The sequence below is a fragment of the Stenotrophomonas sp. YJH_SMC_19 genome, from assembly GCF_059367915.1.
Window position 1 is genome coordinate 57,672 of sequence record NZ_JCAFRI010000002.1, and the last position, 57,671, is coordinate 115,342.

Here is a 57,671-nt window from a genome sequence, read left to right on the forward strand (position 1 = left end):
CAAGGTCAAGGGCTTCTCGCCGGATCAGGTGAGTGTGCAGGCCACCCTGGACACCGTCGCTCCGCCGACCGGCACCGCTGCCGAGGACCCCGCCAACTGGGTGCCGGTGTTCGGCAACCCGTCGGCCGGCTATCCGATCGCCGGCTACACCAACCTGGTGATCGGCCAGTGCTACAAGGATTCGAGCGTCGCCACCAGCCTGCGCGGCTTCCTGGCCCGCCACTATCCGGCGACCTACACCGTCGCGTATGAGAAGTCGATCACCGACCACGGCTTCATCCCGCTGACCAAGGCCTGGCGCGATGCGATCCGCAACCGTTTCGTGCTGGCCAGCAGCACTGCCGGCCTGAACAATCCCAGCACCTGCGCCGGCATCGGTCGTCCGCTGTAATCCGCAGCACTGATTGAATCCTGCTTGACCCGACGCCGGCCCCTGGGCCGGCGTCGCCATTTCCGCGACGGTGCCGCCGCCGCAGTGTTTCGCTGTCGGCTTCGTGTCACGTGAACCGTCTATCAGTGGCAGGGCATGCGTTGCGCGTGTCTCCCCGATCGTCGCCGCAGCCGCGGCCCACCAGGTTGATGAGGTTCCGATGTCGCACCCGCTCCCGTCCGCTGTTCATCCGGCCGCGCCGATGCGCCGCAATCATCCGATGGCGTGGGCCATCGCGGTCGCCCTGGGCAGCATGGTGGCCCCGGCCAGCCAGGCGCAGCAGGCGTTCAGCCCGGGCTGGTTCGCCGAGCGGGGCGCGGCCCAGGGCAGCGCGGCACAGAGTGGCCGGATGCCCAACGGGGTGCCGATCCAGTTCCAGTTGCCTGCCCAGCAGCAGGATGCAGCACGGCAGAAGCTGCAGCAGTCGATCGACAACCTCGGTACGGCGGCGCAGGCGATTGCCCTGCAGCAGCGCCTGCAGGAACAGGCGCGGCAGGCGCGCCGCGAGGCTGGCTTCATCGTTGCGGATGGCCTGGGCAAGGATGGCCTGAGCGTCGACCAGAACCCGCTGACCCGCGGCTGGCTCAATGCGCGCGACGCGATCCAGTCGCAGGGCAGCGACGGGCGGGTGCAGGTTACGGTCGAGCAGACCGCGGACAAGGCGATCCTGAACTGGGAGACCTTCAATATCGGCGGCAACACCACGCTGAACTTCCTGCAGAACCCTGACTGGGCAGTCCTGAACCGCGTCAATGATCCGCAGGCGCGGCCCAGCCAGATCCTGGGCCAGCTGAAGGCCAATGGCACGGTGTTCGTGGCCAACCGCAACGGGGTGGTGTTCGGCAACAACAGCCAGGTCAATGTACGCAATCTGCTGGCGGCTGCAGCACGGATCAGCGATGCGCAGTTCCGTGACAACGGCCTGTACAGCCCCGACGCCAGCAGCAGCGCGCTCAGCGATGCATTTGGCAAGGTGATGGTGGAGCAGGGTGCCCGCATCGCGACCCATGAGCCGACCAGCGCGACGCGCGGCGGTGGCTACGTGCTGCTGGCCGGGCACAGCGTGGAGAATGCTGGCCATATCGAGGCGCGCAAGGGCCAGGTGCAGCTCGCTGCCGGTGACAGTTTCGTGATCCGGCGCGGCGTGGGTACGGCGACCAATACCAGCTCCACCACCCGCGGCAATGAAATCGCGCCGCGCTTTGTCGCTGGCAGCACGGCGGGCAGCGTGCGCAACACCGGTCTGCTACGCGCCCGCGAGGGTGACGTGACCCTGGCCGGGCGCAACGTCGAGCAGGCCGGTGTGGCCGTGGCCAGCACCACGCTGGCGCAGCGCGGCACCGTGCATCTTCTGGCTTCGACCAGTGATGCCGGCAGCAGCGTCACGCTTGCCGATGGAGCCACCACGGCGGTGCTGGTCGAGGACGATGGCAAGGCCACGGTGCTGGATACGCAGCGCAACAGCCTCATCAAGGAGTCGGCAGAGCAGGACGCGATCCGCGCCGGCGCGCGCTCGGCAACCTTCGACAATCTGTCCCAGCACAATGATCGCCGGGACCAGTCGCGGGTGGAGATCGTCTCGGGTGGCAACATCCATTTCAGTGCGGATTCGCTGACGGTTGCCACGGGCGGCCAGATCATCGCCGACGCGGCAGCCCGCAGCTACGTAGACGACGCGGCACGCGTGGATGTTTCCGGCGCAGTGGGCGTACAGGTGTCGATGGAAAGCAACAATGTCCAGGTCAAGGTGCAGGGCAACGAACTGCGCGATGCCCTGGACAACCGCGACAGCGGCAAGCTGACCAGCAGCGAGGTCTGGGTCGACCGCCGCAGGCTGGTCCACGTTCCGGCCGGTACCGGGGGCTACGCGGGTGAGCGCTGGTACGCGGCGGGTGGCCTGCTGGAAGTGGGCGGCTACCTTGACAATCAGGGGCACTCGATCGGCGAATGGGCCGCGCAGGGAGGCACCGTCCTGCTGGGCGGCAGGGAAGTGATCACGCATGGCGGCTCACGCATCAACCTTGCCGGTGGCAGCCTGGATGTGCAGAGCGGCGTGATCCGGCAGAGCTGGGTGCGCGGCGTCGATGGCCAGGTCTACCGCCTTGATGACGCGCCGGCGGAGATGCTCTTCGATGGCCTGTACAGCGGCCATGAAGTAAAGCAGGAGCGCTGGGGCATCACCGAGACCTTCCGTGATCCGATTGTATTCGCGGCGCAGCGTGTCGATAACGGATACACGGTCGGCCGCGATGCAGGACGCCTGATCATCTCCGCACCGACCGCGGTGCTGGATGGAAAGGTTGAGACGGCTACCTTCCAGGGCGCGCAGCAGAACCGCAGGCCGGATACCGCGCTGGAGGGTTATGCGCAGGCGCAGACGGCGGTCGCGCGCAATGCGCAGCTGTACCTGGGGCGCTACGACGGCCAGGGCCGCAGCGGTGTGTTCGACTCGGATGTGCGCCTGGATGACAAGGCTCGGACGAAGGCCGCGTGGTCGCTGCTGGCCCCGGTCAACGAAGAGCGGCGTGGCACCGTGTGGCTGGATATCGCAGAGCTGAGTGCCCAGCAGTGGGGACGGATCGACCTGGCGACCGCTGATCGCATCCGCATCGACGGCAGCCTTCGGCTTCAGGCAGGCGGACAGCTCAACCTGACCGGCAGCGAGGTGGAACTGGCAGGCGACATCGGCATCGCCGGCGGCCAGCTGTCGGCGGGCAACCTGCTGGATGTGCAGGGCCGGCCGACGGCGCTGCTGCACGATGGCCGCGCCCGCACCGCCATCGCCGACGGCACGCGGATCGATCTCTCCGGTGAATGGAGCAATGCGTCACTGGCGATGCCGCGCGACGCACGCGGTGCCTGGACGGATGGCGGCCGCCTGAGCCTGGGCAATAGTCATGACGTGGCCGTGGGCGCCAAGGCAACGGTTGACGTCGAGGCCGGTGCTGCGCTGGACCTGCGCGGCAAGGCCCATATCGGCAAAGGCGGCAGCGTCAGCCTGCAGGCGAACAGCAGTACGGTGACGACCGACGGCAGTGGCCGGGTGCAACTGGGCGAGGGAAGCCGGTTCAGTGGTCGAGGACAGGGCGGTGGTTCCTTCTCGCTGGGGACCGGTGGCCAGGTGTGGGTGGGCGATGCGGACCTGGCGGGCACATCGCTGCGACTGGACCCCGGCCTGTTCGGCAGTGGCTTCGCGCAGTACGACATCAATGGCCACCACGGTGTGGAGGTGGCCGATGGCGCGCGGCTGGTCGCTACCCTGCCAGGCCTGCGCCTGACCCAGGACGCGCGGATGGCGACCGACCGGGCGTCCGCACTGGCAGCGTGGGACGCGCCGCTGTACAGCGCCGATCCGTCGAGCGGGCGCGTCAGCCAGCGCGCGGGTGCGAGCATCAGCCTGCGTTCGGAGCGCAACAGCGTGGGCGGTGACCTTCGGGTTGGCAAGGATGCACTGGTGGCGGTCGATCCAGGGCAGACGATCTCGCTGCTCGGTGCAGGCAACATCGATGTTGAAGGCACGCTGCGCGCGAAGGGCGGCCGCATCCTGATCGACGATGTGCGCCCGGAGAACGCGCTGTACGCCGGGCAGCGCACCGAACGCACCTGGCGTTTCGCCGAAGGCGCGCTGCTGGATGCCGATGCAGACGCGATTTCGCTGCCCGATTCCAGCGGCCGCCTGCGCGGGCAGGTGCGCGCAGGTGGGCGCATCGAGATTGGCGGGGCGCTGGACTGGGAGACCACCGCATTCGTCGACAACCGACCACCGGAAGCCTTCGTGGTGGTCGAACGCGGTGCGCGCCTGCAGGCGCGGGGCGCGTCGGCCGAACTGGACATCGATGGCCAGGGCCGCGTGCGCGTGGACAGCGACGGCGGGCAGATCGTGCTGCGTTCGGCCAACGCGCTCTACCTGGAGGGCGGGATGGACGCGGCCGCCGGTGGTGCCGGCGCACGCGGCGGCACGCTTGGCCTGGCCTTTGGCGGGAGCATCCATGCACGTGGCGCCAGCGACGAGGTACTGCGAGCGCGTGCGATCAGCCTCAGCCAGCACAGCGCACCGGCGCAGCCACTGCCGGCCGCATTGGAATATGGCCACGCCGCGTTGTCGGTCGAGCAGCTGCAAGCCGGCGGTTTCGACAACCTGTCCGTGTTCGGTGACATCCGCGCGGTCGGCGACGTTGACCTGCGCCTGGCCCAGAGCCTGCGCATCCACGGCCAGGGCACTTCGAGCCTGGGCATGGCCGTGGATGCCGGGCTATCGTCTGGGCTGCGACTGAGTGCGCCCTACGTTCGCCTGGCGCAGGCACGCTGGCGCCAGATGCCGGGCGAGAACCTGCAGGGCACCGCCGCGGTCGCTTCGTCCGGGCCGGAAGATCACGCGCTGGCGGTGCAGGCCGAGCTGATCGACATCCGCGACGTCACCTGGCTGCCGGGTTTCAAGCATGTGGCGCTGGAAAGCCGCAGTGACGTGCGCCTGACCAATGGCATTGCCAGCAGTGGCAACACCAGCGCGTTGATGACGGCTGGTTCGATGGACGTGACCGCTGCGCGCCTGTACCCCACCACAGGCGCGGTCGGCACGCTGGTGGCCGGCGCGTCGGCGCAGACCGTGCAGACCGCTGATTACTGGGCCGATCCGGATGCCGTGCTGCGCATCCACGGCACCGGTGCGGCCACGAGGCCGGCGCCGGAATCGGCGCTGGGTACGCTTCGCCTGGTGGCCGCCACGGTGCAGCAGAGCGGCAACGTACAGGCGCCGATGGGCACGCTGCAGTTGGGTGGCCTTATCCAGAACGGAACCGTCGGTAGCCGGGTGGAACTGCTGCCAGGCAGCGTCACCTCGACCAGTGGCGCCGGCTTGTCGCTGCCCTATGGTGGCACCGTCGATGGTGTCGACTGGCGGGTCGGTACGCGCAGCCTGGGTTCGCTGACGCCGGCCGGCATCTCCTCGATGGGGGTGACCCTGAAGGCGAATGAGATCGAGGTGGCGCCGGGGGCCCTGCTGGACATGTCCGGCGGTGGTGAGTTGACCGGTGCCGCCTTTGTGTCAGGACGCGGTGGCTCTGTCGACGTGCTGCGAACGGCGTTGGCCGACGCCAATCCGCGCTATGAATTCAGTGCGTCGGGCAACCCGGTGTATGCGATCGTGCCGGGACGCGCCGGGACATTTGCCCCCAGCGGCGAGGAAGGATTCGCCGCACCGGCCGTGGGCCAGCAGATCACCGTGCCGGCGGGCGTGCCCGGCCTGGCGGCAGGCACCTACACGCTGATGCCGGCCAGCTATGCGCTGCAGCCCGGTGCATTCCGGGTTGAGCTGGGCGCCACCGGCACCTCGGGCATCGCGCAACCCATCGCGACCGGTACCGGCACCTGGCGTGTGTCCGGGCAGCAGCGCACGGCGCTGGGCGCGGCAATCTCGCCGTTGCTCACCGACATCCTGCTGACCCCCGCCGCAGTAGTACGCCGGCACTCGGGCTACAACGAAACCTCCTACAACAGCTTCGCGCAATCGGTGGCCGACCGCCGCGGCGAGTCGCGTGGCTGGCAGACCATCGATGCGCTCGGGTTGACCCTTGCGTTGGGCGAAGGCGCAGGTCGTGCAGACACGCCTGCCATCCGCTTCGCCGGCACCGCGCGGTTCGGCGCCGCCACCGACAACGGGCGAGGCGGCACGCTGACAGCCACGTTGGCCAGCCCGGCGGTCGGTTCACTGGAGATCGTCGACGGCGGTGCGCAATCGCAGGCGCGTGATCGCGGTGCCACCTTCAGCGACGACGCGCTCAATGCCTTCCTGCCGGCGCGGATGATGATCGGCGGGCAGTTCAACCAGGAGGCCTCGCAGGTGGCGGTGACCGGCCAGGCGCGCAGCGTGGCGATCCGTTCCGGCGTCACCTTGAACGCACCGGAAGTGCTGGTGGCAGCGGCCTCCGGTGGCAGCGGCGTGCTGGTCGAGGCCGGTGCGACCCTCGATACACTGTCGTTCGCATCCGCCAACGCGAATGCCAGCGCGACCCTGCCTTACCAGGTCTCCGGCGGCCTGCTGGCGGTGTCCAACCAGCGCCTGAACCTGATCACCGGCACCACCGGGGTGGAGGCCGGTCCAGTGGCGATCGACATCGGGGGGTGCCAGACGGCGTGCGACGGCCAGACCCGGCTGGTTTCCGATGGCAGCATCGCGGTAGCGACCGATGGCGCGCTGCAGATGCGCGACTCGGCCAGCTATGGCACCCGTCAGCTCGGCCTGAGCATGGCGGCGCTGAACCTCGGCAGTGCCGAAGCGATCGCCCTGGCCGCTGCGGCAGGGGCGCTGCCCAGTGGCATGACCATGAACCAGTCCGTGCTGCAGCAACTGCTGCGCGGCAATGATGCCACCGGCGCGCCGGCGCTGGACACGCTGAGCCTGGTCGCGCGGGACTCTGTCAACGTGTTCGGCAGCGTCGACCTGGACGCGCGCGACAGTGCCACCGGCCGCAGTGGCCTGCAGACGCTCGTGCTTGGTGCGCAGGCCATCCGCGGCTACGGTGCTGCGACTGACCGGGCGCGCATCCTGGTGGACACGCTGGTCTGGGACGGCTCATTGGCGGCGAGTCAAGCGCCGGGCAGTGACGCGTCGGTGCCGCCGGCCGATCCGATGGTGGACCGGCTCGGCGCCGGGCAGCTGGACATCTTTACCCGCCAGCTGCAGCTGGGGCGGGCGCCATTCAGCCGTCCCAGTTCTGAAGTACCTGCGAACCGGCAGGTGCTCGGATTCAGTGCGCTGAACCTGAGTGCTTCGGAGCAGCTGTCGTTCTCCGCGCAGGGCACGCTGGACGTGTTCCAGCAGCGCGGCGACTATCTGGCCGACAAGGGCTGGCAGTACAGCGGAGGCAGCCTGGGTATCGATACACCGCTGTTGACGGCCGATCCCGCCGCGCGGCTGCGCGTGCGCACCGGCGGCGACTTCCGCCTGCAGGGGGGCACCGGCAAGGCGGGTGGCGATGCACTGGGCAGTGAGCTGAGCATCGACGCCAACCGGATCACGCTGGACAGCACGGTCGCGCTGGCGTCCGGACGGCTGTCGGCGAACGCACGCCAGGGCATCACGCTTGGCAGCCGGGCCGCGTTGGATCTGGCCGGACGCAAGGTCTCGCTGTACGACGTGGACAAGTTCAGCTGGGGCGGCGATGTCCTGCTGTCCAGCGACACGGGTGACATCCGCGCCGATGCGGCCTCCCGCATCGATGTTTCCGCCCGCAACAACCGAGGCGGACGCCTGACGGTCACCGCAATGGCCGGCCGAGCCGATCTGGCCGGTGTTCTGCAGGGTGCCGCCACTGGTCGCTACGATGCCGGTGGCACGCTGGTGCCCTACGACGGTGGCGAACTGGTGGTGCGGGCACGCCAGCTGCAGGACTTCGCCGGCCTCAACCAGCGATTGACCGCCGGCGGCGTCGTCGGCGGTCGCAGCTTCCAGATCGGTGAGGGCGATCTGCGGATCGGCGACGAAGTGAAGGCGCGCCGGGTCGATATCAGCGTCGATGCGGGCAGCCTGACCGTGGCCGGCCGCATCGATGCCAGCGGCGAGCAGGTCGGCAGCATCCGCCTGTACGCCCGCGATCAGTTGCAGGTGGACGGCACGCTGGACGCGCACGGTACCGGCCTGCGCGTGGACAGCCATGGCAAGATCATCGACAGTCCAAACCGGGCCACCATCACGCTGGGCAGCGCCGAAGGTGCCGTCGGCCTGGGCAGCGCGGCGCAGCTGGACCTGCGTGCGGGCAGCGATGTTACCGTCGGTGGACGTCCTGGCCAGAACGATGGCACCCCGCGCGGCACGCTGAAGATCGATGTGCCGCGGCTGGGCAGCAACGACGCGGCGATTGCCGCGGCCACCGGCCTGCGCATCGATGGCGCGGCCGACATCCAGCTCAATGGTGTTCGCCGCTACGACGATGCGCCCCTGGCAGCCACCGCTGACGTGCGCGGCAACCGCGCGCAGCTGGTCACCCAGCAGTGGCTGGACCAGGTGGTCGATCCGCACAGCGTGGCCTGGATCGATGCTGCGCTGGACAACGCGGATCTGCAGCAGCGCACGCGGGCGCTGGGCGATGTCCGCCTTCGTCCCGGCGTGCAGGTGCTGGCGCGGCGCAGCGATGCCAACCCGGACGGCGACCTGACCATTGCCGGCGACATCGATCTGTCCGGCTACCGCTACGGGCCCGAAGCCAACCGCGCCGATCCATCGCGGCGTGGTTTCGGCGAATCGGCCTCGCTGGTGCTGCGGGCCGAAGGCAACATCAACGTCTACGGCAGCATCAACGATGGGTTCGCACCGCCGCCGTCCACGCCGGATGAGGGTGGCTGGCAGCTGTATGAGGGTCGCAATGGCAGCGCGGGGCAAACCCCCTTTGGCGGCGGCCTGGTGGTGCCGGTGGACGGAGTGAAGCTGCAGCCCGGCACCGAGTTCCAGGCCGGCACCCGCCTGAACTATGACGTGCCGGTCGAATCGGTAACGCTTCCGGTCGGTACCGTGCTGCCCGCGCCGATGGTGATCTCGCAGAACCTGCGCCTGCCAGCGGGCACGGTGCTGGGTGCGGCGGTGACCACCGACTCCGGGCAGACGCTGGCGGCGGGCACCGTGCTGCAGCAGCCGCTGGTGTTGGCGGCCGGTGCGCGCCTGGGGGCCGGCTTCCGCCTGCGCAGTGCCGTACAGATGGCGGCACAGGAATGGCCCGCCGGCGCGACGCTGCCGGTTGCGTTGCGCCTGGCACGGGAAGTCGAGCTCAAGGTGGGCGCGTACATCCCATCGTTGACCAAGGTGGAGTTACCCGGCAACGGGCCGGTGAATCTGCGGCCGGCCGATGCCGGCGGCAACCAGGGGCGCAACTGGGCGCTGGCGCCGATGCTGGCCGAGGGCACCACCTCCTGGGACCTGACCGTGGTTGCCGGTGCCGATGCCGGGGCAGCCGACCCACGCAGCCGGCGCTGGGGCAGTGAAGGCAGCGTGGTGCTGGCCGACACCCACCAGGGCTCGATCGGTACGGTCAAGACCGAAATCATCTGGGTGGGTGATCGTGCGTTGACTGAGCGGGCATCGCTGGACTGGATCGGCGACACCTCCTATGCAGGCCGTCCGATCGCGGAGTTGGCCGACATGTTCGGCTTCACCGAAGACGAGTTCTGCGCGATGTCGGCCGACTACTGCGGCCCGGCCCCCCGCCAGGTGGCCGCGCAGGGCTCGCTGGATTACTGGGGCGACGAGTCCTACGTAGGCACCCCTGCGAAGGACTTCGCCGCGATGTTTGGCATGACCGAAGACGAGTTCTGCAGCACCGCGCCCACCTACTGCGCCGGCGGTGGCACGCAGACCGAAGTGACCACCTACGGCAAGCGCGCGGGCACGCCGGCCTGGAGCGTGCTGCGCACCGGCAAGGGTGACCTGGAACTGCTCGCTGCCGGTGATGTCGTGATGAAGTCCGGCTTCGGTGTGTACACGGCGGGCACTCCCACCACGCTGGGCGAGGGCCGCGACGCTGCCTTCAATTCGCCCCGTGCAGCAGCCCCCAGGAACACCGCACTGCTGGGGCCGAACCTGGTGCCGGGCAGCTATGATGCTGCGTTGGCCGGCTACCGGGCCTGGTATCCCGATCATGGTGGCAACCTGCGCGTCGAAGCCGGGCGCGATATCGTCGGTGACGTCTGGACCGCGCGCGCAGAGTCGGGCACCAGCGAGCGCGACTGGGCGCTGTACTCCAGTGCCGCGGTCGGCAATTGGCTGTGGCGGCAGGGAACCGGCAGCACCACCGGCGTGGAGCCGGTGCCGACCAGCTGGTGGGTGAACTTTGGCGCCTACACCAACGTGTCCGCTGCTGCTGGCGCCTCTCCGCGGATGGTCGGCTTCACCGGTTTCGGCACATTGGGCGGCGGCAACCTGACGCTGGAGGCCGGGCGTGACGCCGGCGTGCGCGATGCGATAGGTGACGCGCTGGACTCGACGATCGCACCGCGCTCGGGTGCGATCATCGCGGCGGTGGGATCGACCGGCCGGGTCAGCGATGGCCAGCTGCACCTGACCGGCGGCGGCGACCTGCAACTGCGTATCGGTGGCGCACTGAATCCGAATCTGCGGGCGACGTTCTCCAGCCTCAATGCCTCCAGGGCGGGACAGAATCTCGACCTCAACGGTACCTTCAGCAATCTGCGTGGCAGCCTGCAGCTGGATGCGGGACGCATCGGTGCAATGGGCGTCACCCTGGAAAGCTACGCGACGCTGGGCCAGCTGCGTGCGGCCGATCTGTTCGCCGCCGACGCCGCTCGCCCGATGGGCGGGCCGGTGCTGGTGCTGGGCGATGCGGTCGCGCAGCTGCAGGCGCGGGGCGATGTGGTGCTCGGCGGCGTCGCCGATGCCGGCCGGGTTCCGCTGGCCAACTACAGCGCGGTGCTGCTGGATGATGGCGCGCGCGCTGCAGGCAGTACGTGGTTCTCGCTGTGGACCGCCAACACGGCCGTGGATCTGTTCAGTGCCGGTGGTGACCTCGCGCCAGGCCTCGCCGGGCCGGAAAACGTGACGGGCAGCAATCTGTGGCGCGAGCAGGTCCAGCTTGTTGTGCGTGGCGGTGATGATCTGCTGAATTACTGGCTCTATCCTTCGCGCTTCAGCGCGATTGCTGCGCAGGGTGACATCAAGCTGGACCGGATCAGCACCACGCCGGGGACGCAGGATGTGATCCTGCTGGCACCCTCGGCGACAGGACGGTTGGACGTCCTGGCCGGTGGCGGCATCTTCGCCCAGCCTGGCGCGACCCAGATCGCGCGCTCGGCCAGTGACGCGCGCCTGCCGGGACCCTTCGACCCGGCATTCATGGCCGAGCAGGGGGATTCCGCAGGCAATGTGACCCGCACGCGGCACAACCTGTCGGTCGACGGCAACATTGCATCGCCGGACGCGTCGCTTCCGCTGTTTGCGTTCGGTCCGAATACTCCGCTGTCCTCCGTGTCTGCGGCCCTGGCGCCGAGCCGTTTCTACGCGGTGCAGGGCGACATTATCGGCCTGGCCACCGGCGCCCGGCGCACGCTGAATCCCAACGCGGGGCAGCGCACGCAGTTGAACTGGTTCGAGGCCGCCGGCGCCGTGCAACTGCGGGCAGGCCGGGACATCCTCGGGGTGTCGATGACCGCGTTGAACACCGCGCCCACCGACATCACGGTGGCGGCGGCAGGCCGCGACATCGTGCATCTGAACGCGACCATCGCTGGCCCCGGCAACACCGAGATCAGTGCCGGCCGCCAGCTGCGCCAGGAGGATGCGGGCAGCATCGTCAGCCTCGGTGGCATCGTGCAGGGCGACACCCGTCCCGGCGCCAGCATCGCGCTGACGGCCGGCAACCAGCAGATCGACTTCGCGGCCCTGCGTGCCCGTTATCTGGACCCAGTCAACCTTGCCGATCCCGCGCAATCGCTTGCATCGCAGCCGGGCAAGGCAGTCAAGGTCTACAACCAGGAGCTGAAGCAGTGGCTGCAGCAACGCTTCGGCATGGCCGCCGATGGCGACGCGGCGCTAGCTGCGTTCGATGCGTTGCCGCAGGAACAGCAGCGCATCTTCCTGCGCCAGATCTACTACGCCGAGCTGCGTGAAGGTGGCCGCGAGTACACCGATGCTGAAGGCCCGCGCTTCGGTTCGTACCTCCGTGGGCGCGAGGCGATCGCCACGCTGATGCCGGACAGGAATGCTGCCGGAACGGCCATCGACCGCACCGGCGACATCGTGATGTACGGCGGCTCCGGCGTGCGTACCGAAGCCGGCGGCAACATCGAGCTGATGGCGCCGGGCGGGCAGATCGTGGTGGGTGTGCAGGGTGTGGTGCCGCCGGCCAGTGCCGGGCTGGTGACGCAGGGGCAGGGTGACATCCGTCTGTTCAGCCAGGACAGCGTTCTGCTGGGGCTGTCTCGGGTGATGACAACGTTCGGCGGAGACATCCTGGCCTGGTCGGAGCAGGGTGACATCAATGCCGGTCGTGGTTCGCAGACTACGTTGTTGTACACGCCACCGCGTCGCGTCTATGACGGCTGGGGCAACGTGATCCTGTCGCCGCAGGCCCCGGCCAGCGGTGCAGGCATCGCAACGTTGAACCCCATTGCCGAAGTACGACCGGGCGACGTCGACCTGATCGCACCGCTTGGCACCATCGACGCGGGCGAGGCCGGTATCCGCGTCTCGGGCAACATCAACCTGGCGGCGCTGCAGGTGCTCAATGCCGCCAACATCCAGGTACAGGGCGAGAGCAAGGGCCTGCCGGTGCTGGCATCGGTGAACGTCAATGCGCTGGCCTCGGCCAGTGCGGCAGCCAACAGCGCCAGCCAGGCGGCACAGGATGTGATGCGCAAGAGCCAGGACGAGGCACGGCGCAACCAGCCGTCGGTGATCAGCGTGCAGATCCTCGGCTTCGGCAGCGGCACCAGCGCCATCAATCCGCCGGCGCGTGGCAACACTGCCAACAGCGGCTATGACGCCAACAGTGCCTTCCAGTTCCCGCAGGCAAGTCGCGACGAGGGCACGCAGCGCCGGTAGGTGCCGTCCTTGGTCGGCACACGTTGCTGCCCACCAAGGTCGGCAGTAGATCCACGCCATGCGTGGATGCGACCGGGCCGAAAGAACGAACAGCATCGGGCCAGCCGCCACGGAACGGCAGCGGCCCCAGCCAGGACGGCACCGAAGGCAGGGAGCGGCCATCAGCGGTGAGGACCGCCGACACGGCGCCGCCGGGTGCAGGAGAGCACCCGGCGGCAGGCTCGGCAGTAGATCCGCGCCATGCGTGGATGGCTGGGCCAGCCTCAGTGCCGACCAACGGTCGGCACCCACCAGGGCAGGCCGGGCAGTAGAAGCCGCTCGGCAGTAAATCCACGCCATGCGTGGATGCTTTGCCTGGAAGGAATCCTAAAGCTCCAGCACGCGCCGGTAACTCAACGGCCCACGCCCATCGCGCAGGCCCAACCGCAGTTCCAGCCCGGTGGCCGGCAGCACCTCGCCTTTGCTCGGTAGCAGCGCCCACCCGGCGCCCGGCTGCCAGGCGCGTACCTCGAATCGCTGCACATCCTGCGCCACCGCGATCCCCTTTGACGGATCCGGTGCGGGCAAAGGGTAGCGATCCGTCGCAGCGCCACTGGCCCGCCACAGCGTGCTTCCCTGTCGCCACCAGCGAACACGTTGCCAGCGCAACCCGTCGCTGCCCAAGCTGCGGGTGATCTCCAGCGCGAAGCTTCCATCCGGATGCCGTTCGCTCACCAGTGAAGGGGGTAGCAGGCGCTGAGGCTGATCCGCCGGGCGCACTGCGCCGTTCATCAGCGCGTCGTCGGCACGCATCTCGATGTCGCGCTGGAACTGCTGCAGCACGCGCAGCGCCGTCGTGGTGTCGGCATCGGCCCGGCGCAGGCGTTGGTCGCTGCTGGCCACGCTGTCCAGCGCACGCCAGCAGATCAGTGCCAGCACGCCCATGATGGTGATCGCGATCATCACCTCGATCAGGGTGAAACCTGCTGCGGTACGCTTCATTGCGCCGCCGTCCACGGCAGCTGCATCCGCGCCAGCGATTGCCGCGGCGCATCTTCGGCCACCACGCTGAGTTCCAGCTGTGGCTGTCCGTCACTCCCTGTGCCGATATGCTGAAGCACCAGGAAACTGCTGCGCCCCTGCACGCAGCGCTGCCGTGCATCCTGCGGCGGCTGCCCGGCCAGGCGCAGTTCCTGCCAGCGGTCCTGTGCGCACATCAGTGCCAGACGACGATCCCGCAGGCGCGACTGATCGTCGGTCGCCACTGCCACCGAGCGCATCACCGCCGCCAGTGCAATCGATACGATCGCCAGCGCGATCAGTACTTCGATCAGGGTGAATCCGTGTGCCTTCTGCTTCACTGCACGACCTGCAACTGTCCGCTGCCATCATCACGAAGACGCAGCTGGCGGCCCTGCAACGACAGCCTCAGCTCCCACGCCACGCCGATCCACTCCGGGCTCAGTTCAATCGGCGTGGTCGGTTGCACCGCGATGCCCGCCGGTTGCCATTGCTGCGCACGCAGAAGGTCATCGCGCTGCACGTCAACCCAGCGGGTGCCGTCGCGGCGGCTGAAGCGGTAGCCGTTGGCGTCGGCCTGCCAGCGCAGGGGGCGGCCATCGATGCGCGCCTCGTCGCGCGCCACCTGCAGGCGCTGCGCCAGCCGTTCAGCTTCCTGCCGCAGCTGGCGCGCGGGGTCGAGCAGGCTGCCCAGGCCAAGGCCGATGCCCGCCGTGCAGATGCCGATGATCACCAGCACCACCATCAGTTCCAGCAGAGTGAAACCACGCGGCACGTGCTGCATCGACGTTGCCTCCTGTCCAGGTCGATGCCTGCCAGCGTAGGCCCGCATGATGAAACAAAAGCGTCAGCCACAGCTGCTAGCGTAGGCGGACACGAACGTGGCGATGGTGCGGAACATGGATGGCAGGCGCTGGGATCGCAATCGCATACTGACCCTGCTGGCGGCGACGCTGCTGCTGGCGGTGGTGGCCTATTGGGGCGTGACACTGTCTGCGGTGGCGCCGACGGCGGCGGCCAGCGAAACGCACGCAGAGGCCCCTGCACGCCCCCTGTTCGATGCAGTGGCCAGCCTGCCGCTGGTGCGGTTGCTGTCCCCCGGTGCGGTGCAGACCGAGGTGGTCGTGCTGGGCGTGATGGCCGGCGACCACGCGCCACTGGCGCTGCTTTCGGTGGATGGACGCCCAGCGGAAGCGTATGCGCCCGGCCAACGACTCGGACCCTGCACGGTGCTGGCCAGCATCAGTGCCAGCGCGGTCGAATTGAACCAGGCCGGGCAATCGCGCAGCCTGCCGGTGCCTGAGCTGCCGCCGGTGCCGAGCGATGGCATCGTGCTCGCGGCACCGTAGTGCCGAGCCTACGCTCGGCTGCGTCTGGAAGAACAGTCGAGCCTGGCTCGACTCTACAGAATCCTGCCGAGCGATAGCTCGACCCTTCAAATCCTGCCAAGCGTGGGCTCGGCCCTACGGCCGCGCAGGCTCATCGCGCCGGACGCTGCGGTACCACCGAACGACCAAAGGCATCGCCCATGCGCTGTCGCGTGCCTTCCAGGTTGTACTGCATCAGCTGGTTGCCCGGCTGCCGCATCAGCCGTTCGGCCTCCGGCAGTGCCGGTGACTTCGCCGCTTTCGATGCCGGCGCCAACTTGCGTTGCAGGCAGTCCCAGGCCGGAATGCGCTCGCCATTGACCTGTACTTCGATGCAGGGCGCGGCGTCTTCCTGCTTCTTCGCCTCGTCGGCGCGCACCGGGGCCAGCACCAGCAGCAACGCAAGGATGAGGGCAGCGCGCAGTTCCACCATCAGTGATTCACGCATCTCGAATCTTCCGCAGCAATCGACGTTCTGCAATGAAGACGTGTGGAGAAGGCAGGGTCCGCCTGCGTACGTTGCGGTGCCGTCAAAAGATGACAGTGCTGTCACAAAACTGTTGGCGGTTTTGACGCGACGTACACGTCCTGTTGGTAGACCCACGCGCCGCTCCATGGCCCTTTCCTTCGATACGACGCGATGCCTTCGATGACTCCTGTTCCGTGCCGAGCCGTCCGCCTCCCGCTGCGCCTGCATCCGCTGGTGCTGGCCCTGGCGGCGCTGCCGCTGCCGCTGTTCGCGCAGGAGGCGGCACCCGCGCCCAGCGTGAACATCAATGAGTACATCGTGCGCGGCAACACCGTGCTCGATCCGCGCCAGATCGAACGCGCGGTCGAGCCCTTCCTCGGTCCGGGAAAGACCCTGGCCGATGTCGAGAAGGCACGCGATGCCGTCAATGCGCTGTACCAGCAGGCGGGGTACCAGTCGGTCTACGTGGAGTTGCCCGAGCAGCAGGTCAGTGGCGGCGTGGTGCTGCTGAAGGTACAGCAGACACCGATTGGCCAGCTGCGGGTCGTGGGGACGAAGCACGAATCGCCCGAACGCATCCGCGAACGCGTACCGGCACTTGCCGAGGGCAAGGTGCCGGACTTCGACCAGGCGCAGAAGGAACTGACCGCACTGAATGAGGGCGGGCGTCGCCAGGTGATGCCGCTGGTGCGCGAAGGCCAGGTGCCGGGCACGATGGATGTGGACCTGCAGGTCGAAGAGAAGTCGCCGTGGCGTGCCAGCGCGTCACTCAACAACGACCACAGCGCCGACACCGAGAAGCTGCGCCTGAGTGCGTCGCTGGCCTACGACAACCTGTGGAAGCGGGGGCACAGCGCCAACATCGGCGTGTACCTGGCGCCGGAAGATACAAAGCAGGCCAAGGTGTTCTCGGCCTCGTACACGATGCCGTTCGAAGGCACGCCGTGGAGCCTGGAAGGTTCCGGCTACAAGTCCGACAGCCGCGTGCTGAACGCGGGCGGACAGGTCGGTACCGGCACCGGAACCAATGTGATCGGCAACGGCCATTCGATCGGTCTCAAACTCAACTACCGACTGGCCGGCAGCAGCCAGTGGTGGCGCCAGCTCAGCCTCGGCGTGGACTTCAAGGACACCGAGGAAGACACGCAGATGGGCAAGGAGAGCCTGAAGACGCCGCTGAAGTACGCGCCGATCACCCTGGGGTTTGTCGGTGTGCGCCAGGGCGAGCAGGATCAGTTGAGTATCAATACGCAGCTGGTGGCCGGTACCCGTCGGCTGTTCGGCTATGGCAGTGATGCCATCGGGTTCGGGCAGAAGCGCTACTGGGCAGACCCCAGTTTTGTCGCGTTCAAGGCGGAAGTCGCCAACACGCACACGTTCAGCAGCGACTGGCAGTGGTATGCACGCGGCTCGTTGCAGGTGACCGATGCGCCGCTGGTGTCGGCAGAGCAGTTCGCCGCTGGTGGCATGTACACCGTGCGCGGCTATCTGTCGGCCGAGGCGATCGGCGATTACGGCGGCCTGGCCAGCCTGGAATGGCGCACGCCTGCGTGGTCGCTGTGGAGCGGCACCGACCTGCGTGTCTACAGCTTTGCCGACGCGGCCTACCTGCGCCTGCGCCAGCCGCTGCCCGAACAGCGCGACAAGTACAACCTGGCCTCGGTCGGTCTGGGCGCGCAGCTGCGCCTGGGTGAACACCTCCAACTGCGCCTGGACTACGCCTGGCCGTATGCCGATGGCCCGGTCACGCGCAAGGACGACCCACGCCTGCATTTCAACATCAGCACCAGTTACTGACCCTTCCCTTGAACATGCGTTCTCCGGAGACCCTTCGCATGGACCGTTTGCTTTCCCGAGTGTTGTTGCTGCTGGCCGCGCTGGTTGCGCTGCCGGTCGCTGCGGCCGATGCCAATTGGTGGCAGGCCGAATGGAAGTACCGCAAGCCGATCACTGTCGACGCCGGCCCGCAGGGCGCGGGCCTGGCCGGTGATCCGGGTCGCACGCCGCTGCTGCTGCGCCTGCACACCGGCAACTTCGGCTTCGACGGCACCCAGGATGCGGGCAACGACCTGCGCTTTGTCTCGGGTGATGGCCGCACCGTGCTGGCCCACCAGATCGAACAGTTCGATCCCAAGCTGGGCCTGGCCCTGGTCTGGGTGGACGTGCCGGCGGTCAGCGCTGCGGCACCGCAGACGATCTGGATGTACTACGGCAATGAAAAGGCCCCCGCCAGCGGCAACGGCCAGCAGGTGTTCGATCCGGACTATACGCTGGTCTACCACTTCGCCGAGGCCAATGCGCCGGCACGCGACACCACCGCTTATGGCAACAATGCCGGTGCCGTGGTGCCGCCATCGGAAGGCTCGGTGATCGGCCGCGGCGTTCAGTTGGGTGCAGCCCCGCTGCCGCTGCCGGCCAGCGCATCGCTTGCGCAGGAGGCGGGCGCGCCGCTCACTGTTTCGGCCTGGATCAAGCCAGGCAGCAACAACGCTGCACAGGCGATCTACGCGCGTCGCGACGGTGCGTCCGAACTGGTGCTGGGTATCGAAAACCGGGTGCCGTTCGTGCAGCTCAATGGCCAGCGCAGCACGCTGGCGCAGCCGATTCCGGAAGGGCAGTGGGCGCATGTCGCGCTGACCGCAGAGAAGGGTGCACTGCAGTTGTACCTCAATGGCCGCGTGGTCGCCCAGCTGAGCGGCGAGCTGCCGGCGCTGACCACCGCGCCGGTGGTGGGCGCCGATGCGCCGGGCGCGGTGCAGCCGCTGGCCAGCTTCGAAGGCGCGCTGGATGAGCTGCGTATTTCGCGCGTGGCACGACCGGCCGCGCTGCTGCTGGCCGATGCCACTGCGCAGGGCGCCGACTCGCGCCTGATCAGCTACGGCGCCGACGAACAGTCCGCCGGGCAGAGCCACTTCGCCTTCATCCTCAAGGCGATGCCGTTCGACGCCTGGGTGGTGGTCGCCATCCTCGGCCTGATGATGCTGCTGTCGTGGGCGATCATGATCGCCAAGGGGCGGCACTTCGGCCGTACCAGCAAGGCCAATGCAGTGTTCACCGAGAGCTTCGGCAAGCTGTCGGGTGTGCCGCTGCGCACCCTGTCCGACATGGACCGCCAGGGAAAGGCACCCACCGCGATGCACGACGGTTCGCTGTGGCGCATCTACCAGGTGGCCATCGATGAAATGCAGCAGCGCCACCAGCGCGACGGCAATAGTGGTTATCTCAGTGGCGCCACCATTGCGGCGATCCGCGCCTCGATGGATGCGGTGATGGTGCGCGAGCAGGAAGCGATGGCGCGGCGGATGAACTGGCTGTCGACCACCATCGAAGGCGCGCCGTACGTGGGCCTGTTCGGTACCGTGATCGGCATCATGCTGGTGTTCGTGGTGGCGGCGATGGCTGGCGCGGTGGACATCAATTCGGTGGCGCCCGGCATGGCGGCGGCGCTGCTGTGTACCGCTGCCGGCCTCGGCGTCGCGATCCCGGCGCTGTTCGGCTACAACTACCTGGGCGCGCGTGCCGAAGCGATCGGCGCGGACATGGCGGTGTTCATCGACGAGTTCGCCGCACGCCTGGCCGAAGAGCAGGACGGGCGCGGCCCGGCCGCGGTCCAGGGCTGAGGGGCACGCCATGGGCCAGAAGGCGAAGTTCGGCATCAAGAAGCGCGAGAAGGGCATCAACGTGACGCCCTTCGTCGACGTGCTGCTGGTGGTGCTGGTGATCTTCATCCTGACCAGCAACGCCTCCATCCCCGGCATCGAGGTCAACCTGCCGAAGGCCAGCAACAGCGTCGCGCTGGAGAAGCCGAAGACCAAGGCGATCACTATCGACCCCAGTGGACAGGTGTTCCTGGATGCCTACCCGGTGACGATGGCCGAACTGGAAGACCGGCTGCGCACCGAGCGCGCGACCACGCCGGATTTCCCGGTGATCGTGCGCGGTGATGCGCAGGTTCAGTACGCCCGCGTGGTCGAGGTGCTGGACCTGCTGCGGCGGCTGGAGCTGGCCCAGGTCGGCCTGGTCACCGGCAAGGCGCAGGGCTGAGGCATGACGGCCCATCAACCCCCTCGGCCGGAGCCCGGCATGCGCGGCCGCCAGTTGCTGGTGACCGTCGCGCTGGTGCTGGCCGCGTTGCTGGTGCTCGGCATCGCCGTGTGGTGGATGCTGTTCAGGGACACTGCCAGTACCCGTCGGCCGGTGGTGCAGCCGCCGATGCTGGCGCTGCCGCCGCCCCCTCCGCCGCCGCCGCCACCGCCGGAAAAGCCGCCGGAACCCGAAACGCCGCCGGAAGAGACCATTCCCGAGCCGGAGCCGCTGGATCAGCCGACGCCGGCCGAAGAGCCGACCCCGACTCCGGACAATGCCGACCCGGTAACGATGAATGCCGATGCGCAGGCCGGTGGTGACAACTTCGGTATCCAGTCCGGCAGTGGCGGCGGTTCGTCCGGCGTTGGCCGTGGTGGCGCCGGCAACGCTACCTACGGCCGCTACCTGGGCTACCTGATGCAGCAGGCGATCTCGCGCGATGACAAGGTCAAGCGCCTGGCGTTCCAGCTGCAGGTGAATGTGTGGCTGGCCAACGATGGCCGCCTGGAAAAGGTCGAGCTGGTGCGCGGCAGTGGCAACGAGGAGGCCGACGCGGCCGTGCTCGATGCGCTGCGACGCATCGGCAAGGTCGACCAGGCACCGCCGCCGTCGCTCGATTTCCCCGCCCGCGTGCTGATCCAGGGCCGCCGGCCCGGGGCCTGATTCCCGACCTCCGTGATTTCCCTTCTTTCGATGAGAACCGTGATGAACGACCACGTCCGCGCACGAACCGACTCCCGCCGCCTGCGGCCGGCCCGACGGGCGCTGCTGTGCTGCGCCGTGCTGCTCAGCCTGGCCGCCCCGGCCGGTGCGATGGCCGCCGAAACCACCATGGTCAAGCTGATCAAGGGCCTGATCGCCAGCGGTGCGCTGAAGCCCGAAGACGGCCAGGCATTGCTGGTGCAGGCCGAGGCCGAAGCAGCGGCCGCCCAGCGCGGTACAGTCGCCGCGCCCTCGGCCGCCAGTGGTGGCGTGGCCCTGGAGGCTGGCGACGTGCGCGTGCCCTACGTGCCGCAGAGCGTGCGCGACGGCATCCGTGATGAGGTGCGCCAGGACGTGATGGCGCAGGCGAAATCGGAAGGCTGGGCGGCACCCAACGAAGTGGCCGAGTGGACGAAGCGCATCAAGGTCACCGGTGACATGCGCGTGCGCAGCGAGTCGCGCTTCTTCTCCGAACGCAACAGCGACATCGTGAGCAACTGGTCGTCGATCAATTCCGGCAACGGCTTCGACACCAACACCAACACCAACCTGCAGCTGCCGCCACTGCTGAACACCCGCCAGGACCGCCGCAACCTGTGGCGCATCCGCGCGCGCTTGGGCATCGAGGCAACCATTGGCCAGCACACCACGGCCGGCGTGCGCCTGGCCAGCGGCAGCAGCAATGGCCCGGTGTCGACCACCGAGCAGCTGGGTGGCGGCCTGAGCAAGAAGGACGTGTGGCTGGACCAGGCCTGGCTGGCCTACAGCCCGGCTGACTGGGTGACGGTGCGTGGCGGCCGCTTCGGCAATCCGTTCTGGACCAGCGACACGCTGCTCTCCAACGACCTCAACTTCGATGGCCTGGCCGCGAACCTGAAGTATGACTTCGACGATGGCGACCTCGACCTGTTCGGCAACCTCGCGGTGGTGCCGCTGGAGTACACCTCCGACAGCTCGCCGAGCCAGAGCAAGGTCAAGACTCCGAACGAGAACAAGTGGCTGTCCGGTGCCCAGGTGGGCGTGAACTGGCGCTTCAACGACGACAACGCAGTGCGTGCCGCGCTGGGCTACTACGACTTCAAGAACATAAGCGGCGGGCTGTCCTCAACGTGCTCGCTGTATTCGGGCGCGGTAGGCTGCGACACCGACTGGTCGCGCCCGGCGTTCATGCAGAAGGGCAACACGCTGATGCTGATCCGGAACATCGCGCGCAATCCGCAGGACCCGGCCGGTACGCCGACCCCGCAGTATGTCGGCCTGGCTTCGGCCTTCCGCCTGGCCACGCTGAACCTGCGCTGGGATACACAGCTGGCGCAGGGCATCGGTCTGCGCCTGGACGGCGATTACATCCGCAACCTGGCCTACGACAAGCAGGCCATGTTCAGCCGCGCCCAGAACGGCATCGTCAACAACTACGGCGCCGGCGATACTGTCGGCATCGATACCTTCCGTAGCGGCGACACCGCGTGGATGGTGCAGGCCACCTTCGGTGCCACCGAGCTGAAGGAGAAGGGTCAGTGGCAGGCGCTGCTGGGCTACAAGCACATCGAGGCCGATGCGCTGCCCGACGCCTACAACGATCCGAACTTCCACCTGGGCGGCACCAACGCCCGCGGCTACTACGTGGGCGGCGCCTACGCGCTGGATGCACGCAGCTGGATCAGCGGCAAGTGGATGGCGGCCAAGGAAGTGTCCGGCGCGCCGCTGTCGATCGACGTGTTCCAGCTGGAGTTCAATACCGGCTTCTGAGTGGCGGCGTGATGCGGATCACGTAGTGCGTGGCGGGGGCGCAGCGATGCGCCCGTCTAAGGAAAGGAGACCACGCGTTGTTCAAAAGGAGGAGTGGATGAGCCGTCGCAAGCTGTTCGAGAGTCCCGAACCGTCCAGCCAGATGCTGGGTGTTGGGCCGGCCTATGTTTCCGTCGAGGGCCTGCGCCAGCACCTGGCCGAGTTCCTGCTGTATGCAGGCCGGCCGGTGGTGATCATGCGCGGGCGCAGCGAGGTGGGCTATTTCCTGCCGGCGCGCTGCTGGCGCCAGCGTGACGATGATCCGCTGGCCGCCGCTGCCGCCGACCAGCTGCTGGATGCGGCCGGTTTCCAGGCCGAAGACATCCAGCAGGTGGAGCAGGAATTCAACGCGATGCGCCAGCGCACCGTGCTGCATTCACGGCGCTGAGCTTTCGCCTCTACAGTAGATCCACGCCATGCGTGGATGGGATTACGCTGCAGCCCCACGCTCACTGGTGATGCGCGCACCCTCGCGCATCACCAGGGTCACCGGGGTCTTTTCCACCACCTCCAGCAACCGCTGCCACTGCGCATCGCTCAGCTCGGCGCTGGCATGCAGCACGCGGTGCACATGGAAGCGACCATCCGCGTCACGTTCCGAACGCAGCTCGGCATGGAACTCGCCCAGTTCCCAGCCCTTGCGCTGCGCGTACATGCGCAGGGTGATGGCGGTGCACGCCGCCAGCGAGGCCAGGTACAGGTCGAACGGTGCGAAGCCCTTGCCCTGACCGCCCAACGAGGCGGGCTCGTCCGCATCCACGGCGAATGTGCCATTGCTGATGTGGTGCAGGTAGTTGTCGGCGGTTGAAACAATGCGTGCGTAGGCCATCACGTTCTCCATCTGTCTGTGGCGTCGAGCCATGCTCGACTGCTCCAAAAGGCGGCGCCGGCCAGGACCGGCGCCGCCACCCAATCACTCGGTACGATCGTACGAGAACTGGATGCCTGCCGTACCACCGGTTTCAATGAAGAGGTTCATGAAGGCCGGCACCGTTTCCGAACGGGCCCAGTCGCGCTGCAGCTCGCAGAACAGCTGCGGCACGCTGATCAGCTGGCCACCAGCCTGTTCGATGCGGCGCAGCGCCGCATCGTGCGCGGCCAGCGAGGTGCCGCCGACGGCGTCGACCACCACATACACCTCATAGCCTTCCTTCAACGCATCCAGGGCCGGGAAAGTCAGGCACGCCTCGGTCCACAGCGCGGTCATGATCAGCTTGCGGCGGCCGGTGGCTTCCACCGCCTTGCGGAACTCGACGTCCTCCCAGGAGTTGATGGTGGTGCGGTCGTAGGTGGGGTAGTCACCCAGGACCTTGCGCAGCTGTGGAATCGGCGGCTTGTTCAGGCCGGTCTTGACGTTTACCGTCGAATGCACGATCGGCAAACCATAGGCGACGGCGGCTTTGGCGGTGCCGACGATGTTGTTGACCAGCAACTGGCGGTCCATCGAGGCGATGGAGTTCACCTGCACCGGCTGGTAGTCGATGATGATGAAGGCGGAATTCTGCGGGGTCAGCAGATGATCGCTGGCCGGGTCGCGGATCGGTTCACTGGACATGGTGGGTCTCCGGTTGAGAGGCGTGCCGACAGCGGGCCGGCACCCCGGGCGTAGGTCAGCTGCGCTGCGAATCCAGCTGTTCGTGGTTCTTCTGCACGTCCTGCGCCTTCAGGTAGCTTTCGATCAGCAGCTGGTAGTTCGGGAAGATCTTCGTGTAGACCTCGGCCCACTGCTGGGCATCGTCGCGGTTCCAGGTGCGCTGGATCTCCGAGGCCACCGCGGCGGTGTCCATCGGCACCACGCCTGCCTGCACCACGCGGGCCAGGGTGATCTCTTCGGCCATCTTCGAGTAGGTGCCGGACGCGTCGATGACTGCGAACACCTGGTAGCCATCGACAACGGCGGCGATTGACGGGAAGGCCATGCACACGCTGGTGATGGTGCCGGCAATGATCAGCTGCTTGCGGCCGGTGGCCTTCACCGCGGCAACGAATTCCGGGTTGTCCCAGGCGTTGATCTCACCCTTGCGTGCCACGTACTGGGCATGCGGGGCGGCGTCGTGGATCTCCGGGATCAGCGGGCCGTTCGGGCCCTGCGGAACAGAGGCGGTGGTGATCACCGGCATCTTTGCCAGCGTGGCCATCTTCGCCAGCGCGGTGGCGTGGGCGCGCACGCTGGTGAACGGCATGTCACCGATGGTCTGGAACAGGCCGCTCTGATGGTCGATCAGCAGCATCGCGGCGTTGTCCGGATCGATCACCGGGCGGGCACCGTTGAAGTTGGCGGGGGTACTCATGGTCAGTCTCCTGGAGAAGGTGGGCGATGGCCCGGAAGGTGCGGCGGGCCAATGCCCGCCGCATTGAAACGATCAGTGCGCGATCTGGCCGAAGCGGCCGCTGTTGAAGTCGTTGACCGCCTGCGCGATCTCGGCTTGGCTGTTCATCACGAACGGGCCATAGCCCACCACCGGCTCGTCGATCGGTTCACCGCTGAGCAGCAGCACGGTGGCGTCGCTGTCGGCGTCGACGAACACGTCCTCGCCGCTGCGGTCGAAGGTGACCAGCTGTGCCTCGCCGACCGGCTGGCCGCCGTTGATCCGCACCGTGCCCTTCAGCACCACCAGCGCCAGCGTGCGGCCATCGGCCACCGGCAGTTCGGCGTGGTGGCCCTGCCGCAGGCGGATGTCCCAGACATCCATCGGCGTGTGGGTGCGGGCCGGGCCGGCATGACCGTCGAAGCGACCGGCGATGACACGCACGCGGCCGGCGCCTTCAGGGAGTTCAACCGAGGGGATCTGTGCGTCGAGCAGGGTCTGGTAGCCCGGTGCACCCATCTTGTCCTGCGCCGGCAGGTTCACCCACAGCTGGACCATGTCCAGCGTGCCGCCCCGCTTGCTGAACTCCGGTGTGTGGAACTCCTCGTGGAGGATGCCGGAGGCCGCGGTCATCCACTGCACGTCACCCGGGCCGATGGTGCCGCCGGCGCCGGTTGAATCGCGGTGGGCGACCTCGCCCTCATAGACGATGGTGACGGTCTCGAAACCGCGATGCGGATGCTGGCCGACCCCGCGCGGGGTATCGCTGGGGGCGAAGGTATAAGGGCCGGCGTAGTCCAGCAGCAGGAACGGGCTCAGGTGCTGGCCGTGGGTGTTGTAGGAAAACATCGAGCGGGCGGGGAATCCGTCGCCCACCCAGTGCGGGCGCGGGGCGCTATAAGTACCGGTGACACGCTTCATGGCCATCTCCTGGCCGGGGCTGCCGGCCGCTGTTCTTCGTTGCAGGAGACGATATCGCCGCGACAATTGGGCCGGTAGACGCCAATATTTGCCGTCATAGTCCTATCTGGTGAACAATGGGTGCGCGCCTTGCGCCACAGGAGATCGCCCCGTGTTCATCGCTGATATCCGCCGTTGCGACCTCAACGACCTGTTCTACTTCGCCATGGTGGTCGAGCACGGCGGCTTCTCGCAGGCCGGCCGGGCGCTGGCCATGCCGAAGTCGAAACTGAGCCGGCGCATCGCGCTGCTGGAGGAACGGTTGGGCGTGCGCCTGATCCAGCGCTCGACCCGGCGTTTCTCGGTCACCGAGGTCGGCCAGGACTACTACCGCCACTGCAAAGCGATGCTGGTCGAAGCCGAAGCGGCCGAAGAAGCGATTGCGATGTCGCGCGCCGAGCCGCGCGGCACGATCCGCCTGGCGTGCCCGATCGCGATCCTGCATGCGCGCATCGGCACGATGCTGGCCGACTTCCTGGCCCAGCACCCGCAGGTGACGGTGCAGCTGGACGCCACCAACCGGCGCGTCGACGTGGTGGGCGAGGGTGTGGACGTGGCGATCCGCGTGCGGCCGCCGCCACTGGAGGACAGCGACCTGGTGGTACGCGTGCTGGCGCGTCGGGTCTGGTGTACCAGTGCCAGTCCGGCGCTGCTGCAGCGGCTGGGCACGCCGCAGGTGCCGGCTGACCTGGCGATGATGCCGACCGTCGATCTGGCATCGCCCAGCCAGCAGCATGTATGGGAATACACCGGGCCGGACGACGTGCTGGCCAGCGTGCACCATCGACCGCGGCTGGTCAGCGATGACATGATCGCATTGCGCACCGCTGCGGCGGCCGGGGTGGGGTTGCTGATGCTGCCGCGGATGATGATCAGTGACGAACTGGCCAGTGGCGCGCTGGTGCCGGTGCTGCCGGAGTGGGTGCCCAAGCACGGCATCGTGCACGCGGTGTTCCCGTCGCGACGCGGCCTGTTGCCGGCGGTGCGTGCACTGATCGATTACCTCGCCGAACGCTTCGAGGCGCTGGAGGAACCCTAGGTTTTCCATCCACGCATGGCGTGGATCTACTGGACCTGCGCCTTGGTAGATCCACGCCATGCGTGGATGAAGCTCTCGGCCGCGGCTTGCCGCCTGCGACCGCGCAGCCCACAATCCACGTCCGGACCGTCGCCATCACGCCCATCATTCCCCGGTCCGGCCTTGGCACCTATGTCTCCCAATGCCCTGGCGCTGGTCGAGCTGCTGATCCGCGAGCGCCGTGCGTTGTCTCGCTTCATCGCGCGCTATCTCGACCCGGCCAGTACCGAGGACACCCTGCAGAACCTGTACCTGAAGGCCAGCAGCGTGCCCGGCGACCCGCCCATCCTGGAACCGCGCGGCTATCTGTACCGGATGGCCTACCATCACGCGCTCAACCGCAGCCAGTCCGACGCCCGCGAGCGGCGTGGGATGGCCGAGTACGCCCTCGACATGGCCGAGGCCAGCCGCGATGGCGAGGCGCAGGCGCTGGACCAGGCACAACTGCGCGAGATCACCCGGACCATCCTCGCGCTGCCGGCGCAGGTGCGTGAGTGCTTCGTGCTCAACCGCTACCTGGGCCTGAGTGAGCGCGAAATCGCCGCCCGGCTGGGTATTTCCAAGAGCCTGGTGGGCAAGCATGTGCTGCGCGCGGCGCTGTTGATCCAGCAGCACCAGCAGGGAATGCATCGATGAGCGGCGATTGCCGTGGGCAGATCGCGCCCGCCGTTGTCACAACAGGAAGGCGCACCCGTTCGTGGTGCGGCAGGCCACAACCATGACCACGTCCGAACCCTCGCCGCGTCAGGCCAGGCAGGCGTTGCGCTGGGTGATCCAGTGCAGTGCAGGCCCGCTGCCGGAACGCCAGCAACGAACCCTGCAGCGCTGGCTGCAGGCCGACCCTCGCCATGCGCTGGCCTGGCGCCAGCAGCAGGCCTTCTGGCAAGGGTTGGATGCCGCCGGGCCCGACGTGCTGGCCGCGCTGCCCGGGTTGACGGCTGATCGCCAAGGGTTGCGCCCGATCGCGCCTCAGCGCCGCCTGCCGTGGCTGCTGGCCAGCGCAGCTGCGGTGGTGCTGATGGTTGCCGCTGCGCCGCACGCGCTGCTGCTGGCACGCAGTGACCTGCGCAGCAGCGATGCACCGCGCGTGGTGCAACTGGAGGACGGCAGCACCGCCGTACTCGACGCCGGTACCGCACTGGCGGTTGAGTTCGATGGCCAGCGGCGGCACCTGCGCCTGCTGCGCGGGCAGGCCTGGTTCCAGGTAGCACACGAGGCGCGCCCGTTCCAGGTCGAGGCGGCGGGCGGCCAGGTGCGTGAGATCGGCACCGCCTTCAGCGTGTCGATGCAGGACACCACGGTCGTGACCCAGGTCAGTGAGGGCGTAGTGGATGTGCGCCCTGGCGATGGCAGCGTACAGCGCCTGCATGCCGGGCAGGCACGGGTGTTCCGTGACGGTCGCTGGCTGCAGCCGCTGCGGCAGGCCGATCCGGATGCCGTGGCGCCGTGGCGTCGGGGCGAGGTGGTGATCGACGATCAGCCAGCCGCGCAGGCCATCGCCGATCTGGCGCGCTACCGCCGTGCTCCGGTCTGGGTACTGGGCGGGCAGGGCGCAAGCGTACGGGTCAGTGGCCTGTTCCACCTGCAGCAACCGGAGACGGCCATCGATGCGGTGGCCGCGCAGGCAGGACTGCGCGTGCAGCGCTTGCCCGGCGGCGCGCTGGTGCTGTGGTGAGGTGCCTGCGGCGCAGCGCACGGCCCGCCAGATGAAAAAAACATGAAAGAACCGTGGGCAACTGCAGTGCCCCGGTGTCTATAGAGGTATAGCCAGAGCGAAACACCGTTTCTCCTCAAGCCAGACACGCCACCGGCACCGGATGTGCCCGTGGTCCCGCCACGCTTGAGGAGTTCCCGTCCATGCCGTCCACGGCATCCGCCTGTCATCGTCGCGCCACCGCTCTGGCCCTGGCTGTTTCCACCGCATTGCTGCCGCTGGCCTGGGTGCCGGCCGTGCAGGCGCAGCCGGCGATCGTCGCGCCGGTGCGCCAGTACACCATTCCGGAGCAGCCGCTGGCTGATGCCGTACGCGCTTTTGGCCGCCAGGCCGATGTGCAGGTGGTGTTCCGCAGCGACCTGGTGGACGGCCGCCGCTCCAGCGCAGTGAAGGGTGAGTACAGCCAGATGCAGGCGCTGCAGCAGCTGTTGCGCGGCAGCGGCGTGCGTGCACAGCGCGGCATGGACGGTACCTGGAGCCTGCGGGCCGCAGCGGAGGCGGGTGAAGGGGAAGGGGTGCGGGTGACCGAAACACTGGACGTGGCCGGTCGCCTTCAGTCGGAAGGGGGTGAGGCCCGCGATCGGCGTGGCTACGACGATGTGTTCGCGCTGGACATGACCACGGCGTATTCGGGGCGCGACCGGGTGGAGCGTTACCGAGGCTCCAATCCGGCCGACGTGGTCAAGGATCTGGTCGGCGTGTTCAGTGGCGATGCGCGCAACAGTGGCGCGCTGGACGTCAACATCCGTGGCATCCAGGGGCCCGGGCGGGTGCCGGTCAGCATCGACGGCGGCGAACAGGCGCTCACGGTCTGGCGTGGCTACAACGGCGTCAGCAACCGCAACTACATCGATCCCAACCTGATTGGTGGCATCCAGGTCATCAAGGGGCCAGGGCTGGTGCGCGATGTGCACAGCGGGATCGGTGGCGCGCTGGTGATCAAGACCATCGACGTCGATGACATCGTCGCTGCCGGCGAGCGCTTCGGCGGGGAGCTGAAGATCGAAGGCAGCAGCAATGCGGTGGCACCGCGCCTGCCGCGGCTGCACACCGGCGAGGACTACCGCACCGTGCTGGGTTTCCCGCAGGGCTCGCCGAACTCACCCTACGACGACCGCACCCTGGTGGTGCCGGTGAAGTCGCGCAGTGGCAACAATCCCTTCGATGGCGAGGACCAGGCCTGGCGCCTGGCGCTGGGCGTGCGTGGCGACAACGTCGACCTGATGGCCGCCTACGCCTGGCGCAAGCGCGGCAACTACTTCTCCGGGACCCAGGGCAGCGCCTACTACGAACAGGACCAGCGCGAGCAGTTCGAGTACCAGGGCATCGACTACATCACCACGCTGGCGCGCTACTTCAAGCCCGGCGATGAAGTGCCCAATACCTCCAGCGAACAGGATTCCTGGCTGGTCAAAGGCAGCTGGCAGATCAACGATGACCAGCAGTTGAAGGCGACCTGGCGGCGCACGCTGTCGCACTACGGCGAGATCATGCCGTCTCGCATCCTGTCGGCCCCCGACTACGGCCGCATCCAGTGGCCGCTCAGCCGGGTCGATTCGGATGCGTGGAACCTGGAATACCGTTTCCAGCCCGCCGGCAGTCGTTGGCTGGACCTGTACGCCAACCTGTGGCGCACGGAAACGGAAAGCGATACCTACAGCGCTGGCGGCTTCCCGAACTTCGCAGTGGGTAATCCGGCATGGAATCCGGACGCCAGCCCGATCCTGCGCAATACCGCGCTGGCCAACGCGCGCAATGACCGCACCGGCCTGATCCTGAGCAACCGCTTCGCGCTGCATTCGACCCTGGACCTGACCGTGGGCGGCAACTGGCAGTACGAGAAGCTGGGGTCCCGCGATCCGTACTTCGGCACCACCGATGGCTGGCGCATGTTCCCGCGTGCCGGGCGCCGCCAGGAGGGTGAAGGCTACCTGACCCTGGAGTGGCGGCCGGTCGAATTCCTCACCCTCAATGCAGGCGTGCGCTACAGCCGCTACTGGGCCTTCGATGATTTCCTCGAGGCGCACCCCGAGCTGCTGACCAAGGGCGTAGGTGGCAAGGAAGCGCAGTACACCGTGAACGAATTGCCGCCCCGTCCCGCCAATCTGCAGGCCCGCATCGACGCGTTGGAAGCACGCCGCGCCGTATGGGAAAAGCGCGGCATGGGCTGGTTCATCGACGACAGCATCCGTGCGTTGCTGGCACCGTACGAGACGCCGCGTCCGGTCCGGTACACGCGGCCCTGGCTGCCCGATGCCGATGGCAACTACACCCGCGCCGGCAATCCCTGCCTCAATGGCGAAGTGGCGGCCATTCCCGGCGTGCAGCCGGTGTTCGCCGGCAGCGACCAGGTCTGCAACATCGGCAACAGCGTACAGTCGCAGCCGGTCGATGGACGCAACAGCCGCCGCCGCGACCATGCCTGGCTGCCGACCTTCTCGGCCACTGCACACCTGTCCCCGGCCGCCCGTGCCTACGTGCGTTACAGCGAAGCGGTGCGCTTCCCGAGCATGTTCGAAAGCACCATCGCCTTCTCCGGCAGCCTCAATCCGCTGCATGCGCTCAAGCCCGAGCACGCCTACAACTACGAGGTGGGCTACGTGCACAACCTGTCGGCCCTGTTCGGCAACACCGCCGATGCCGACGTCAAGCTGGCGTACTACGTGCACAAGACCCGTGACGTGATCGAACGCGATGGCAACTTCCTGTTCGACAACATCGACAAGCAGACCATCCGTGGTATCGAACTGCAGGCCCGCTTCGACAACCGGCGCTTCTTCACCGATCTGGGCATCACCCGCACGCTGGAAAACGAGGTGTGTGACGAGAGCACGGCGGTGCTCCTGGACGCGAACCGCGGCCTGGTTCCGAACTGCGTGCAGGATGGTTTCGTCGGTGGCTACCTGCTGACCCAGGCCATTCCCAGGCTGTCGATCAACGGGTCGCTGGGCACGCGCCTGTTCGATGAGCGCCTGGAGCTGGGCAGCCGCATCGTGCACTACCAGCGGCACGAGAACCCTGACCTGCAGGCCTACCGTGATCGCCTGCTGAGCGGCGGCAGCGGCCTGCTCTGGCAGAACGTGCCGTTCACCTGGGGAAACATCACCACCGTCGATGCCTATGCGCGCTGGCGCTTCAACGAGCATGCCAGCGTCGAACTGGTCGGCAGCAACCTCGGCAACCGCTACTACGCCGATCCAGCCACGCGGTCCACGCTGCCAGCCCCGGGTCGCACCCTGAAGCTCGGCGTCACCGCGCGCTTCTGATCTCCCACCTTCAAGCGTTGTACCCGTAGTTCCCTCAACCAAGGAGCAATACCATGAAAATGATCTCCCGTTCGGTGCTCGCCGTTGCCGCCTCGCTGGCCCTGGTCGGTGCCGCGCATGCTGCCGATATCGTCGGTGCCGCCAGTGCCAGGACCGATGCCGAGCTGTACGTGGCGGTTGGTGAATCGCAGGTCAATGGCGGCCCGCACCGCGCTGGCAAGGCCGGCATCGGTGTCGGTACCGTGTCCCAGGCCAAGCCGGTGGACTTCCAGGGCCTGAGCGCCTACTCGGCACCCACCACCGTCAATGGCGTGACGGTACGTACCCTGGCCATGCCGATCACCGGCGCACCGGGCAGCCACGCCGGCATGGGCCACTTCAACTTCGTCAAGGTCGGCAGTGGTGATGTCTGGTTTGGCGAATGGTCCAAGGATGGCGCCGCCGGTGGCTTCAACAACCGCCAGGTCTACTTCGTTGGCGACCGCGCCGGCACCACGCTGCCCGCCGGCGTGGCGTCCTACACCGTGGCCGGCCTGAACAAGTTCAACGGCAGCAACCTGCTGAGCGGCACCTTCGACGCCGACTTCGGCGCCGGCACCCTGGATGGTGCGCTGTCCGGCAATGGCCTGACCCTGGCCATCGTTGCCAACATCAACAGTGCCGATGCATCGTTCGCCGGTTCGGCCAACGTCAATGGCAGCGTCAACGGCACCACCCAGGGCCAGTTCTTCGGCGCCAACGCCGCCACCCTGGCCGGCATCGCCACCTTCGCCGGCAACAGCCAGTACGACACCGCCTTCGGCGGCAGCAAGAACTGATTGCCACGCCCCTGACGGGGCAGGGCAGGGACAAGCCGCGATCCGCCAGTCCCTGCTTCGGCCCGCTGCATGCATCACCACGGATCGACCATGCGCCATCCCATCTTCCTTGTGATCCTGTTGCTGGCGGCTGCCGATGTGCGCGCCCAGCAGGATGATCTTCGTCGTGTGCTGGAGCAGGGCAGCGAGCTGCGCCACCAGCAGCAGGACCAGCAGCGCCTGCAGCAGGCCGAGTCGGCGCGACCGACCATCACCATCGACGGTCAGACCCTGCGCGTGGAGCGCACGGTCGACGATCTGGGCCAGGCGCTGTACCTGTCGCTGCAGCATCAGCAATGGGGCGCAGCGCAGCGCTTCCTGGACGAATACATCGAACTGCCCGGCCACGACCCGATGCTGCGCCACTACGCGCAGGGCGGCCTGGCGCGGGTGGCCGGCAATCACCACCGCGCGGCCAACGAGTACGAAGCACTGCTGGCGGCGCAGCCGGATTTCCTGCCGGCCCGCCTTGAGCTTGCACGTGTCCATGCCGAGGACCAGCGCGACCGCGATGCGGAGGCGTTGTTCACGGCCATCGCCGGTGGCATCAATGCCGACGACCCCACTACCGCAGGTGTACGCGGACGGGTGGACGCCTACCTGGCCGCACTGCAGGCGCGCAGGCGTTGGAAAGGAGCGCTGGCAGCCGGCCCGGCATGGAGCGACAACATCAACCGCAGCTCGGCCAGCCGCACCTGCCTGTTCGGAGTGGGCGACACCTGCATCATCCAGCGCAATCTTCCCGATGCCCAGCGCGCCATGGGCCTGGACTACGACGGCAACCTGGAGCGTCGCTGGGCACTGGCCGGTCATCACGGCGTCTATGTGCGCGGGCTTGCGTTCGGCCAGGCATGGCGCGGGCATAGCGCCTACAACGAGCTCAATGCGAGCGTGCAGGCGGGCTATAGCTGGCGCAGCGCTCGGCATACCCTGCAGATCGCGCCGAGCTATGACTACCAGAGCCTGGGCAACCGGGCCCTGCAGGGCGGCAGCGGGCTGCATGGCGAATGGCAATATGCATTGGATGCGCGCAGCCTGCTCAGGCTGGAGGCCGACTGGAAGCGCCAGCGCTATCGCCAGCGCGGCCTGGCCGCCAATTACGACGGTGAGCTGGCCGCGGTGTATGCCACCTGGTTCCGTGCGCTCAACCCGCGCTGGACCCTCTTTGCCGGGCTGGACCTGAGTGACAGCCGCGCCGCCAATCCGGCCAACGGTTACCGCCAGCGTGGACTGCGCCTGGGGGCGGCGCGCCAGTGGACGGGCACCACCGCCACCGTGTTCGTGTCGTTGCGCGAGCGCGACTACGATGCGTGGAGCCCGCTGCTGGAGGCGCGGCGTGAGGACAGCGAACAGAACCTGATTGCTGTCGTGCGCAGCGAGCGCTTGGCGGTGGCCGGGCTGGTGCCCAGCCTGAGCCTGCGCTACGCGCGCATCGACAGCAACGTCGGCTGGCTGTACAGCCACGACCGCAGCCTGCTCAGCCTGAAATGGGAACGGGCCTTCTGAACGCGCCGCTGCGCTGCCACGGTGAACGCGCCGTGGCCGCGATCTTCATTCATCATCACGCGCTCTTGTAGCCCGTTTCGCGCATCCTTCGGGTGTTGCGGCAGAGCTGGGCCGCGTGTATCGAGGAGCGCCGGTCGTGCTGGAAGCGGGCAACAAACCAGAGGGCCTGAAAGGGCTGCGTGTACTGGTGGCGGAGGATGAATTCGCCATCGCGATGTTTCTGGTCGACTATCTGGAGCTGAAAGGCGCACAGGTGGTGGGGCCTGCCGGTGACCTGGAGGCGCTGGGGCGGCTGGTCGATACCCATCCCATCGATGTGGCATTGCTGGACATCAACCTGGGCGGTGAGCAGGTCTATCCGCTGGCCGATCGGCTGGCCGAGACGGGTATCCCCTTCCTGCTGACCTCCGGTTACGACGACAACCTGCCCAGCCGCTTTGCCAGCGCGCCGCGCTGTACCAAGCCTTATCACATCGAAGCGCTGGTGCAGCAGCTGGCCGCGCTGGTGGCGGCGCCGCAGGTCTCTGCGGGCATTGCCTGATTGCGCGGCATGTCGCGCCGTCCTGAAGACATCCACGCCGCCAAGCTGCGTGGCCAGATGCCACCTGCACCGCAGCTGCATGTGCGCCACGATGGCATGGCCGCGCGCATCGCCCGCCACGACTGGTCATCCACGCCGTTGGGTGCCTGCGAGCAGTGGCCGCCCCACCTGCGCGCCACCGTCGACCTGATGCTGGCCCATGGTTTCCCGATGATCGTGCTGTGGGGTGAGCAGCTGGTGCAGCTCTACAACGATGGCTATGCCGAGATTCTGGCCGACAAGCATCCCGGCGGGCTCGGCCAGCCGACCCGCGAGTGCTGGCCCGAGGTCTGGCATATCAATGGGCCCATCTACCAGCGCGTCTGGCAGGGCGAAACCATCACCTACGAGGACAAACTCTATCCCCTGGCGCGACGCGGGCGGTTGGAGGATGTCTGGTTCACCATTACCTACAGCCCGATCCGTGGCGAGGAAGGGCGCATCAACGGCGTGCTCGTGACCATGTTCGAGACCACAGCGGCGCATGTGGCCCAATCGGCACGCGAGCGCGAAGAGCAGAAGCGGCGGGAGGCGGACCGGCGCCTGGCATTGGCCTTCAAGGTGCTGCCCGTGGGCGTCTGCATTGTCGACACCGAAGGGCGCCTGCAGCTGTCCAACGACCAGATGCGTGCCTACCTGCCCAGCGGCAAGGTGCCCTCCACGGATGAGGTGAACCTGCATCGCTGGCGTGGCTGGCATGCGGACGGCAGCGCCATCGGGCCGGAGGATTTCGCCATCGCCCGTGCGATGCGCGGCGAGACCGTGGTGCCGGGGCTGGAGTTCCAGTATCTGCATGACGATGGGCGCGCGCGCTGGACCCGGGTCGCGGCCGCGCCCCTGCGCGATGGCGACGGTGAGGTCAGCGGCGTATTTGCCATCGCCGTGGACATCGACGATCTCAAGCGTGCCACCGAGCGCCAGTCTGTATTGCTGGCCGAACTGCAGCACCGGGTGCGCAACATCATGTCCACCATCCATGCCATTGCCTGGCGGACCCGCGAGTCGGTCAGCAGCGTGGATGAATACGCTGAACGGTTGTGCGGGCGACTGATGTCGCTGGCGCGCACGCAGAGCCTGCTGACCCGCGGCGCCAATGCCGGGGTCTGCCTGCGTGGCATGCTCGATGAGGAGATCTCGGCGCAGACGCCGGCAGCGGCGGCCTACCGCCTGCAGGGCGAGGATGTGCTGCTGCCGCCGAAGGCGGCCGAAGTACTGTCCCTGGCGATCCACGAGCTGGCGAGCAATGCCCTGCGGCATGGCGCACTGACCCATGAGGATGGCCGGATCGAGGTGACCTGGGATCTGCAGGTTCAGGCCGGCCAGCCATGGCTGGGTCTGCACTGGTGTGAGCGCCATGCCGAAGTGGAGGACTGGGAGCAGCCCCGGCAGCGTGGCCTTGGCCGGGCGCTGATCGAGCAGCGCGTGCCCTACGAACTCGCCGGCAGCGGCGAGCTGCGCTTTGGCCCGCAGGGCCTGGACGCCTGGATCCGCTTTCCGCTGCGCGAGCGAGACAGCCTGCTGCAGACTGATGCTCCCGGCGCGGCGGCGGGCGGTTCCGGCAGGTAAAAGTCCATTTATTCCCAATTGGGCCAAATTGGGCATAATGGCCTCAACTGTCCCCGTCTGGAGCCGTGCCATGACCCTGCCGCTGGATCTGCCTGGCCTCGAAAAGGCCCCCGCGTCGTCGGTGAAGACCCGTGGCTGGCCGAGCCTGATGCGCACCGTGCGCGAGAAGCAGGCGCTGGTCATCACCAACCACAACCACCCCGAAGCGGTGATCGTGGACATCCGCACCTACCAGGAACTGCTGGCCAAGGCCGCTGGCGGCGATGCCGGTGAGCGCAGCGAAGAACTGCTGCGCCTGCGCGGTGAGTTTGACCAGACGCTGGCCAGCCTGCAGCGCGGGGAGGGGCTGGGCAAGGTGCTGGGCCAGCCGATCCGCCGCGGTCGCAAGGTCACCCTCGGCCGTCCGCTCTGACCGATGGGGCGGATCCTGGTGCTTGCCGGCGTCAATGGCGCCGGCAAGAGTTCGCTGCTGGGTACCTGGCTGGAAGCCGAAGGGCTGGGCTGGTTCAACCCAGATTCGTTCACCCGGCGCCTGGTGGAGGCCGGCTGGCCGCTGCCCGATGCCAATGCGGAGGCCTGGCAGGAAGGCACCCGCCGCCTGCGCCAGGCCATGGCTGATGGCACGGACTTCGCCTTCGAGACCACGCTGGGCGGCAACACCATTCCAGGCCTGCTGCGCGAGGCCTGTGAGCAGCATCATGTGGCGGTATGGTTCTGCGGCCTGTCCAGCGTCGAGCTGCACATCGCCCGCGTCGCTGCGCGGGTAGCGGCCGGTGGCCACGATATTCCGGTGGAGAAGATCCACGCCCGCTTCGATTCGGCGCGCGAGAACCTGCTGGACCTGCTGCCACACCTGGCCGAGCTGCATGTCTACGACAACAGCGCTCCCGCCGACGCCGACGGCTGCGTCGAGCCGCTGCCGGTGCTGGCAATGGCGCATGGCCAGCTGCAGTACCCGGTCTCGGTGGCCGAGCTGCTGCATACGCCGGATTGGGCCAAGCCCATCGTGATGCGTGCGATGGAATTGAACACCTCGGATTAGAGCCACGCCATATGTGGATACCTTTCACACATCGCGCGAAACCGCGCCGTGTACGACTGCCACCGGAGCTGCGGTTAGACTGACCGCACACTCAAGGAGGATGACATGCACGGACCTGCGACGTTCCGCTTCAGTTCTATCTGCCTGGTGCTTGCCGCGCTCGCGCTGTCCTGCATGCCGACGATGGCCGCGTCGCCTGCAGCCAAGCGACCATCGCCGCCCAGCCTGGTGCAGGCCTTCCACGCCGCCGAAGCCAACCTGCGGCTGATTCCCGGCGGCGACATTGAATCCGACTTCCGCCCGGTTTGGACCGCTGTTGCCGATCTCGATGGCGATGGCCGTGCCGAGGTCGTGTATTTCTACACGTCCGACTATTCCGGCGGCAGCTTCGCCCAAAGCAACGTTGTTGCGGTGATGACGGCGCTGACGGCAAACGATCCGCGCGGCCAGGAGAACCCGAACAGCCTGTCGCCGGTGGAAGCAGAGGACTATGCCGCCATCCGCAGGTATGGCTATGCTGACGACGCGGCTGAACAGATTCCAGGCGCCATCCGTGCCATCCGCATCCAGGGTGATCGCATCGTTGTCGATTTCACTGTCAGTGCCGGGGCGACGGTCTGCGAATGGAAGAGCCCGAACCGCCACGTCTGTCCGCCGGACGGAAACTACACATGGACGCTGCGTTGGACGCCGGGGAAGCTGAGTCACATCAAGAAATAGCGCCAGTGGCGCCGGGCGTACTCGCCCGGCGCCACTGGCCCCGTAGGTCCACGCCAAGCGGAGACCGCGTTCTACGGCCAGCCTCAGGCCGGCTTCACCTGCTCAGGCTCCGCAGCCTCCGGCAGTGGTGGCAAGGTCGGGTCCACCGTTACCGGTACATCGCTCTTCAACAACGCAGCGGCTTCCCTGTCGCTGCCCACTGCCGGCGGTGAGCCACGCAGCGGCAGGCCGGCGGTCTCCTTCACGAACAGCATGGTCACCAGCCCGATCACCGCCGCGCCCATCAGGTAATAGGCCGGCACCAGCGGGTCGCCGGTACGTTCCACCAGCCACGCGGTCACCAGTGGCGTGGTGCCACCGAACAGCGACACCGACACGTTGAACGCGATCGACAGCGCGCTGTAGCGCACCGGCGTATAGAACAGCGCCGGCAGCGTGGACGGCATCGAACTGGTGAAGCACACCAGTGCCAGGCCCAGCAGCATCAGGCCAAGGAAGATCAGCCCGTCGTTGCCGCTGCCGACCAGCAGCAGGCACGGAATCGCCAGCACCAGCAGCGCGATGCAGGCACCAATGATCATCGGTCGGCGGCCCAGCCTGTCACTGAACAACCCGCCGACGATGTTCAGCGGCATCATCACCAGCATCACGATGATGATCAGCAGCAGGCCCTTGCTCTCGGCATAGCCCATGGTGACGCTGAGGTAGCTGGGCATGTAGGTCAGCAGCATGTAGTCGGTGACGTTGAACACCAGCACCAGGCCCATGCACACCAGCAGTTGGCGACCATGCACCTGGAACAGTGCGCCCAGCCCCGGCCGGTCGTGCTCGCGCTTCTCGGCTTCTTCGGCGAACGCGCGGAACGCCGGGGTTTCCTCCAGCTTCATGCGCATGTACAGGCCGAGCAGGCCCAACGGGCCGGCCACCAGGAATGGAATGCGCCAGCCCCAGTCCAGCATCTGCTCGCTGCTCAGCAGCATGTGCAGCGCAGTGACGGTACCGGCGCCTGCGATGTAGCCGCCCAGCGTGCCGAACTCCAGCCAGCTGCCCATCAACCCACGGTTGCGGTCGGTGGAATACTCGGCGATGAAGGTGGCCGCACCGCCGTACTCGCCACCGGTGGAGAAGCCCTGCACCACGCGCGCCAGCAGCAACAGCACCGGCGCCCAGATGCCGATGCGCTCGTAGGACGGAATCAGGCCGATCGCAAACGTGCCCAGCGCCATCAGGATCATGGTGAACGCCAGCACTTTCTGGCGCCCATAACGGTCGCCGAGCGGGCCGAACACAAGGCCGCCGAGCGGACGCACCAGGAACGCCACGGTAAAGGTGGCGAAGGCGGCGATCACCTGTGCGGTGGGGTTGCTGGACGGGAAGAACACCTGGCCGATGGTGACGGCCAGGTAGCCGTAGACACCGAAGTCGAACCACTCCATGGCATTGCCCAGCGCGGCGGCACCGACGGCGCGCTTGAGCATGGGCGTGTCGACAACGGTGATCTCATCGACCTTCAGGTGACGGCGGCGCTTGAACCAGCCGAAATGGGCATGTGCCTCGGGTGTGTCCTGCATGGGGGCTCCCTGGGAGGTTTGAAATGGAGAAAACGGCGGCATGCGTGGATGCAAGCGCACGGCGTGGCACCGCCGTGTCGGCGGAAGCACGGCAACGGGATCACGACGGCCGCGCGGTCAGCGGCCGGGAATCACAGCGATGCGGGGGATGCAGGCGAAGTGCCTGCGGGCGTCATCCGCCAGGATCCAGCGCGAGGCGATGGATGGGCGGAGCAGGAACATGCGTGGCAAGCGGAGCGCCGGTCGGCAGTGCTTTCCACGTAACAGGTGCGCCCGTCACGTAGTGGGTCGTGTCGATCATCCGTTCATCATAACGGCACGCGCGTGAGCGTGCAGCGAAGCGCAGTTGTCTGCACGCTGTGTTCCATCATGCCTGTTCATCTGCAAAGCAATGATGACGTGCGTTGAACGGAATCTGGTCGTGCTGCTCACATGCCGCCCTCTACGTTGTGGGCGAACGCAACAGAGAAGGAGCATCGCATGACCCGTCGCATTCCCGAAGGTACGCTTGTGGTTGTCGCCGATGGCGGTTCGGCCCGTGTATTCACCAATGTCGGCAGCGATCACCAGCTGGCCTTGAAGCAGGAAGGCGAACTGCGCCTGCAGGACATCAGCGAGCAGGGTGTATCCGGGCAGGGGCCTGCGGGTGCAGTGCCGAAGGACATGTCGGTATCCCAGCTCAACGAGGCGACGTTCGCCAAGCAGGTGGCGGAACAGCTCAATGAGGATGCGTTGAAGAACCGCTATGCACACCTGGTGTTGATCGCTGATCCGGCCACGCTGGGACGCATCCGTCCGCTGCTGCACAAGGAAACCCAGGCCCGCCTGCTGGGCGACATCGCCAAGGACCTGACCAACGCACCGTTGGCGGATATCCAGAAGGCGCTGGCGGCGTAGCGCGGATGCCATTCATGCGCGATCACCTGTCGGCGGAGCCCGACCGCTTCGATGTGGAGGCGCAGGTCGGCTGGCTGCTTCTCGAGTTTGGCGCGCCCTGGTGTGGCCACTGCCAGGCCGCGCAGCCCGCGTTGCAGGCCTTTGTCGAAGCGAACGATCTGCCGCACTGGAAGATCGAGGATGGCAAGGGCAGGCCTCTGGGCCGAGCGTTCAAAGTGAAGCTGTGGCCGACGGTGCTGCTGCTGCACGATGGAGACGAGGTCGCGCGGGTGGTGAGGCCGCTGGACAGCGCGGACCTCATGTCGTTGCAGGGCGCGCTTCCCGATTGAGGAGTGAACCGGGCGTGGCACGCGGGGCAGTCGCACTGCAGCATGCGGCGTGACAGGCCCGGTGCTAGCATCCGGCTATCACCTGAATCGATCCAAATGCCGATGCCCACGCTGGACCGTCGTCTCCTGATCGCTGTCGCCGCCACGGCGATGCTCGCTTCCGGCCTGGCTTCGGCCGCGCCTGCCAGAACCGCCGCCGACAAGGCCTATGCATCGGTGGACCCGTTCATCGGCACCGGTGGCGAAGGTCACACCTATCCGGGTGCGACGGTACCGTTCGGCATGGTCCAGCTCAGCCCGGATACGCGTATCCAGCCGCGCGAGAAGGCCTACGGTTGGGCGGCCGGCTACCGCTACGACGACAGCAGCATCGTCGGCTTCTCGCACACCCATTTTTCCGGCACTGGCCATTCCGATCTGGGCGACATCCTGCTGATGCCGTTCACCGGCAGTCCCGGCCTGGAGCGTGGCGATCCCGAGAAGCCGCGCAGCGGCTATGCCTCGCGCTTCCGCCATGATGACGAGAAAGCGGAGCCGGGCTACTACGCGGTCACGTTGGACGATTACAAGGTGCGTGCCGAGCTGACCACCAGTACCCGCGTGGGCGTGCATCGCTATGCGTTCCCCAAGGGCACCGACGCCAAGGTGCTGCTGGACATGCGCACCAGCATGTACGACTACCCGGGCAAGGTGTTGTGGTCGCGGGTGCGGGTGCGTGCCGACGGCACGGTGACCGGCTTCCGCGAGACGCGCGGCTGGGCGCCGGGCCGCCAGCTGTATTTCGCGATGCGCTTCTCGCGCCCGCTGGCCGGGCATGAGCTGCACAACACCGAGCAGGACATCGTCTACAAGGGCTTCCCGCCGCCGGGCGAGAAGGATCCGTCCCAGCGCACACAGATCGAGGGCCGTCAGCTGGTCGGTACCTTCGCATTCGGCAAGCTGGACGCTCCGCTGGTGGTCAAGGTTGCCATCTCGCCGGTCAGCGAGGCCGGCGCCATTGCCAACCTCGACGCGGAAGTGGCCGACTTCGATTTCGACCGCGTGCGTGCGCAGGCGAAACAGGAATGGACGCAGGCGCTGTCGGTGCTTGATATCGATGCACCCGAGCACGCTCGCCGCAGCGCCTATACCGCGCTGTACCACACACTGTTGGGGCCGACGCTGTTCATGGATGCCGATGGCCAGTATCGCGGTTCGGACAATGCCGTGCACAAGGCCGATGGTTTCACGAACTATTCGACGTTCTCGCTGTGGGATACCTACCGTGCGTTGCATCCGTTGCTGACCCTGGTGCAGCCGGAGAAGCGCAACAGCGACTTCGTCAATTCGATGCTGGCCCACCATGAGCACAGCCCCTACGGCATGCTGCCGGTGTGGTCGTTCCATGGCCTGGAAGACTGGTGCATGATCGGCTATCACGCCGTGCCGGTGATCGCCGACGCCTATGTGAAGGGCATTCGTGGCTTCGACGCCGACAAGGCGCTGAAGGCGATGGTCGAGACCGCCAATTACGGCCCCTATGACGGTATCGCACAGTACCGCGAGCTGGGCTACGTACCGATCGACGAGGAAGGTGAAGCGGCCAGCAAGACGCTGGAATACGCCTTCGATGACTGGACCATCGCACGCATGGCGCAGGCGATGGGCAAGGGCGATATCGCGGCGACCTTCGACAAGCGCGCGGCCAACTGGCGCAATGCGTTCGACAAGGACACCGGCTTCATGCGCGCACGCAAGCGCGACGGCAGTTTCCGCACCCCGTTCGACCCCAGCGCCAGTGGCTACGGTACCGACTACACCGAGGGCAACGCCTGGCAGTATTCCTGGTATGTGCCGCAGGACGTGCCCGGCCTGGCGGCAGCGCACGGTGGCAGCGACAAGCTGCTCGCGCGCCTGGACGAGGTGTTCAACGCCAAGGTGGATCCGTCCATCTTCGAGCACATGGAAGACATCACCGGGCTGATCGGCTGGTATGCACATGGCAACGAACCCAGCCACCATGTGGCCTACCTGTACTCGTACGCTGGCCAGCCGTGGCGCACCCAGGCGCGCCTGAAGCAGATCATGGACACCCAGTACGCCGACCGTCCGGATGGCCTGGCCGGCAACGATGACGTCGGCCAGATGTCGGCGTGGTATGTGTTCACCGCGCTGGGCTTCTACCCGGTGGCACCGGGCTCGGGCGAGTACATCCTCGGCCGCCCGTTCCTGCCGAAGACCGCGATGCGCCTGCCCAACGGCAAGACGTTCACCATCGTGGCCGATGGCCTGGATGACAAGCACACCTATGTGGGCAACGTGAGCCTCAACGGCAAGCCGCTGCAGCGCACCTTCCTGCGCCACGATGAGATCCTGGCCGGTGGCGAGCTGCGCTTCAGCATGCAGGCCGAGCCGAACAAGGACTGGCCGGCGCAGGGCGCGCAGGCACCGTACTCGATGAGCCGGTGATGCGGGGCGGCGCCGCATTGCCGCCGTCATTGCCCCGCACCTGGTAGGTGCCAACCTTGGTTGGCACGCGGGAGGTCAACGGTGCCCACCAAGGTGGCCGTCTACCGGAATCCGCAGGCCGATGTGCCTTGGGTGGGTGCCAACCTTGGTTGGCACGCGGCACGTCAGCGGAAACGGAACCGCAACCCCACCCGCGCGCCACCGATCGGGGCGGTATCAATCATCAGGATCGCGCCATGTCGCTGCGCGATCTCGGCCACAATCGCCAACCCCAGCCCGCAGCCATCGCCTTCGCTGCTGGCCCGGTAGAAGCGTTCCGTGACGCGCGTGCGTTCGGCTTCGGCAATGCCGGCGCCGTCATCGTCAACCCATGCCTGCACGCCTTCGGCCTCCTGCCGAACTCCGAGGGTGATTACGCCGGGCACGGCACCGTAGCGCAGCGCGTTGTCCAGCAGGTTGCCCAACGCTTCGCGCAGCAGCTGCGGATCGCCCTGTACCTGCACGCCGTCGTCTGGCCCCTCGTAGCCCAGGTCAACGCCCGCCGCCAACGCACGGTCGGCGTAGCGCTCCACCACGCCGCGTGCCAACGCAGCCAGGTCCACCGGTTGCAGTGGCAGTGCACTGCCATGCGGATCTTCCGAGCGGCTGAGCATCAGCAGCTGGTTGACCAGATGCTGCAAGCGGGCCAGTCCGGCCAGCGTGCCGGACAGCGCCAGCTGCTGGGCCTGCGGGTCGTGCTGGCGCAATGAACTCTCCAGTTCCACCTGCATCGCCGCCAAGGGCGTGCGCAGCTGGTGCGCGGCATTACTGACAAAGCGCCGCTGCGCATCCTGCATCGCGTCCAGACGCTGCAGCAGCGCGTTGTAGGCCTCCACCGCCGGCCACAGTTCGCGCGGTGCCTCCTGCGCAGGGTCCAACGGTGCCAACGGATCCGGCCGCGGGCTGGCCAGCTTCCGCGCAACCAGGTTGGCATGGCGAGCGGCAGCGCCTGTACCGGACCACGCCAGCCACGCCGCCAATGCCAGGATCGCGGCCTGGAAGGGAACGCTGGTCAGCAGCAGCTTGCGCTCCAGCCGGTGGCGTTTGCGAAGCGTCTCAGCCACGCGCAGCCGGATGTCATGGCCCGGTCCGGCGCTGACCACCACTTCGACCATGCGCACCGGTTGACCACGCACACGTGCATCGTAGTAGATGGCGTCGTCATCATTTCCCGCTGCGATTGCAGGGCGGGGCAGGGCTTCGGGCAGGTCGCCATACAGACGCCCACCCTCGGCATCGACTACCTCGCCATGCACTTCGTCGGCGGTGTCCCAGCTGAACATGCGCGAGACGGCCGGGGTGATCTCGATCGAAGCGCGACCATCCTGCACCGTCACCAGCTCGGACAACGACATCGCCGAATCCAGCAGCCAGCGGTCGTAGACCTGGCCGGCATAGAACCGGGCCAGCGCAAATGAACCCACTGCGCTGCACAGCAGCAGTACCAGCAGCGGTAGCCAAAGGCGCCTGAGCAGCAGGCCACGCAGGCTGTGCACGCGCTCAGTCACCCACGGCCTCCAGCCGGTATCCAAGCCCACGCAGCATGCGGATGCCGACGCCGGCGCGCGCCTGTTCCAGCTTGCGGCGCAGGCGGCTGACGTGGACCTCGATCACCGACAGGTTGGCGTCGTGGTCCCAGCTGTACAGCGCGTCGAACAGGCGCTGCTTGGTAACGGTGCGGCCGGGATGCTGCATCAGTGCATCGACCAGCGACAGCTCACGCGCAGTCAGCTCGATGCGCTGGCCGTCCACCTGCACTTCATTGCGGATGCTGTCGAAGCACAACCGGCCCAATCGCTTCTGCGCCGGTGCATCGCTTCGGCGGCGTGACAATGCACGCAGGCGGGCTTCCAGCTCACCCAGTGCGAATGGCTTGGCCAGGTAATCATCGCCACCCCGGTCAAGGCCGAGGATGCGGTCCTCCACGCCATCGCGTGCGGTCAGGATCAGCACCGGCAGGGTGGCGCCGTCGTTGCGCAGGCGCGAGAGCAGGTCCAGGCCATCGACGTCGGGCAATGAAAGGTCCAGCACCATCACGTCATACGGTGCGCTGGCCAATGCCGCCGGCGCGTGCAGTCCACGCGAGAGGTGGTCGCACAGATGACCGGCACCCTGCAGGGCGCGGATCAGTCCATCGGCCAGAGCGGCGTCGTCTTCGATCAGCAGGATTCGCATTGCAAGCTTCGTGCAAGGTTGGGGCAAGTTTGGCGCAAGTGCATCACCTTACCGTGACGTGCATGAATTTCTCCTCTCGTCTTGCGGCTGTGCTGGCCACGCTTCTGTGCGCGCCTGCGGCTTCGGCGCTGTCCCTGCAGGAAGCGCAGCGCGCAATGGAAGCACACAACCCGGACCTGCGCGCGGCCGCACTGGAGCTGCGCGGTGTGCAGGGCGATGCGCAGACGGCGGCATTGCGCCCGGCCACCGAGCTGTCGATCGGCACCAGCAAGATCAGCCCCAAGCATGGTATCGGCCCTGGGCGCTGGCAGGACAAGCGGGTGGACAGCACCGTGGGCCTGGGCTGGACCTGGGAACGTGGTGGCAAGCGCGCACTGCGCATCCGCCAGGCCGACGCGCTGCTGGAAGTGGCCGGGCTGGAGATGCTCGATACCCGGCGCCGCCAGCAAGTGGCGCTGCATGAAACCTATTTCGGCCTGAAGGGCGCGCAGGAGCGGGCGCAGATTGCCGAGGCCAACCGCCAGAGTTCGGCCGAGCAGATGGCGGCGGCGGACAGGCAGGTCGCGACAGGGGCGATGGCACCGGTGGATCGCGCGCGGCTGGCGGTGGACGATCTCGCCGTAGCCGACGCGGCGCGCGAGGCGGCCCTGGATCTGCGCGATGCACGGCATGCGCTGGGGCTGCTGCTCGGCCGCGACGACAGCCACGACCTCAGCGCCGATGATCCGTGGCCAGACCCCGCGGGCAGGGTCGATACGCGTGCGTTCGACCCGCAGCAGCGTGCCGATCTGCGCGCGGCACGTTCGCGCCTGGCCGCGGCCGACGCCGGTGTGGCACTGGCGCGCAGTGAGCGCCATCGCGACATCCAGCTGGGTGTGGAGGCCGAGCGCGAGCCGACCGACATCAGCGGCGTCACCTGGGGTGTGTCATTGACCATTCCGCTCGGCGGCCCGTCACGTGCACGCGGCGCGATCCAGCGTGCCGAGGCCGACCGTGACAGCGCCGCGCTGGAGCTGCAGGTACTGCAGCGCGAAGCACGCGCCGAGCTGGACCAGCTGCAGGCCAGCGCGCAGTCCGCCGCACAGCGCCGCAGCGACTATGAGGGACTGCAGTCCGACGCCGCACGCAAGGCGGTGCAGGGCATCGAACTGGCGTACCGGTGCGGCGCCGCCAGCCTGACCGATCTGCTGGATGCGCGCCGCAGCTGGCGCGAGTTCGAGGCCGCGCTGATCGAGGCGCGCACCGACCATGCCATTGCCCTGGCGCGCTGGGAAGCGGCCACATCCGTTGCTGAAGGAGAGTCCCGATGAAGTCCCCCGTCGCCCATCGCCCGCGGGCGCGACACGGCGTGCTGCCGGCCTTGCTGGCGCTGGCCCTGCTGGTCGGCTGCGGCCGTGAGCCGGCGTCCTACACCGAGGATGCGCCGCAGATCAGTGCCGGCCAGATCCAGTTTCCTGCCGGCAGCCGCCAGCTGGACGTGCTGCGCAGCGAGGCGGTGACCGCCGGCGCCAGCGCCACCCTGCAGCTGCCGGGCCGGGTGGTCTGGGACGAGACCCGTTCCAGTGCACTGCGCACGCCGTTGCCGGGGCAGGTGGCGCGCATCGAGGCGCAGCCGGGCCAGAAAGTGAAGGCCGGCCAAGTGATTGCCTGGATCACCTCGCCCGAGTTCGGCCAGGCCCAGGCGGAGGGCGTGCGTGGCGGCGCCGAGCTGCAGCAGGCGCGCAGGGAGCTGGAGCGCACCCGCGAGCTGCATGCGGCGGGTGTGGCGTCGGGCCGCGAACTGGACGAGGCCGAGGCCAACTTCGCCGGCAGCCAGGCCGATCATGCGCGTGCAACCGCCTTCGCCAAGGCATATGGCAACGGCCAGCGCGTCGACCAGCGCCTGCCGCTGCGCGCGCCCATTGATGGCGTGCTGGTGGAGCGGCGGATGAGCCCGGGCATGTCGGTCAGCCCGGACAGCGAACAGCCATTGGCGGTGATTGGCGATCCGGACCGCCTGTGGTTGCTGCTGGATGTTCCCGAGAGCCTGGCCGGACGCATGAAGGCGGGCATGCAGGCGAGCGTACCTGGTGCCGATGGCCAACTGCTGCAGGCGACCCTGCAGCACGTGGATGACTTCGTCGACAGCGAACGGCGCGTGGTGCAGGCGCGCGCGGAGCTGGACAACCGCGCACGCGGCTTCAAGGCGGGGCAGTACGTGCGCGCCCAGGTGGCGTTGCCGGCCGAGGGCGGTGTCTCGCTGCCCGATGCGGCCGTGCTGCTGATCGACGGCAAGCAGGTGGTGTTCGTGGAGGAGGACAAGGGACGCTACGTGCGCCATGCCGTGCATGCCGAGGAACTGGGCGATGGCCGCCTGTGGGTGCGTGAAGGGCTGGCTGCGGGCAGCAGGGTGGTGGTCGAGGGCGGCCTGCTGTTGCAGCAGCTGGTCGACAGCGCGCCAGCCGCCGCCAGCACCGGCACGGGGCACGCGGCCCCATGATCGATCGCCTGATTGCCTATTGCCTGCGCCAGCCGCTGATGGTGATGCTGGCGCTGCTGTTGTTCATCGGCGCTGGCATTGCCGCGTTCCGCGTGCTGCCGGTGGAGGCCTTTCCGGATGTGTCCGATACCCAGGTGACGGTGGTGTCGCTGCACCCCGGCCGGGCCGCCGAAGAGGTGGAACGCGAAGTTACGATGCCGCTGGAAGTGGCCTTGTCCGGCATTCCGCATTCGGTGCGGGTGTTCTCGCATACCCAGTTCGGCCTGTCGATGATCATCCTGACCTTCGACGACAAGGCCGACGACTATTTCGCGCGCCAGCAGGTGCTGGAGCGCCTGCAGGGGGTGGAGCTGCCGGAAGGGGTGACCCCGGAACTGGAGGCGATGAGCTCGGCGGTAGGTGAGATCTACCGCTATGTGCTGAAAGGCCCGCACATGACGCCAACCCAGCTGCGCACCGTGCAGGAATGGACGATGGAGCGCAGTCTGCGCACCGTACCCGGGGTGGCCGATGTGATCAGCTTCGGCGGCTTCGCGCGTACTTTCCAGGTCAAGCCGGACCTGGACAAGCTGCGTGACCGCGGCATCAGCCTCGGTGAATTCGCCGAAGCGCTGGAGAAGGGCAGCTCCAATGCAGGCGGCGGCTATGTGGAGCGCGGCCAGCAGCAGTTCCTGATCCGCGGCGTGGGCCTGATGCGTTCGCCCGCCGACATCGGCAACGTGGTCGTGGAGCAGCGCGGGGGCACGCCGATCCTGGTGCGCGACCTGGCCGGCATCGCCGACACCGGCCTGCCCCGGCAGGGCCTGGTCGGCCAGGACGGCAATGACGATGCGGTGTTCGGCATGGTGCTGATGCGCAAGGGCGAGAATCCGTCCGACGTGCTCGACGCCCTGCATGCGCGCATCGCCGAGATCGAGGCCAACCAGCTGCCGCACGGGGTCAGCATCGAGCCGTTCTACGACCGCTCGTGGCTGGTCTCGACCACGCTGAAAACCGTCTTCAGCAACCTGCTGGAAGGCGCGGTGCTGGTGTTCCTGGTGCTGTGGCTGTTCCTGTACAACGCCCGCGCCGCACTGATCGTGGCGGCGATGATGCCGCTTGCGCTGCTGTCGACCTTCCTCGGCCTGCACCTGTGGGGCGTGCCGGCCAACCTGCTGTCGTTGGGTGCGATGGACTTCGGCATCATCATCGATGGCGCGGTGATCGTGACCGAGCACATCGTCTCGCGATTGTCGAAGCTGCCCCCTGCGGCCGACCGGAAGACACGGTTCTCGACCATTCTTTCAGCCGCATCGGAAGTGGGGCGGCCGACGTTTTTCTCGATGCTGATCATCATCGCCGCACACATTCCGATCTTCACCCTGCAGCGCCAGGAGGGCCGCATGTTCGCGCCGATGGCTTATTCGGTGACCTCGGCGTTGATCGGTGCCTTGATCCTGGCGCTGACCGTGGTGCCGTTGTTCTGCTACTGGTGGCTGCGGCGCGACCGCATGCGCGACGGCAATCCGCTGATGGACCGCCTGACCGGCTGGTACCGGCCGATCCTGGAGCGCGCTCTGGCCCGCCCGCGTGCGGTGGTACTGACCGCGGTTGCGCTGCTGGTCGGTACGCTGGCGCTGGGCACGCGGCTGGGTTCGGAGTTCCTGCCCGAGCTGGACGAGGGCTCGATCTGGCTGACCGCCACGCTTGACCCCAGCACCAGCCTGGCCGAGGCGCAGCAGCAGTCGCGGCGCATCCGTGAGCTGGTCGGCACGTTCCCGCAGGTATCGACGGTGGTGGCCAAACTGGGGCGCCCGGAAGACGGCTCCGATGCCAAGGGCGCGAACCAGATCGAGGCGCTGGTGGCGTTGAAGCCGGAGAAGGAATGGCCGAAGGGCGTGGACAAGCGGCAGCTGGTCAGCGACCTGCAGCGCACGCTGGAGCAGCGCATTCCAGGGCCGGAGTTCTCGATCTCGCAGCCGGTGCGCGACAACATCCTGGAGAGCATCTCGCAGATCAAGGGCCAGGTGGTGATCAAGGTCAGTGGCTCGGATCTGGACGTACTCAACCAGCAGGCGCAGGCGATCCTGGGCCAGGTGCGTAGCGTGGAGGGCGTGGAGAGTGCCTTCATCGACCGTGACGGCTCACTGCCGCAGCTGCAGATCGAAATCGACCGCGACCGTGCTGCGCGCTATGGCTTGAACGTCCGCGACATCGACGAGGTGATCGAGACCGCACTGGGCGGGCGCCAGGTCGGCGAGTTGTGGGAGGGTGACCGCAGGTTTCCGATCACGCTGCGCCTGGACGATGCCGACCGCGACCTGCAACGGCTGCGCACGGTGCCGGTCGGCATCGGCGATGGCCACACGGTGACGTTGTCCGAGGTGGCCGACTTCCGCATGGCCAGCGGTGCGATCAACATCTCGCGCGAGAATGCACAGCGGGTCAAGGCGGTGAGCATCTTCATCGCCGGGCGTGACATGGGCAGCGTGGTGGCCGACATGCGCAAGCGCGTGGACGCCAGCGTGCAGTTGCCGGAAGGCTACCGGCTGGAATGGTCCGGTGAGTTCGAGAACCAGCAGCGTGCGATGAAGCGGCTGGGCTGGGTGATCCCGCTGTCGGTGCTGATCATCTTCGTGTTGCTGTTCGATGCCTTCAAGGACATCAGCAGCGCCGCGCTGATCCTGGCCAACGTGCCACTGGCGATGATCGGCGGCATTCTCGCCCTGTGGTTGACTGGGATTCCACTGTCGGTGTCGGCGGCGATCGGCTTCATCGCGTTGTTCGGGCAGGCGGTCTTGAACGGGGTGGTGATGCTCAGCCGCTTCGCCCAGCTGCGCGAGCAGGGCATGGACCTGCTGCAGTCGGTGGTGCAGGGCTCGCTGCAGCGCCTGCGCACGGTGCTGATGACCGCACTGCTGGCGATGTTCGGCCTGCTGCCGATGGCGACCTCGCATGCCATTGGCGCCGAGACCCAGAAGCCGCTGGCGGTGGTGGTGATCGGTGGCCTGCTGTCGGCGATGCTGCTGACCCTGCTGGTACTGCCCACGCTGTACTACTGGGTGCATCACCGCCGCGAGGCCCGCACGGGCTGACGGCGATATCCGGCTCTCCGCCCGGTAGAGGCCAACCTTGGTTGGCAGACGGCGAAGCGCCCACCAAGGTGGGCGACTACCGGTGTGCGATGGCCACGGCCTACACCATCCCGCCATTGGCGCGCAGGACCTGACCGTTGATCCACCCGCCATCGGCACCGGCCAGGAACGCCACCGCGCCGGCGATGTCCTCTGGCGTACCCAGTCGCTCCAGAGGGTTCATCTTCGCCAGCCGCTCGATCAGCTCCGGCGACTTTCCGTCCAGGAACAGGTCGGTGGCGGTCGGGCCGGGCGCCACTGCATTCACGGTGATGTTGCGCCCGCGCAGCTCCTTGCTGAGGATCGCGCCCATCGTCTCCACCGCCGCCTTGCTGGCTGCGTACACGCTGTAGTTCTCCAGTCTGATGCCGACCACGCTGGTGGATAGGGTGATCAGGCGGCCACCGTCGCGCACCCGTCGCGCGCTCTCGCGCAGCACGTTGAAGGCGCCTTTCAGGTTGATCCCGATCACCCTCTCGAACAGGGCGTCGTCGGTATCGGCCAATGGTGCCAGCTGCAACACGCCGGCACTGTTCACCACTACGTCTATACCGCCGAAGCGCGCCTCGATGGCATCGAACAGCTGCCGCACCGCCTGCGGATCGGCGACATCGGCCTGCAGCGCGATGGCCTGCGCGCCGGCCGCGTTGAGTTCGGCCGCCAATGCTTCGGCGTCGTCGCGGCGGCCCGCATAGTTGATCGCGAGCGCGTGGCCATCGGCGGCCAGGCGGCGGGAGATGGCGGCGCCGATGCCACGGGAACCGCCGGTGACCAGGGCGACAGAGCGGGCGGGGGAGAGGGTCATGGTCGGTTCCAGCGGGCGCGCCGGAGTGGCGCAGGGCCATCTTCGCGACATTGCCTTTTCGGATAATCCTGCATAATCCGTCAACATCATCCGGACAGCCGAACAATGGATCGTTTCACGGCCATGCGCGCCTTCGTCCGTATCGTCGAGCGCCGCAGCTTCACCCGGGCCTCCGAGGACCTGGGCCTGCCGCGGGCCACGGTGACCGACGCGATCAAGGCGCTGGAACAGCGGCTGGGCGTGCGCCTGCTGCACCGGACCACCCGGCTGGTGGTGCCGACGCCGGAAGGCGAGGCCTTCTATGGCCGTTGCCTGCGCCTGATCGCCGACATGGACGATGCCGAGGCAGCGTTCCGTGATGCCCCGCCACGTGGCCCGTTGCGCATTGAAGTGCATGGCACGCTGGGCCGGCACCTGCTGTTTCCGCACCTGCCGGAGTTCCTGCAGCGCTACCCGGAGATCGAGCTGGACGTCAGTGAAGGCGACCGCTATGTCGACCTGCTGCGCGAAGGCGTGGATGCGGCGTTGCGGGTGGGGACGCTGGCCGACAGCGATCTGGCGGCGCGCCGGTTGACGATGCTGCGCGAGGTCACGGTGGCCGCTCCGGGTTATGTGCAGGCGCACGGCCTGCCCGATACCATTGAATCGCTGGAGCAAGGCCATCAGATGGTCGGCTACCGATCCACCGCCACTGGCCAGCTGATCCCCCTGGAGTTCCAACAGGCGGGACAGCTGCGCTACGTGCCGCTGCAGGCGCGGGTGCGTGTTTCCGGCGCGGATGCATTCCTTGGGGCCGCGTTGGCGGGCCTGGGCATCATCCAGGCGCCGCGCTACCGGATGGACCCGTATATCGCGCGCGGGCAGCTGGTTGAGCTGTTGCCCGAGACGCCGCCGACGCCAAGCCCGTTGAGCCTGGTCTACCCGCGCAACCGCACGCCGTCGCCACGCTTGCGGGTGTTCATCGACTGGGTGGCCGGGGTGTTCGAGCAGACCGGGGTTGCCGGCCAGCGGCCGGCACTACCGACCAGGGGCGCGCGCGCTGGGTAGTGCCGGCCGCTGGCCGGCAACTGCAATGCGCTTGATGTACCAGGGGTGCCGGCCAGCGGCCGGCACTACCGGGCGGCAGCGCCCGGCAGCACCAGCTCGAACACGGTGCCGGTGTCATCCGACACAACACTCACACTACCGCCATGGGCCTGTGCAATCGCGCGGGTGATCGCCAGCCCCAGTCCGGCACCTTCGTGGCGGCCGCGCTCGCCGCGGTAGAAGCGATCGAACAGGCGCGGCAGCGCTTCGGCGGCAATCGGCGTGCCAAGGTTGTGCACGCTGACCCTGCACACGCCATCAGCCTCGAGCAGCCGCACCCGTACTTCGCTGCCCACGGCTGCGTGCTTCAACGCGTTGGACAGCAGGTTGGCGATCGCACGGTGCAGCATCAGGCGGTTGCCTTCCACGCTCGCCACACCGTCGCGGCGCAGGGTCAACTTCCGGTCCTCGGCCAGCAGGTCGTAGAACTCGAGCAGCGAATCCACCACCCCATCCAGCGCCACCGGCTCGCGTGAGGGAAGCGCGCCCGGCGCCTCGGCCTGCGCCAGGTACAGCAGGTCGCCCACGGTCTGCGCCAGCTGCTGCAGTTCTTCGGCACACGACGCCAGCGTCTCGCGGTAGGCCTCGTTGCTGCGCGGGTGCGCCAGCACCACCTGCACCTGGGTCAGCATGTTGGTGATCGGGGTGCGCAACTCGTGGGCGAGATCACCGGAGAACTCGGTCAGCCGCGCGAAGTCCTGCTGCAGGCGTGCCAGCATGCCGTTGAGGGTCTCCGCCAACTGCTCCAGTTCGGCCGGTGCACTGCGCGCGCTCAGGCGGCGCTGCAGGCGACCGGCGGTGATCTGCCTGGCCTCATCGGCCAGCGTGCGCAGCGGCCGTAGCGTACGCCGCACCACATAACCGCCGAGCAGGCTGCTGGCCACCGCGGCGCCGATGATCGCGATCGCCAGCAGGTGGCGAAAGCGCTGCAGGAAATCGGCATGGCGGTCGTCATCGATGGCCAGCAGGGTGACCAGCGGGCTGCCGTCGGCCAGGGTCTGGCGCAGGTGCAGGGCATGCATGCAGCGGCCATCGGCGAGGATCCAGTCGTGCCGCCGTGGCGCGGCGTCGATCGGCTGGCCGCGTGCATGCTCGCGCAGCAGCGCCGGTGCGGTCGAGAACAGCACCGCGCCACGCCCATCAACAACGTGGAAGGCGATTTCCGGATGATGGCCCAGCGCCTCTGCCAAGCGCTTCGCGCGTGTGGACGCAGGTCCGTTATCGGCGAGGTCACGGATCAACGCGACCTTGTTTTCCAGTTCGACGAAGTCCTGGGCGACCAGGTCGTGGCGGGCACTGACATAGATCGCCACGCCCAACGCGGCCAGCACCAGCGTGGCCACGATGGCGAACAGCAGCGTCAGCCGCACCGCGATGGAACGGCGCAGGCTCATCCGCTGTGCACTGCACCGTCGTCCGGCGCCTCCAGCACATAGCCCATGCCGCGCACGGTGACGATCAGCTTGGCATCGAAGTCATCGTCGATCTTCGCGCGCAGGCGGCGGATCGCCACGTCGATCACGTTGGTGTCGCTGTCGAAATTCATGTCCCACACCTGCGAAGCGATCAACGAGCGCGGCAGCACTTCGCCACGTCGGCGCGCCAGCAGCTCCAGCAGGGTGTATTCCTTCTGGCTGAGGGTGATGCGCTGGCCGCCGCGTTCAACCCGGCGGCGCAGGGTGTCCACCACCAGGTCGGCGATGACGATGCGCTCGGCCTGCGGCTGCGCCTGGCCGCGACGCAGCAGGGTGCGTACCCGCGCCAGCAGCTCGGCGAAGGCGAATGGCTTGGCCAGGTAGTCGTCGGCGCCCAGCTCAAGGCCCTGCACGCGGTCGGCGATGCTGCTGCGCGCGGTCAGGAACAGTACCGGCACCTGCCAGCCGGCCTCGCGCAGCCGCGACAGCACGTTCCAGCCATCCAGGCCGGGCAGCATCACGTCGAGGATGACCAGCTGGTACTCGCCGCTGCCGGCCAGGTGCAGCCCGTCGACGCCGTTGCAGGCGAGATCGACCACGTAGCCGGCCTCGATCAGCCCTTGGCGCAGGTAGTTGCCGGTCTTGGGTTCGTCTTCGACGATCAGCAGTTTCATGATGCGCCCATCATCGCAGCTTGGGCCCGTACCGGAACGGATTGATCATGCCAGTGGGTCCAGCGTGCCAAGCACCGCGACGCAGGCCAGCACCAGCAGCGCCAGCAGCGATTCGCAGGCCAGGCTTTGGCGGAGCGAGCGCAGCGGCCTGGGTTGCCAGCCGCCACGGATGGAGACCGCCAGCGCCGGCACCAGCCGCCAGCGATGCAGCGCGGCCAGGCCCAGCATGCCACCGACCAGGGCGAGTTTGAGCAGCAGCCAGCGTCCGTGCGCGGCGCCGGTCAGGGTCTGTATGGAACCGCCGAGATCGACATAGGTATAGGTGCCGGTCATCGCCAACAGGGCGACGATGATCGTGCCAGGCACGGCGAAGCAGTGCGCGGCCTGCCACAGTTCGCGGGTACGTTCGCGCAGGCGCAGGCCCTGTGGACGCAGCGCCAGCTGCAGGATGGCGGCGATCGCGCCGACCCAGGCGCCGGCGGCGAGCAGATGCACGATGCCGGCCGTCAGCCGCAAGGTGCCGCCGAATCCATCACCGGCGGCGGCATGCCCGTTCCAGGACAGGCTGGCCAGGGCGGTGGCGGACAACGCGAGCAGCGCCAGGCGGCGCAGGCCCCGCAGCGGCGTAACGGATGCCAGCAGGGGCAGCATCGCCAGCACTGCCACGGTGCGCAGCAGGCCGGCCTTACCCACCGGCGTGCCGGTGAGGAACCAGTGCGCCGTTGCTGGGTCGATGTCGGCTGCCGGGATGCCAAGCACGCCGGACAACCGGTTTACTGCATCGATGACGACCAGGATGAGCGCAACCACGGCGAGCGTCAGCGAGATGCTGCGCGGCAGTCCGGGGCGGACGAACAGCAGCCGCCCGAACAGCAGCATCAGCACCAGGTACAGCGCCAGCCGCAGCGCATACGGCGAGAGCTCGGCCACGGCGGCGACCTTACTTCACGGTGAAGCGGTAGTTGCCGGTGATCGGGTGGCTGTCCTGGCCGACCGCGCGCCATTGCAGTGCGTAGCTGCCGGCGGGCAGCGGCTTGGCGAAGCGCGCACGCAGCGTGTGCCCATCTTCGGAGAGGTCCTGCGCGGTGGTGGGCATGGCCATCTTCATGCGGCCATGGTCCATGCTCAGTTCGATGCGGGTGGCACGCGGCATCACCTTCTCACTGAGCTGCAGCGTGATCTCGGTCGCCGGGGCTATGGTGGCGTCGGCGGCCGGCGTCGAACGCACCAGGCTGGGATGGGCCAGGGCCAGCGGCGCAACCGCGAGGCCAGACAGGAGAAGCGCGAGGGTGGCAGAGCGGCGAAGGGAACGGGTCATGCGCGGGACACCTGTGGAAGAAGTGGCCCTCAGGGTGGAGGGCAGCGCCTTTCGCTGCCCTGACCCGAACATTACCGATCTGTAATGTTCCGTCCACTCACCGGTGGTGCCGGCAGCTGGCCAGCGTCACAGTGCTGCCAACGGCCCTTGCATGCGATGGAAACTGCCATCGGTGGCGGTGAACCAGGCCAGCGAACGCCCACCGACGAAGTCATCGACATGCACGACCGTTGCGCCATCGGCTTCCTGCCACGAAATGGCATAGACCCCTTCGCTGATCTGCTGCCACTCGCAGGCGGCTTCGCCCTGCGCACCGGCATAGGCGCCGGAGACGATGGCGTACTGCACGTGGCGGCCATCGGCGCTGTAGACATTGTCGGCGGCCAGGCCGTCATAGCTGACGCGGAAGCGGCGGCCGGCGAACAACGGCAAGGCGGGAGCTGTGTTCATCGGATCGCCACCGGGTTGATGTTGACCTGGGTCGAGCCGACGTAAAGCGGCTGGCCGAGCACGAACAGGAATTCCCAGGCCTTGTCGCGCACCAGGGCACGGCTGTCGATCAGCTCCAGGTTGTAGATGCCGCGCTTGGCCAGCATGTACTGGTTGATCGGGAACTCCTCGGCACCGTTCGGGTTCGGGTAAACCTCCGAGGCCCAGGTGTCGCCACCGAAGGCGACGATGCCCTGGTCGGCCAGCCACTTCGCGGCCTCCATGCCGATACCCGGCTCCACTTCCAGGAACTGTGTGTTGTCCTTGCCGATCAGTTCCAGCCAACCGGTGTTGAACAGCACCACGTCGCCCTTGCGCAGGCTCAGTCCCTGCTTCTTCAGCACGGCTTGGATGTCGGCCACGGTGAACTCGGTGCCGCCGGGCACGATCGCCTTGCCGTAGTACGCGGTCATGTCCAGCACGACGCCGCGGGTGACCATCGGCGGTACCTTCTCGACGCCGAGCTTGCGCACACCGTCCACGGTGACGAAGTCGGCGGCCTTGTTGCCGTTGTAGTAGACGTTGTCGATGCCGATATGGCCGATGCCGTTGAGCTGGGTGCCAACGCCGGTCCAGGCGTTCACCAGTTCATCGTTGAAGGTGAACTTGTTGGGGCCCAGCGACTTGCCGGCCTGCTGGCCGACCTGCACGTTGTACAGGCGGAAGCTGCGGTGGCGGAACGCGGGCAGGTTCTTGTCCACCGGCACCGCCAGCGGATAGGTCTTGCCGGTCCTGACCAGCGAGACCGCGTGCTTGACCACGTCAGCGGTGAGCAGGTTGGCCGCGCCGATCTCGTCGTTGGCGCCGTAGGCAGAGGGATACCACTCCTCGGCGGTGGCCTGGAAGGACA

At 67.5% G+C, this 57,671-nt stretch carries 45 protein-coding genes (2 of these 45 cut by a window edge); 27 read left to right on the top strand and 18 right to left on the bottom strand.

Going from position 1 to position 57,671, the window contains the following annotated elements; all coding sequences use genetic code 11:
• Together AC5P5R_RS02840 and AC5P5R_RS02845 are read left to right on the top strand one after the other, a co-directional pair.
• Positions 1–391 carry the 3' portion of a substrate-binding domain-containing protein gene (locus AC5P5R_RS02840; RefSeq protein WP_005413642.1) on the top strand. The gene continues 785 nt to the left of window position 1, outside the view, so the window shows 391 of its 1,176 coding nt (coding positions 786–1,176); the start codon falls outside the window, past its left edge; it ends in the stop codon at positions 389–391.
• 199 nt (positions 392–590) lie between these two features.
• Positions 591–12,974, top strand: a complete 12,384-nt coding sequence (locus tag AC5P5R_RS02845) for a filamentous hemagglutinin family protein (protein WP_111173942.1) — start codon at positions 591–593, stop codon at positions 12,972–12,974.
• Positions 12,975–13,340: 366 nt separating this feature from the next.
• Here the strand turns inward: AC5P5R_RS02845 and AC5P5R_RS02850 are convergent, their stop codons facing one another.
• From AC5P5R_RS02850 to gspH, 3 genes are read right to left on the bottom strand one after another with little or no spacing between them, the layout of a single operon-like run.
• Complete coding sequence (locus AC5P5R_RS02850) at positions 13,341–13,955, bottom strand: prepilin-type N-terminal cleavage/methylation domain-containing protein (RefSeq protein WP_043033315.1); 615 nt, start codon at positions 13,953–13,955, stop codon at positions 13,341–13,343.
• Complete coding sequence (gene gspI, locus AC5P5R_RS02855) at positions 13,952–14,314, bottom strand: type II secretion system minor pseudopilin GspI (RefSeq protein ID WP_043033316.1); 363 nt, start codon at positions 14,312–14,314, stop codon at positions 13,952–13,954. The genes AC5P5R_RS02850 and gspI overlap by 4 nt, the downstream gene beginning before the upstream one ends.
• Positions 14,311–14,757 carry a type II secretion system minor pseudopilin GspH gene (gene gspH / locus AC5P5R_RS02860; protein WP_043033317.1) on the bottom strand — a complete coding sequence of 149 codons (447 nt, stop codon included), beginning with the start codon at positions 14,755–14,757 and terminating at the stop codon, positions 14,311–14,313. The genes gspI and gspH overlap by 4 nt, the downstream gene beginning before the upstream one ends.
• Before the next feature lie 115 nt (positions 14,758–14,872).
• Between gspH and AC5P5R_RS02865 the strand changes: the two genes are divergently transcribed.
• Positions 14,873–15,322 carry a general secretion pathway protein gene (locus AC5P5R_RS02865; RefSeq protein ID WP_043033593.1) on the top strand — a complete coding sequence of 150 codons (450 nt, stop codon included), beginning with the start codon at positions 14,873–14,875 and terminating at the stop codon, positions 15,320–15,322.
• A 130-nt stretch (positions 15,323–15,452) separates the two neighbouring features.
• Here AC5P5R_RS02865 and AC5P5R_RS02870 read toward each other — a convergent pair whose 3' ends face one another.
• Complete coding sequence (locus tag AC5P5R_RS02870; protein ID WP_024956499.1) at positions 15,453–15,788, bottom strand: hypothetical protein; 336 nt, start codon at positions 15,786–15,788, stop codon at positions 15,453–15,455.
• Positions 15,789–15,989: 201 nt separating this feature from the next.
• On the opposite strand from AC5P5R_RS02870, the gene AC5P5R_RS02875 reads away from it, so the two are divergent.
• From AC5P5R_RS02875 to AC5P5R_RS02900, 6 genes are all read left to right on the top strand, one after another.
• Positions 15,990–17,606, top strand: coding sequence for a ShlB/FhaC/HecB family hemolysin secretion/activation protein (locus tag AC5P5R_RS02875; protein WP_049470199.1), 1,617 nt, complete (start codon positions 15,990–15,992; stop codon positions 17,604–17,606).
• Positions 17,607–17,644: 38 nt separating this feature from the next.
• The gene (locus AC5P5R_RS02880; RefSeq protein ID WP_043033319.1) at positions 17,645–19,429 is read left to right on the top strand and encodes a DUF2341 domain-containing protein; all 1,785 of its coding nucleotides are present in this window, start codon (positions 17,645–17,647) and stop codon (positions 19,427–19,429) included.
• A gap of 10 nt (positions 19,430–19,439) precedes the next feature.
• Positions 19,440–19,853, top strand: a complete 414-nt coding sequence (locus AC5P5R_RS02885; RefSeq protein ID WP_005409874.1) for an ExbD/TolR family protein — start codon at positions 19,440–19,442, stop codon at positions 19,851–19,853.
• 39 nt (positions 19,854–19,892) lie between these two features.
• Positions 19,893–20,558, top strand: coding sequence for a cell envelope integrity protein TolA (gene tolA / locus AC5P5R_RS02890; RefSeq protein WP_005409873.1), 666 nt, complete (start codon positions 19,893–19,895; stop codon positions 20,556–20,558).
• A 42-nt stretch (positions 20,559–20,600) separates the two neighbouring features.
• The gene (locus tag AC5P5R_RS02895; protein WP_329751648.1) at positions 20,601–22,346 is read left to right on the top strand and encodes a putative porin; all 1,746 of its coding nucleotides are present in this window, start codon (positions 20,601–20,603) and stop codon (positions 22,344–22,346) included.
• 97 nt (positions 22,347–22,443) lie between these two features.
• Complete coding sequence (locus AC5P5R_RS02900) at positions 22,444–22,773, top strand: hypothetical protein (RefSeq protein ID WP_005409871.1); 330 nt, start codon at positions 22,444–22,446, stop codon at positions 22,771–22,773.
• A 42-nt stretch (positions 22,774–22,815) separates the two neighbouring features.
• On the opposite strand, the gene AC5P5R_RS02905 is transcribed toward AC5P5R_RS02900, so the two are convergent.
• The 4 genes from AC5P5R_RS02905 to AC5P5R_RS02920 all read right to left on the bottom strand — a co-directional run bounded on the left by AC5P5R_RS02905 (position 22,816) and on the right by AC5P5R_RS02920 (position 25,615).
• Positions 22,816–23,214 carry an OsmC family protein gene (locus AC5P5R_RS02905; RefSeq protein WP_005413631.1) on the bottom strand — a complete coding sequence of 133 codons (399 nt, stop codon included), beginning with the start codon at positions 23,212–23,214 and terminating at the stop codon, positions 22,816–22,818.
• An 84-nt stretch (positions 23,215–23,298) separates the two neighbouring features.
• Positions 23,299–23,940 (bottom strand): hydrolase, encoded by a 642-nt coding sequence (locus AC5P5R_RS02910; RefSeq protein WP_005409869.1) that lies wholly within the window; start codon positions 23,938–23,940, stop codon positions 23,299–23,301.
• 55 nt (positions 23,941–23,995) lie between these two features.
• Positions 23,996–24,676 (bottom strand): hydrolase, encoded by a 681-nt coding sequence (locus tag AC5P5R_RS02915; RefSeq protein WP_043033321.1) that lies wholly within the window; start codon positions 24,674–24,676, stop codon positions 23,996–23,998.
• A gap of 72 nt (positions 24,677–24,748) precedes the next feature.
• The gene (locus AC5P5R_RS02920) at positions 24,749–25,615 is read right to left on the bottom strand and encodes a pirin family protein (RefSeq protein ID WP_005409867.1); all 867 of its coding nucleotides are present in this window, start codon (positions 25,613–25,615) and stop codon (positions 24,749–24,751) included.
• A gap of 151 nt (positions 25,616–25,766) precedes the next feature.
• On the opposite strand from AC5P5R_RS02920, the gene AC5P5R_RS02925 reads away from it, so the two are divergent.
• The 11 genes from AC5P5R_RS02925 (at position 25,767) to AC5P5R_RS02975 (ending at position 37,983) form a co-directional block, all read left to right on the top strand.
• The gene (locus AC5P5R_RS02925; RefSeq protein WP_043033322.1) at positions 25,767–26,693 is read left to right on the top strand and encodes a LysR family transcriptional regulator; all 927 of its coding nucleotides are present in this window, start codon (positions 25,767–25,769) and stop codon (positions 26,691–26,693) included.
• A 171-nt stretch (positions 26,694–26,864) separates the two neighbouring features.
• Entirely contained in the window at positions 26,865–27,368 is a 504-nt protein-coding gene (locus AC5P5R_RS02930) for an RNA polymerase sigma factor (protein ID WP_043033323.1), read from the top strand.
• An 82-nt stretch (positions 27,369–27,450) separates the two neighbouring features.
• Entirely contained in the window at positions 27,451–28,407 is a 957-nt protein-coding gene (locus tag AC5P5R_RS02935) for a FecR family protein (protein ID WP_164281634.1), read from the top strand.
• Between the two features lie 182 nt (positions 28,408–28,589).
• Positions 28,590–31,712, top strand: a complete 3,123-nt coding sequence (locus AC5P5R_RS02940) for a TonB-dependent receptor (protein ID WP_043033325.1) — start codon at positions 28,590–28,592, stop codon at positions 31,710–31,712.
• 53 nt (positions 31,713–31,765) lie between these two features.
• Positions 31,766–32,530, top strand: coding sequence for a Slam-dependent surface lipoprotein (locus AC5P5R_RS02945; protein WP_024956511.1), 765 nt, complete (start codon positions 31,766–31,768; stop codon positions 32,528–32,530).
• A gap of 90 nt (positions 32,531–32,620) precedes the next feature.
• Entirely contained in the window at positions 32,621–34,075 is a 1,455-nt protein-coding gene (locus AC5P5R_RS02950) for a surface lipoprotein assembly modifier (protein WP_099498089.1), read from the top strand.
• Between the two features lie 136 nt (positions 34,076–34,211).
• On the top strand, positions 34,212–34,616 hold the full coding sequence (locus AC5P5R_RS02955; protein WP_043033327.1) for a response regulator: 405 nt from the start codon (positions 34,212–34,214) through the stop codon (positions 34,614–34,616).
• A 9-nt stretch (positions 34,617–34,625) separates the two neighbouring features.
• Complete coding sequence (locus AC5P5R_RS02960; protein WP_100438582.1) at positions 34,626–36,221, top strand: sensor histidine kinase; 1,596 nt, start codon at positions 34,626–34,628, stop codon at positions 36,219–36,221.
• Positions 36,222–36,291: 70 nt separating this feature from the next.
• Positions 36,292–36,633 carry a type II toxin-antitoxin system prevent-host-death family antitoxin gene (locus AC5P5R_RS02965; RefSeq protein WP_005413623.1) on the top strand — a complete coding sequence of 114 codons (342 nt, stop codon included), beginning with the start codon at positions 36,292–36,294 and terminating at the stop codon, positions 36,631–36,633.
• Between the two features lie 3 nt (positions 36,634–36,636).
• Complete coding sequence (locus tag AC5P5R_RS02970) at positions 36,637–37,263, top strand: ATPase (RefSeq protein WP_033835046.1); 627 nt, start codon at positions 36,637–36,639, stop codon at positions 37,261–37,263.
• A gap of 105 nt (positions 37,264–37,368) precedes the next feature.
• The gene (locus AC5P5R_RS02975; RefSeq protein ID WP_043033331.1) at positions 37,369–37,983 is read left to right on the top strand and encodes a hypothetical protein; all 615 of its coding nucleotides are present in this window, start codon (positions 37,369–37,371) and stop codon (positions 37,981–37,983) included.
• A gap of 83 nt (positions 37,984–38,066) precedes the next feature.
• Here AC5P5R_RS02975 and proP read toward each other — a convergent pair whose 3' ends face one another.
• Positions 38,067–39,554 carry a glycine betaine/L-proline transporter ProP gene (gene proP, locus AC5P5R_RS02980; RefSeq protein ID WP_043033332.1) on the bottom strand — a complete coding sequence of 496 codons (1,488 nt, stop codon included), beginning with the start codon at positions 39,552–39,554 and terminating at the stop codon, positions 38,067–38,069.
• Between the two features lie 480 nt (positions 39,555–40,034).
• Here proP and AC5P5R_RS02985 point away from each other — a divergent pair, with 480 nt between their 5' ends.
• The 3 genes from AC5P5R_RS02985 to AC5P5R_RS02995 all read left to right on the top strand — a co-directional run bounded on the left by AC5P5R_RS02985 (position 40,035) and on the right by AC5P5R_RS02995 (position 43,228).
• On the top strand, positions 40,035–40,451 hold the full coding sequence (locus tag AC5P5R_RS02985) for a baeRF12 domain-containing protein (RefSeq protein WP_043033333.1): 417 nt from the start codon (positions 40,035–40,037) through the stop codon (positions 40,449–40,451).
• Between the two features lie 5 nt (positions 40,452–40,456).
• Positions 40,457–40,780, top strand: a complete 324-nt coding sequence (locus AC5P5R_RS02990) for a thioredoxin family protein (protein WP_099498091.1) — start codon at positions 40,457–40,459, stop codon at positions 40,778–40,780.
• Between the two features lie 96 nt (positions 40,781–40,876).
• Positions 40,877–43,228 carry a GH92 family glycosyl hydrolase gene (locus AC5P5R_RS02995; protein ID WP_164281633.1) on the top strand — a complete coding sequence of 784 codons (2,352 nt, stop codon included), beginning with the start codon at positions 40,877–40,879 and terminating at the stop codon, positions 43,226–43,228.
• Positions 43,229–43,392: 164 nt separating this feature from the next.
• Here the strand turns inward: AC5P5R_RS02995 and AC5P5R_RS03000 are convergent, their stop codons facing one another.
• Together AC5P5R_RS03000 and AC5P5R_RS03005 are read right to left on the bottom strand one after the other, a co-directional pair.
• Positions 43,393–44,775, bottom strand: coding sequence for a sensor histidine kinase (locus AC5P5R_RS03000; RefSeq protein WP_043033336.1), 1,383 nt, complete (start codon positions 44,773–44,775; stop codon positions 43,393–43,395).
• Complete coding sequence (locus AC5P5R_RS03005; protein ID WP_099498093.1) at positions 44,768–45,442, bottom strand: response regulator; 675 nt, start codon at positions 45,440–45,442, stop codon at positions 44,768–44,770. The genes AC5P5R_RS03000 and AC5P5R_RS03005 overlap by 8 nt, the downstream gene beginning before the upstream one ends.
• A 62-nt stretch (positions 45,443–45,504) precedes the next feature.
• Here AC5P5R_RS03005 and AC5P5R_RS03010 point away from each other — a divergent pair, with 62 nt between their 5' ends.
• The 3 genes from AC5P5R_RS03010 to AC5P5R_RS03020 are packed head-to-tail and all read left to right on the top strand — an operon-like array spanning position 45,505 to position 50,995.
• Positions 45,505–46,752: a TolC family protein gene (locus tag AC5P5R_RS03010; RefSeq protein ID WP_012480418.1), complete on the top strand. Its 1,248-nt coding sequence runs from the start codon at positions 45,505–45,507 to the stop codon at positions 46,750–46,752.
• The gene (locus tag AC5P5R_RS03015) at positions 46,749–47,921 is read left to right on the top strand and encodes an efflux RND transporter periplasmic adaptor subunit (protein WP_012480417.1); all 1,173 of its coding nucleotides are present in this window, start codon (positions 46,749–46,751) and stop codon (positions 47,919–47,921) included. The genes AC5P5R_RS03010 and AC5P5R_RS03015 overlap by 4 nt, the downstream gene beginning before the upstream one ends.
• Complete coding sequence (locus AC5P5R_RS03020) at positions 47,918–50,995, top strand: efflux RND transporter permease subunit (RefSeq protein ID WP_099562218.1); 3,078 nt, start codon at positions 47,918–47,920, stop codon at positions 50,993–50,995. Before AC5P5R_RS03015 ends, AC5P5R_RS03020 begins: the two co-directional genes overlap by 4 nt.
• Positions 50,996–51,095: 100 nt before the next feature.
• Here AC5P5R_RS03020 and AC5P5R_RS03025 read toward each other — a convergent pair whose 3' ends face one another.
• A complete protein-coding gene (locus AC5P5R_RS03025; RefSeq protein ID WP_049396096.1) occupies positions 51,096–51,839 on the bottom strand; it encodes an SDR family oxidoreductase in 744 nt (247 codons plus the stop codon).
• A gap of 105 nt (positions 51,840–51,944) precedes the next feature.
• On the opposite strand from AC5P5R_RS03025, the gene AC5P5R_RS03030 reads away from it, so the two are divergent.
• A complete protein-coding gene (locus AC5P5R_RS03030) occupies positions 51,945–52,886 on the top strand; it encodes a LysR family transcriptional regulator (protein ID WP_012480414.1) in 942 nt (313 codons plus the stop codon).
• Between the two features lie 65 nt (positions 52,887–52,951).
• Here the strand turns inward: AC5P5R_RS03030 and AC5P5R_RS03035 are convergent, their stop codons facing one another.
• From AC5P5R_RS03035 to AC5P5R_RS03060, 6 genes are all read right to left on the bottom strand, one after another.
• Positions 52,952–54,319 (bottom strand): heavy metal sensor histidine kinase, encoded by a 1,368-nt coding sequence (locus AC5P5R_RS03035; RefSeq protein ID WP_012480413.1) that lies wholly within the window; start codon positions 54,317–54,319, stop codon positions 52,952–52,954.
• The gene (locus AC5P5R_RS03040) at positions 54,316–55,014 is read right to left on the bottom strand and encodes a heavy metal response regulator transcription factor (protein ID WP_012480412.1); all 699 of its coding nucleotides are present in this window, start codon (positions 55,012–55,014) and stop codon (positions 54,316–54,318) included. The genes AC5P5R_RS03035 and AC5P5R_RS03040 overlap by 4 nt, the downstream gene beginning before the upstream one ends.
• A 45-nt stretch (positions 55,015–55,059) precedes the next feature.
• Positions 55,060–55,944: a copper homeostasis membrane protein CopD gene (copD, locus tag AC5P5R_RS03045; RefSeq protein ID WP_012480411.1), complete on the bottom strand. Its 885-nt coding sequence runs from the start codon at positions 55,942–55,944 to the stop codon at positions 55,060–55,062.
• 10 nt (positions 55,945–55,954) lie between these two features.
• Positions 55,955–56,332 carry a copper homeostasis periplasmic binding protein CopC gene (gene copC / locus AC5P5R_RS03050; RefSeq protein ID WP_099498095.1) on the bottom strand — a complete coding sequence of 126 codons (378 nt, stop codon included), beginning with the start codon at positions 56,330–56,332 and terminating at the stop codon, positions 55,955–55,957.
• 126 nt (positions 56,333–56,458) lie between these two features.
• On the bottom strand, positions 56,459–56,782 hold the full coding sequence (locus tag AC5P5R_RS03055) for a MoaF-related domain-containing protein (RefSeq protein WP_049471694.1): 324 nt from the start codon (positions 56,780–56,782) through the stop codon (positions 56,459–56,461).
• Positions 56,779–57,671: the 3' portion of a cyclase family protein gene (locus AC5P5R_RS03060; RefSeq protein ID WP_005413604.1), read on the bottom strand. Its footprint extends 46 nt past the window's final position; only the last 893 of its 939 coding nucleotides appear in the window; its start codon lies off the right edge, out of view; it ends in the stop codon at positions 56,779–56,781. Before AC5P5R_RS03060 ends, AC5P5R_RS03055 begins: the two co-directional genes overlap by 4 nt.

Excerpts from the sequence above, each read along its gene's own strand:
- AC5P5R_RS03010 (WP_012480418.1), top strand. The coding sequence starts at position 45,505 with ATGAATTTCTCCTCTCGTCTTGCGGCTGTGCTGGCCACGCTTCTGTGC.
- AC5P5R_RS02970 (WP_033835046.1), top strand. The coding sequence starts at position 36,637 with ATGGGGCGGATCCTGGTGCTTGCCGGCGTCAATGGCGCCGGCAAGAGT.
- AC5P5R_RS02865 (WP_043033593.1), top strand. The coding sequence starts at position 14,873 with ATGGATGGCAGGCGCTGGGATCGCAATCGCATACTGACCCTGCTGGCG.
- AC5P5R_RS02990 (WP_099498091.1), top strand. The coding sequence starts at position 40,457 with ATGCCATTCATGCGCGATCACCTGTCGGCGGAGCCCGACCGCTTCGAT.
- AC5P5R_RS03025 (WP_049396096.1), bottom strand. The coding sequence starts at position 51,839 with ATGACCCTCTCCCCCGCCCGCTCTGTCGCCCTGGTCACCGGCGGTTCC.
- AC5P5R_RS02850 (WP_043033315.1), bottom strand. The coding sequence starts at position 13,955 with ATGAAGCGTACCGCAGCAGGTTTCACCCTGATCGAGGTGATGATCGCG.
- AC5P5R_RS02910 (WP_005409869.1), bottom strand. The coding sequence starts at position 23,940 with ATGTCCAGTGAACCGATCCGCGACCCGGCCAGCGATCATCTGCTGACC.
- AC5P5R_RS02875 (WP_049470199.1), top strand. The coding sequence starts at position 15,990 with ATGACTCCTGTTCCGTGCCGAGCCGTCCGCCTCCCGCTGCGCCTGCAT.
- AC5P5R_RS02965 (WP_005413623.1), top strand. The coding sequence starts at position 36,292 with ATGACCCTGCCGCTGGATCTGCCTGGCCTCGAAAAGGCCCCCGCGTCG.
- proP (WP_043033332.1), bottom strand. The coding sequence starts at position 39,554 with ATGCAGGACACACCCGAGGCACATGCCCATTTCGGCTGGTTCAAGCGC.
- AC5P5R_RS03030 (WP_012480414.1), top strand. The coding sequence starts at position 51,945 with ATGGATCGTTTCACGGCCATGCGCGCCTTCGTCCGTATCGTCGAGCGC.
- AC5P5R_RS02920 (WP_005409867.1), bottom strand. The coding sequence starts at position 25,615 with ATGAAGCGTGTCACCGGTACTTATAGCGCCCCGCGCCCGCACTGGGTG.
- AC5P5R_RS03020 (WP_099562218.1), top strand. The coding sequence starts at position 47,918 with ATGATCGATCGCCTGATTGCCTATTGCCTGCGCCAGCCGCTGATGGTG.
- AC5P5R_RS02895 (WP_329751648.1), top strand. The coding sequence starts at position 20,601 with ATGAACGACCACGTCCGCGCACGAACCGACTCCCGCCGCCTGCGGCCG.
- AC5P5R_RS03040 (WP_012480412.1), bottom strand. The coding sequence starts at position 55,014 with ATGAAACTGCTGATCGTCGAAGACGAACCCAAGACCGGCAACTACCTG.
- AC5P5R_RS02945 (WP_024956511.1), top strand. The coding sequence starts at position 31,766 with ATGAAAATGATCTCCCGTTCGGTGCTCGCCGTTGCCGCCTCGCTGGCC.
- AC5P5R_RS02845 (WP_111173942.1), top strand. The coding sequence starts at position 591 with ATGTCGCACCCGCTCCCGTCCGCTGTTCATCCGGCCGCGCCGATGCGC.
- AC5P5R_RS02975 (WP_043033331.1), top strand. The coding sequence starts at position 37,369 with ATGCACGGACCTGCGACGTTCCGCTTCAGTTCTATCTGCCTGGTGCTT.
- AC5P5R_RS02870 (WP_024956499.1), bottom strand. The coding sequence starts at position 15,788 with ATGCGTGAATCACTGATGGTGGAACTGCGCGCTGCCCTCATCCTTGCG.
- AC5P5R_RS03035 (WP_012480413.1), bottom strand. The coding sequence starts at position 54,319 with ATGAGCCTGCGCCGTTCCATCGCGGTGCGGCTGACGCTGCTGTTCGCC.
- AC5P5R_RS03015 (WP_012480417.1), top strand. The coding sequence starts at position 46,749 with ATGAAGTCCCCCGTCGCCCATCGCCCGCGGGCGCGACACGGCGTGCTG.
- AC5P5R_RS02905 (WP_005413631.1), bottom strand. The coding sequence starts at position 23,214 with ATGGCCTACGCACGCATTGTTTCAACCGCCGACAACTACCTGCACCAC.
- AC5P5R_RS03005 (WP_099498093.1), bottom strand. The coding sequence starts at position 45,442 with ATGCGAATCCTGCTGATCGAAGACGACGCCGCTCTGGCCGATGGACTG.
- AC5P5R_RS02960 (WP_100438582.1), top strand. The coding sequence starts at position 34,626 with ATGTCGCGCCGTCCTGAAGACATCCACGCCGCCAAGCTGCGTGGCCAG.
- copC (WP_099498095.1), bottom strand. The coding sequence starts at position 56,332 with ATGACCCGTTCCCTTCGCCGCTCTGCCACCCTCGCGCTTCTCCTGTCT.
- AC5P5R_RS02935 (WP_164281634.1), top strand. The coding sequence starts at position 27,451 with ATGACCACGTCCGAACCCTCGCCGCGTCAGGCCAGGCAGGCGTTGCGC.
- AC5P5R_RS02985 (WP_043033333.1), top strand. The coding sequence starts at position 40,035 with ATGACCCGTCGCATTCCCGAAGGTACGCTTGTGGTTGTCGCCGATGGC.
- AC5P5R_RS02995 (WP_164281633.1), top strand. The coding sequence starts at position 40,877 with ATGCCGATGCCCACGCTGGACCGTCGTCTCCTGATCGCTGTCGCCGCC.
- AC5P5R_RS02885 (WP_005409874.1), top strand. The coding sequence starts at position 19,440 with ATGGGCCAGAAGGCGAAGTTCGGCATCAAGAAGCGCGAGAAGGGCATC.
- tolA (WP_005409873.1), top strand. The coding sequence starts at position 19,893 with ATGCGCGGCCGCCAGTTGCTGGTGACCGTCGCGCTGGTGCTGGCCGCG.
- AC5P5R_RS02950 (WP_099498089.1), top strand. The coding sequence starts at position 32,621 with ATGCGCCATCCCATCTTCCTTGTGATCCTGTTGCTGGCGGCTGCCGAT.
- AC5P5R_RS02900 (WP_005409871.1), top strand. The coding sequence starts at position 22,444 with ATGAGCCGTCGCAAGCTGTTCGAGAGTCCCGAACCGTCCAGCCAGATG.
- AC5P5R_RS03055 (WP_049471694.1), bottom strand. The coding sequence starts at position 56,782 with ATGAACACAGCTCCCGCCTTGCCGTTGTTCGCCGGCCGCCGCTTCCGC.
- gspH (WP_043033317.1), bottom strand. The coding sequence starts at position 14,757 with ATGCAGCACGTGCCGCGTGGTTTCACTCTGCTGGAACTGATGGTGGTG.
- AC5P5R_RS02940 (WP_043033325.1), top strand. The coding sequence starts at position 28,590 with ATGCCGTCCACGGCATCCGCCTGTCATCGTCGCGCCACCGCTCTGGCC.
- AC5P5R_RS02930 (WP_043033323.1), top strand. The coding sequence starts at position 26,865 with ATGTCTCCCAATGCCCTGGCGCTGGTCGAGCTGCTGATCCGCGAGCGC.
- AC5P5R_RS02915 (WP_043033321.1), bottom strand. The coding sequence starts at position 24,676 with ATGAGTACCCCCGCCAACTTCAACGGTGCCCGCCCGGTGATCGATCCG.
- AC5P5R_RS02880 (WP_043033319.1), top strand. The coding sequence starts at position 17,645 with ATGGACCGTTTGCTTTCCCGAGTGTTGTTGCTGCTGGCCGCGCTGGTT.